The sequence below is a fragment of the Nitratireductor arenosus genome, from assembly GCF_009742725.1.
GTDB classification, from domain to species: Bacteria; Pseudomonadota; Alphaproteobacteria; order Rhizobiales; family Rhizobiaceae; genus Mangrovimarina; species Mangrovimarina arenosa.
This window is the reverse complement of record NZ_WPHG01000001.1, coordinates 284,564-342,076: the sequence shown is the minus strand read 5'-3', so window position 1 is coordinate 342,076 and position 57,513 is coordinate 284,564. Positions and strand designations below refer to the sequence as shown.

Annotated in this window: 50 protein-coding genes (2 of these 50 only partly in view); 23 read left to right on the top strand and 27 right to left on the bottom strand. The window is 64.8% G+C overall.

The window, feature by feature from the left end:
* Positions 1-691 carry the 5' portion of an IclR family transcriptional regulator domain-containing protein gene (locus tag GN330_RS01595; protein WP_156710819.1) on the bottom strand. The gene continues 83 nt to the left of window position 1, outside the view, so 691 of the gene's 774 nt are visible here — the first part of the coding sequence; the start codon lies at positions 689-691; the stop codon falls past the left edge of the window.
* A gap of 80 nt (positions 692-771) precedes the next feature.
* On the opposite strand from GN330_RS01595, the gene GN330_RS01590 reads away from it, so the two are divergent.
* Genes GN330_RS01590 through pcaF form a run of 3 tightly spaced genes read left to right on the top strand, consistent with a single transcriptional unit; the run spans position 772 to position 3,639 of the window.
* Positions 772-1,626 (top strand): CoA transferase subunit A, encoded by an 855-nt coding sequence (locus GN330_RS01590; RefSeq protein ID WP_156710818.1) that lies wholly within the window; start codon positions 772-774, stop codon positions 1,624-1,626.
* Positions 1,626-2,438, top strand: a complete 813-nt coding sequence (locus tag GN330_RS01585; protein WP_156710817.1) for a CoA-transferase subunit beta — start codon at positions 1,626-1,628, stop codon at positions 2,436-2,438. The genes GN330_RS01590 and GN330_RS01585 overlap by 1 nt, the downstream gene beginning before the upstream one ends.
* A complete protein-coding gene (pcaF, locus tag GN330_RS01580) occupies positions 2,431-3,639 on the top strand; it encodes a 3-oxoadipyl-CoA thiolase (RefSeq protein ID WP_156710816.1) in 1,209 nt (402 codons plus the stop codon). The genes GN330_RS01585 and pcaF overlap by 8 nt, the downstream gene beginning before the upstream one ends.
* Before the next feature lie 16 nt (positions 3,640-3,655).
* Here pcaF and GN330_RS01575 read toward each other — a convergent pair whose 3' ends face one another.
* From GN330_RS01575 to bcoG, 8 genes are all read right to left on the bottom strand, one after another.
* Complete coding sequence (locus GN330_RS01575) at positions 3,656-4,171, bottom strand: GNAT family N-acetyltransferase (RefSeq protein WP_156710815.1); 516 nt, start codon at positions 4,169-4,171, stop codon at positions 3,656-3,658.
* Between the two features lie 53 nt (positions 4,172-4,224).
* Complete coding sequence (locus GN330_RS01570) at positions 4,225-5,166, bottom strand: alpha/beta hydrolase (RefSeq protein WP_156710813.1); 942 nt, start codon at positions 5,164-5,166, stop codon at positions 4,225-4,227.
* An 11-nt stretch (positions 5,167-5,177) separates the two neighbouring features.
* On the bottom strand, positions 5,178-5,960 hold the full coding sequence (locus GN330_RS01565) for a carnitinyl-CoA dehydratase (RefSeq protein WP_156710812.1): 783 nt from the start codon (positions 5,958-5,960) through the stop codon (positions 5,178-5,180).
* Between the two features lie 15 nt (positions 5,961-5,975).
* Positions 5,976-8,084 (bottom strand): acetate--CoA ligase family protein, encoded by a 2,109-nt coding sequence (locus tag GN330_RS01560; RefSeq protein ID WP_156710811.1) that lies wholly within the window; start codon positions 8,082-8,084, stop codon positions 5,976-5,978.
* Positions 8,081-8,818, bottom strand: a complete 738-nt coding sequence (locus GN330_RS01555) for a DUF2161 domain-containing phosphodiesterase (RefSeq protein WP_156710809.1) — start codon at positions 8,816-8,818, stop codon at positions 8,081-8,083. Before GN330_RS01555 ends, GN330_RS01560 begins: the two co-directional genes overlap by 4 nt.
* A gap of 9 nt (positions 8,819-8,827) precedes the next feature.
* Positions 8,828-9,991, bottom strand: coding sequence for an acyl-CoA dehydrogenase family protein (locus tag GN330_RS01550; RefSeq protein ID WP_156710808.1), 1,164 nt, complete (start codon positions 9,989-9,991; stop codon positions 8,828-8,830).
* A gap of 39 nt (positions 9,992-10,030) precedes the next feature.
* Positions 10,031-11,068 (bottom strand): 3-hydroxyacyl-CoA dehydrogenase NAD-binding domain-containing protein, encoded by a 1,038-nt coding sequence (locus tag GN330_RS01545; protein WP_156710807.1) that lies wholly within the window; start codon positions 11,066-11,068, stop codon positions 10,031-10,033.
* 62 nt (positions 11,069-11,130) lie between these two features.
* Positions 11,131-12,048: a 3-dehydrocarnitine:acetyl-CoA trimethylamine transferase BcoG gene (gene bcoG / locus GN330_RS01540; protein WP_156710806.1), complete on the bottom strand. Its 918-nt coding sequence runs from the start codon at positions 12,046-12,048 to the stop codon at positions 11,131-11,133.
* An 82-nt stretch (positions 12,049-12,130) separates the two neighbouring features.
* Between bcoG and GN330_RS01535 the strand changes: the two genes are divergently transcribed.
* Positions 12,131-13,114 carry a GlxA family transcriptional regulator gene (locus GN330_RS01535; RefSeq protein WP_156710805.1) on the top strand — a complete coding sequence of 328 codons (984 nt, stop codon included), beginning with the start codon at positions 12,131-12,133 and terminating at the stop codon, positions 13,112-13,114.
* 3 nt (positions 13,115-13,117) lie between these two features.
* Here GN330_RS01535 and GN330_RS01530 read toward each other — a convergent pair whose 3' ends face one another.
* From GN330_RS01530 to GN330_RS01505, 6 genes are all read right to left on the bottom strand, one after another.
* Positions 13,118-13,963, bottom strand: coding sequence for an alkaline phosphatase family protein (locus GN330_RS01530; RefSeq protein ID WP_156710804.1), 846 nt, complete (start codon positions 13,961-13,963; stop codon positions 13,118-13,120).
* Positions 13,964-14,060: 97 nt separating this feature from the next.
* Positions 14,061-15,725 (bottom strand): ABC transporter ATP-binding protein, encoded by a 1,665-nt coding sequence (locus tag GN330_RS01525; protein WP_156710803.1) that lies wholly within the window; start codon positions 15,723-15,725, stop codon positions 14,061-14,063.
* Positions 15,725-16,549, bottom strand: coding sequence for an ABC transporter permease (locus tag GN330_RS01520; RefSeq protein ID WP_156710802.1), 825 nt, complete (start codon positions 16,547-16,549; stop codon positions 15,725-15,727). Before GN330_RS01520 ends, GN330_RS01525 begins: the two co-directional genes overlap by 1 nt.
* A gap of 10 nt (positions 16,550-16,559) precedes the next feature.
* The gene (locus GN330_RS01515) at positions 16,560-17,519 is read right to left on the bottom strand and encodes an ABC transporter permease (protein WP_156710801.1); all 960 of its coding nucleotides are present in this window, start codon (positions 17,517-17,519) and stop codon (positions 16,560-16,562) included.
* Positions 17,520-17,534: 15 nt separating this feature from the next.
* Positions 17,535-19,124: an ABC transporter substrate-binding protein gene (locus tag GN330_RS01510; protein WP_156710800.1), complete on the bottom strand. Its 1,590-nt coding sequence runs from the start codon at positions 19,122-19,124 to the stop codon at positions 17,535-17,537.
* A 152-nt stretch (positions 19,125-19,276) separates the two neighbouring features.
* On the bottom strand, positions 19,277-21,286 hold the full coding sequence (locus tag GN330_RS01505; RefSeq protein ID WP_156710799.1) for a CocE/NonD family hydrolase: 2,010 nt from the start codon (positions 21,284-21,286) through the stop codon (positions 19,277-19,279).
* Between the two features lie 86 nt (positions 21,287-21,372).
* Here GN330_RS01505 and GN330_RS01500 point away from each other — a divergent pair, with 86 nt between their 5' ends.
* Complete coding sequence (locus GN330_RS01500; RefSeq protein ID WP_156710798.1) at positions 21,373-21,897, top strand: YybH family protein; 525 nt, start codon at positions 21,373-21,375, stop codon at positions 21,895-21,897.
* A gap of 15 nt (positions 21,898-21,912) precedes the next feature.
* Here the strand turns inward: GN330_RS01500 and GN330_RS01495 are convergent, their stop codons facing one another.
* Genes GN330_RS01495 through puuE form a run of 4 tightly spaced genes read right to left on the bottom strand, consistent with a single transcriptional unit; the run spans position 21,913 to position 25,299 of the window.
* Positions 21,913-22,506, bottom strand: coding sequence for a nucleoside deaminase (locus tag GN330_RS01495; protein ID WP_156710797.1), 594 nt, complete (start codon positions 22,504-22,506; stop codon positions 21,913-21,915).
* Positions 22,503-23,012 (bottom strand): ureidoglycolate lyase, encoded by a 510-nt coding sequence (locus GN330_RS01490; RefSeq protein ID WP_156710796.1) that lies wholly within the window; start codon positions 23,010-23,012, stop codon positions 22,503-22,505. The genes GN330_RS01495 and GN330_RS01490 overlap by 4 nt, the downstream gene beginning before the upstream one ends.
* Positions 23,009-23,845: a bifunctional allantoicase/(S)-ureidoglycine aminohydrolase gene (locus GN330_RS01485; RefSeq protein WP_197434982.1), complete on the bottom strand. Its 837-nt coding sequence runs from the start codon at positions 23,843-23,845 to the stop codon at positions 23,009-23,011. Before GN330_RS01485 ends, GN330_RS01490 begins: the two co-directional genes overlap by 4 nt.
* An 11-nt stretch (positions 23,846-23,856) precedes the next feature.
* A complete protein-coding gene (gene puuE, locus GN330_RS01480; protein WP_156710794.1) occupies positions 23,857-25,299 on the bottom strand; it encodes an allantoinase PuuE in 1,443 nt (480 codons plus the stop codon).
* Between the two features lie 211 nt (positions 25,300-25,510).
* Between puuE and uraH the strand changes: the two genes are divergently transcribed.
* From uraH to xdhC, 4 genes are read left to right on the top strand one after another with little or no spacing between them, the layout of a single operon-like run.
* A complete protein-coding gene (uraH, locus tag GN330_RS01475) occupies positions 25,511-25,873 on the top strand; it encodes a hydroxyisourate hydrolase (protein ID WP_156710793.1) in 363 nt (120 codons plus the stop codon).
* Between the two features lie 3 nt (positions 25,874-25,876).
* Positions 25,877-27,349: a xanthine dehydrogenase small subunit gene (gene xdhA, locus GN330_RS01470; RefSeq protein WP_156710792.1), complete on the top strand. Its 1,473-nt coding sequence runs from the start codon at positions 25,877-25,879 to the stop codon at positions 27,347-27,349.
* Positions 27,350-27,365: 16 nt separating this feature from the next.
* On the top strand, positions 27,366-29,711 hold the full coding sequence (xdhB, locus tag GN330_RS01465) for a xanthine dehydrogenase molybdopterin binding subunit (protein ID WP_156710791.1): 2,346 nt from the start codon (positions 27,366-27,368) through the stop codon (positions 29,709-29,711).
* Positions 29,712-29,755: 44 nt separating this feature from the next.
* Entirely contained in the window at positions 29,756-30,607 is an 852-nt protein-coding gene (xdhC, locus tag GN330_RS01460) for a xanthine dehydrogenase accessory protein XdhC (protein WP_156710790.1), read from the top strand.
* A gap of 246 nt (positions 30,608-30,853) precedes the next feature.
* Here the strand turns inward: xdhC and GN330_RS01455 are convergent, their stop codons facing one another.
* Positions 30,854-31,768, bottom strand: coding sequence for a LysR family transcriptional regulator (locus tag GN330_RS01455; protein ID WP_156710789.1), 915 nt, complete (start codon positions 31,766-31,768; stop codon positions 30,854-30,856).
* A gap of 138 nt (positions 31,769-31,906) precedes the next feature.
* Between GN330_RS01455 and GN330_RS01450 the strand changes: the two genes are divergently transcribed.
* From GN330_RS01450 to otnI, 3 genes are all read left to right on the top strand, one after another.
* A complete protein-coding gene (locus GN330_RS01450; RefSeq protein WP_156710788.1) occupies positions 31,907-33,133 on the top strand; it encodes a urate hydroxylase PuuD in 1,227 nt (408 codons plus the stop codon).
* The gene (gene guaD, locus GN330_RS01445) at positions 33,130-34,434 is read left to right on the top strand and encodes a guanine deaminase (RefSeq protein ID WP_156710787.1); all 1,305 of its coding nucleotides are present in this window, start codon (positions 33,130-33,132) and stop codon (positions 34,432-34,434) included. Before GN330_RS01450 ends, guaD begins: the two co-directional genes overlap by 4 nt.
* A gap of 106 nt (positions 34,435-34,540) precedes the next feature.
* Entirely contained in the window at positions 34,541-35,329 is a 789-nt protein-coding gene (gene otnI, locus GN330_RS01440) for a 2-oxo-tetronate isomerase (protein ID WP_156710786.1), read from the top strand.
* A 26-nt stretch (positions 35,330-35,355) separates the two neighbouring features.
* Here otnI and GN330_RS01435 read toward each other — a convergent pair whose 3' ends face one another.
* The 3 genes from GN330_RS01435 to GN330_RS01425 form a co-directional block, all read right to left on the bottom strand.
* Positions 35,356-36,330: a WD40 repeat domain-containing protein gene (locus GN330_RS01435; protein WP_156710785.1), complete on the bottom strand. Its 975-nt coding sequence runs from the start codon at positions 36,328-36,330 to the stop codon at positions 35,356-35,358.
* A gap of 78 nt (positions 36,331-36,408) precedes the next feature.
* Positions 36,409-37,458 carry a CobW family GTP-binding protein gene (locus tag GN330_RS01430; protein ID WP_156710784.1) on the bottom strand — a complete coding sequence of 350 codons (1,050 nt, stop codon included), beginning with the start codon at positions 37,456-37,458 and terminating at the stop codon, positions 36,409-36,411.
* A gap of 158 nt (positions 37,459-37,616) precedes the next feature.
* Entirely contained in the window at positions 37,617-38,390 is a 774-nt protein-coding gene (locus GN330_RS01425) for a creatininase family protein (protein WP_156710783.1), read from the bottom strand.
* Between the two features lie 152 nt (positions 38,391-38,542).
* Here GN330_RS01425 and GN330_RS01420 point away from each other — a divergent pair, with 152 nt between their 5' ends.
* From GN330_RS01420 to GN330_RS01410, 3 genes are all read left to right on the top strand, one after another.
* Positions 38,543-39,013, top strand: a complete 471-nt coding sequence (locus GN330_RS01420; RefSeq protein WP_156710782.1) for a MarR family winged helix-turn-helix transcriptional regulator — start codon at positions 38,543-38,545, stop codon at positions 39,011-39,013.
* Positions 39,014-39,123: 110 nt separating this feature from the next.
* Positions 39,124-40,065, top strand: a complete 942-nt coding sequence (locus tag GN330_RS01415) for a DMT family transporter (protein WP_246188469.1) — start codon at positions 39,124-39,126, stop codon at positions 40,063-40,065.
* A gap of 74 nt (positions 40,066-40,139) precedes the next feature.
* On the top strand, positions 40,140-41,162 hold the full coding sequence (locus tag GN330_RS01410) for a LacI family DNA-binding transcriptional regulator (RefSeq protein ID WP_156710781.1): 1,023 nt from the start codon (positions 40,140-40,142) through the stop codon (positions 41,160-41,162).
* A gap of 138 nt (positions 41,163-41,300) precedes the next feature.
* Here GN330_RS01410 and GN330_RS01405 read toward each other — a convergent pair whose 3' ends face one another.
* Positions 41,301-41,639 carry a hypothetical protein gene (locus GN330_RS01405; RefSeq protein WP_156710780.1) on the bottom strand — a complete coding sequence of 113 codons (339 nt, stop codon included), beginning with the start codon at positions 41,637-41,639 and terminating at the stop codon, positions 41,301-41,303.
* Positions 41,640-41,817: 178 nt separating this feature from the next.
* Here GN330_RS01405 and GN330_RS01400 point away from each other — a divergent pair, with 178 nt between their 5' ends.
* Both GN330_RS01400 and GN330_RS01395 read left to right on the top strand, forming a co-directional pair.
* A complete protein-coding gene (locus tag GN330_RS01400; RefSeq protein ID WP_156710779.1) occupies positions 41,818-42,789 on the top strand; it encodes a 2-hydroxyacid dehydrogenase in 972 nt (323 codons plus the stop codon).
* Between the two features lie 61 nt (positions 42,790-42,850).
* The gene (locus GN330_RS01395; RefSeq protein WP_156710778.1) at positions 42,851-43,246 is read left to right on the top strand and encodes a hypothetical protein; all 396 of its coding nucleotides are present in this window, start codon (positions 42,851-42,853) and stop codon (positions 43,244-43,246) included.
* Between the two features lie 31 nt (positions 43,247-43,277).
* Here the strand turns inward: GN330_RS01395 and GN330_RS01390 are convergent, their stop codons facing one another.
* A complete protein-coding gene (locus GN330_RS01390; protein WP_156710777.1) occupies positions 43,278-44,051 on the bottom strand; it encodes a gamma-glutamyl-gamma-aminobutyrate hydrolase family protein in 774 nt (257 codons plus the stop codon).
* A 278-nt stretch (positions 44,052-44,329) separates the two neighbouring features.
* Here GN330_RS01390 and GN330_RS01385 point away from each other — a divergent pair, with 278 nt between their 5' ends.
* On the top strand, positions 44,330-45,436 hold the full coding sequence (locus GN330_RS01385; RefSeq protein ID WP_156710776.1) for a TRAP transporter substrate-binding protein: 1,107 nt from the start codon (positions 44,330-44,332) through the stop codon (positions 45,434-45,436).
* A gap of 105 nt (positions 45,437-45,541) precedes the next feature.
* On the opposite strand, the gene GN330_RS01380 is transcribed toward GN330_RS01385, so the two are convergent.
* Complete coding sequence (locus GN330_RS01380) at positions 45,542-47,353, bottom strand: TRAP transporter large permease (protein WP_343040147.1); 1,812 nt, start codon at positions 47,351-47,353, stop codon at positions 45,542-45,544.
* Positions 47,346-47,927 carry a TRAP transporter small permease subunit gene (locus GN330_RS01375; protein ID WP_156710775.1) on the bottom strand — a complete coding sequence of 194 codons (582 nt, stop codon included), beginning with the start codon at positions 47,925-47,927 and terminating at the stop codon, positions 47,346-47,348. Before GN330_RS01375 ends, GN330_RS01380 begins: the two co-directional genes overlap by 8 nt.
* A 429-nt stretch (positions 47,928-48,356) precedes the next feature.
* Here GN330_RS01375 and GN330_RS01370 point away from each other — a divergent pair, with 429 nt between their 5' ends.
* The 5 genes from GN330_RS01370 to GN330_RS01350 form a co-directional block, all read left to right on the top strand.
* On the top strand, positions 48,357-51,833 hold the full coding sequence (locus tag GN330_RS01370; RefSeq protein WP_156710774.1) for an indolepyruvate ferredoxin oxidoreductase family protein: 3,477 nt from the start codon (positions 48,357-48,359) through the stop codon (positions 51,831-51,833).
* A 149-nt stretch (positions 51,834-51,982) separates the two neighbouring features.
* A complete protein-coding gene (locus GN330_RS01365; protein ID WP_156710773.1) occupies positions 51,983-54,292 on the top strand; it encodes a putative bifunctional diguanylate cyclase/phosphodiesterase in 2,310 nt (769 codons plus the stop codon).
* A 276-nt stretch (positions 54,293-54,568) separates the two neighbouring features.
* On the top strand, positions 54,569-55,348 hold the full coding sequence (locus GN330_RS01360) for an N-acyl amino acid synthase FeeM domain-containing protein (RefSeq protein WP_246188468.1): 780 nt from the start codon (positions 54,569-54,571) through the stop codon (positions 55,346-55,348).
* A 73-nt stretch (positions 55,349-55,421) separates the two neighbouring features.
* Complete coding sequence (locus GN330_RS01355; protein WP_156710772.1) at positions 55,422-56,096, top strand: Crp/Fnr family transcriptional regulator; 675 nt, start codon at positions 55,422-55,424, stop codon at positions 56,094-56,096.
* Between the two features lie 293 nt (positions 56,097-56,389).
* Positions 56,390-57,513, top strand: partial view of an AMP-dependent synthetase/ligase gene (locus GN330_RS01350; RefSeq protein WP_156710771.1) — the 5' portion only. 862 nt of this gene lie beyond the right edge of the window; 1,124 of the gene's 1,986 nt are visible here — the first part of the coding sequence; the start codon lies at positions 56,390-56,392; its stop codon lies off the right edge, out of view.

Below are 57,513 nucleotides of genomic sequence, written 5' to 3'. Positions count from 1 at the left end.
AAAGCCGGGCGGTCTGGGTCGAAACGTTGATTGCTGCGACGATAGCGCCGTTGCCGTCGCGCACGGGAACGGCGATCGAGCGCAGTCCCGGCTCGAGCTCCTCGTCGATGAGCGCATAACCCTCGTCTTTGGCGGCACGGATAAGTGCGGCGAGCGCCTTCGGGTCGGTCCGGGTTTTCGGCGTCAGCGGCTTGAGCTCGGCGCCGGCCAGGAACCGGTCGAGTTCGTCGTCGGGCAGGCCGGACAGCAAGACCCGGCCCATCGAGGTGCAAAAGGCGGGCAGGCGGGTGCCGACCTGCAGGCCGACGCTGAGAATATGGCGGCCGGGCACGCGCGCGACATAGACCACGTTTTCGCCCGACAGCACGGCGGCCGAGCAGGCTTCGCCGAAACGCTGCGAAACGGCGCGCATGAAGGGTTCGGCGAACGACCACAGCGACGCGTTGCCGAGCCAGGTGCGCGCGACCGAGATCAGCCGAGAGGACAGTCGGAAGGTACGGCCATCCTGGGTGGCGTAACCGGCGGCCACCAGCGTGTGCAGGAAGCGGCGCGCGCCGGCACGGGTGATGCCGGCCTTTTCGGCCATCTCGGTCAATGTCATGCCGGCCGGATGCGCGGCCAGGATTTCCATCACCGCCAGACCGCGCCCCAGCGAACCGACGAGGTCGCGCGACTGGGGGTCCGAGAGCATTGACTCAGGCGAGGCATCCATATATCCAGTATCGCATACAAAACTAAGGTTCGCAATACGAACTTTACTGAGGATACGACATGGCGACTTTTATGCCTTTGAAGCAGGCGGTGGCCGACAATCTGCGTGACGGCGATACTGCCGCATTTGAAGGCTTTACGCACCTTATTCCGACCGCTGCCGCGCACGAGGCGATCCGGCAGGGGATCAAGGACCTGACTTTGGTACGCATGACGCCCGACGTCGTCTACGACCAGATGATCGGCATGGGTTTGGCCAAGAAGCTTGTGTTTTCCTACGCCGGCAACCCCGGTGTCGGGTTGCTGCGGCGGATGCGCGACGCGGTCGAGAACGCCTATCCGCGCCCGATCGAGCTGGAAGAGCATTCGCATGCGGCGATGGCCAATGCTTACGAGGCCGGCGCGGCCGGGCTGCCCTGCGCGGTCTTTCGCGGATATCTCGGTGCCGAGCTCGCCCGCGTCAATGCCAACATCAAACAGGTGACCTGTCCGTTTTCCGGCGAGGTGCTGGCCGCGGTTCCGGCGGTGCGGCCCGATGCGACGTTCATCCACGCCCAGAAGGCCGACCGTAAGGGAAATGTCCTGATCGAAGGCATTATCGGCATCCAGAAGGAAGCGGTGCTGGCGGCCAAGCGCGCGGTGGTGACGGTCGAGGAGGTGGTGGAGGATTTTTCCGACCTGCATCCAAACCTGACCATCCTACCCCATTGGGCGATCACCGCGGTCTCGGTGGTGCCAGGCGGCGCGCATCCGTCTTATACGCATGGCTACTATCCGCGCGACAACGCCACCTATCTGGAATGGGACAAGATCGCCGCCGACCGCGAGCTGTTTCGGGCGTGGATGGACGAAAACGTAATCAAGGCGACGCCGGAGGATTTCGCCGCCCGTGTCGCAACGCTGGGGGCGGTGTGATGAGCGACCGAGGTTTCACTCCCAACGAGATGATGACAATCGCGGCGAGCCGCGCGCTGAAGGGCGATGACGTCTGCTTCGTGGGCATCGGCGCGCCGTCGGCCGCCTGCAACGTGGCGCGCCTCACCCATGCGCCGGACATCACGCTGATCTACGAATCGGGCACGATCGGAACCGCGCCCGACGTGCTGCCGCTGTCGATCGGTGACGGGGAATTGTGCGAGACGGCGGTGACGACGGTCTCGGTGCCGGAGATGTTCCGCTACTGGCTGCAGGGCGGGCGCATCACCATCGGCTTCCTGGGCGCGGCCCAGCTCGACCGGTTCGGCAATATCAACACCACGGTGATCGGCGACTACGACAATCCCAAGACCCGGCTTCCCGGGGGCGGCGGCGCGCCGGAGATCGCGAGCTCGGCGCAGAAAATCTACGTCACCATGGCCCAGTCGAAGCGCGGCATGGTCGACAAGATCGACTTCTACACTTCCTTCGGCCATGGCGAGGGTGGCGACCATCGCAAGCGCATCGGCATCGACACGGAGGGCCCGGCGCTGCTGATCACCGATCTGGCGATCTGGGAACCCGACCCGGAGACCAAGGAGTTCACCGTCGTCTCGCTGCATCCCGGCGTCAGCCGCGAGCAGGTGCAGGAAACCTGCGGCTGGACAGTAAAATTCGCCGACGGGGTTGACGAGACGCCCGCGCCGACCGCACTGGAACTGAAAACGTTGCGCGACCTCAAGGCGCGCACCGAGGCGGCCCACAAGGGCGCGGCCGGTTCCGGCGCGAAGAAAGGATCGAAAGATGGCTGAAGCCTTTATCTGCGACTATATCCGCACGCCCATCGGCCGCTTCGGCGGGGCACTTTCGCCCGTGCGTGCCGACGATCTCGGCGCGGCTCCGATCCGCGCGCTGATCGAGCGCAATGGCGGAGTCGACTGGCAGGCGATCGGCGACGTGTTTTACGGTTGCGCCAACCAGGCCGGCGAGGACAACCGCAACGTGGCCCGCATGGCCTCGCTTCTGGCCGGCCTGCCGATCGACGTGCCGGGCTCGACCGTTAATCGGCTGTGCGGCTCGGGCATGGACGCCGTCACCATCGCGGCGCGCGCGATCAAGGCCGGCGAGGCGGAGATCATGATCGCCGGCGGCGTCGAATCGATGTCGCGCGCGCCCTTCGTCATGCCGAAGGCGGCGACTGCTTTCTCCCGCAATGCGGAAATCTACGACACGACCATCGGCTGGCGTTTCATCAACCCTTTGATGAAAAAGCAGTACGGGGTCGATTCCATGCCGGAGACCGGCGAAAACGTCGCCGAGGCGTTCAACGTGGCGCGCGCCGACCAGGATGCGTTCGCCGTGCGCAGCCAGGCCAAGGCCGTCGCCGCGCAGGAAAACGGCCGGCTGGCCAAGGAGATCGTTCCCGTGACGATTCCCCAGCGCAAGGGCGATCCGGTCGTGGTCGACAAGGATGAGCATCCGCGCGCCGGCACCACGGTGGAGACGCTGGCCAAGCTGGGCACGCCGTTCAAGAAGGAAGGCGGCACGGTGACGGCCGGCAACGCCTCCGGCGTCAATGACGGCGCGGCGGCGCTGATCGTGGCCTCCGAAGCGGCGGCAAGAAAATACGGACTGACGCCGATCGCCCGTATCCTCGGCGGTGCGACCGCCGGCGTGCCGCCGCGCATCATGGGCATCGGCCCGGCGCCCGCGACCAAGAAGCTGTGCGCGCGGCTCGGCCTTCAGCCCGCCGATTTCGATGTAATCGAACTCAACGAAGCCTTTGCCTCCCAAGGCATCGCCGTGCTCCGCGATCTCGGTATTGCCGAGGACGCGGAGCACGTGAACCCGAACGGGGGGGCGATCGCGCTCGGCCACCCGCTCGGCATGTCGGGGGCCCGGATCACCGGCACGGCGGCGCTGGAGCTTCGCGAACGCAACGCCAAGCTGGCGCTGGCGACGATGTGCATCGGCGTCGGCCAGGGCATCGCGATCGCGCTCGAGCGGGTGTGACCGCGCGGCTTGAGCCTCAGGTCGAAGCGGGCGGAGGCGCCCCGATCGGGCGGGCGAAATAACGCACCGACTTCGCGCCGCCCGGCAGGGCGGCGGCGCCGATCGCCTCAAATCCCATCGCTGCATGAAAAGCGTCGGAAGCCGGGTTGGGCGGTTGTTCGTTCACCTCGCAGGTGACCAGCGGATAGCCGCCGGTCGCGGCCCTGTCGAACACATGGCGATAGAGCCGCCGGGCGTGGCCCTTGCCGCGCGCGGCCGGATCGACGGCCACCCGGTCGACATAGACGAAGTGCGAGTAGCGCGCCTTGAACCACTGGAAATTGGGACTGTCATAATCGGCATCCTGGTCGAAGGCGATCAGGAAAGCCTCGACCTGACCGATCCGCCGCGCGCAAAACGCGTCGCCGATCATCCGGGCGAGACGTTCCGGCTCGAGAAAGGACAACTCGACCGCATGGCGGTTGTTGAGGTCGAGGACGGCCGGCTCGACATCGGCGCCGAGCGGCAGGATGGGCAGGGATTCGCTGTTCATGAAGACCGGTTTAGAACGCGCCGGCCTTTTGATGAAGCCCTAGATGTGGTGCCTCAATAGGGCCATTCGCCCCTGCCGAGCGCCTTGAGGGCATAGACGATGCGCGAGAAACTCCGCCGCGCCCGGTCGACGGTGTGGCGGCCGCGCAGATAGCCGTGCACCAGACCCTTTTCCTCGCGGCAATAAGCCTTGCCGCCGGCCTCGACAATGCGGTCGCGGTAATCGGGTCCGTCGGAGGCGAGTGGGTCGCATTCGGCCGTCACGATCACGGTCGGCGGCAGGCCGGAAAAGTCGGTGTCGCGCAGCGGCGCGAAGCCGGCATCGCGCGAGACGTCCAACCCGCCCGTGCGCATCTGCTGGTAAAACGCCATGTCGCGCGTCGACAGCATCGGCGCGTTTGCATGGGTGATGTAGGAGCCCCTGGTGTGGTCGCCGCCGAAGCCGGGATAGATCAGCACCTGGCCGGCCGGCGCGCGCGGATGCTGGCGGTATCGCCCGGCGGCGGCGGCGGCGATGTTGCCGCCGGCTGAATCGCCGGCGAGCAGGATCGGGCATCGATAAGTCCGCGCGGCCCATTCGAGGGCGGAATAACCGTCCTCGTGCGAAGCCGGGTAGAGGTGCTCGGGCGAAAGCCGATAGTCGACCGAGACGACGTCGTAGCCGGTGCGTTGGCTCAATTCGGCGCAAACGTCGTCATGACTTTCCAGTCCGCCGAGGATGAAACCTCCGCCGTGGAAATAAAGCACCATCGCCGCGGGGTCCGGCGCGGCGGCGCGATAGAGGCGGATCGGGATCGCATGGGTCGGCGTCTCGATGGCAGTCGTCTGCGCGCTGACGCCGTCGGGGTAGCCCGCATGGAACTCACGGCACATGCGGTCGTAGATCGCACGCTGCTGGTCGACGGTGTAGTCGACCGTATCGGGTGGGTAGAAGGAATTGGTCCGCTCGATAAAGACCCACGTCTCCGCGTCGATGATTTCGGCGTAATCGGTCATGGCCCCCTCCTCTACCGTCCCTTCCACACTGGGTCGCGCTTTTCGGCGAAGGCGCGGAACCCTTCCATGTTGTCGTCGGAGGCGTAAAGCGTGTCGACGGTGCGGAACTTGCGCTTGGTGACGCGGTTCATAGCGTCCTGGAAATTCATCGCCTCGGCCGCGCGCGCCACCTCCTTGATGGCGGCGAAGACCAGCGGCGGGCCGGAGGCAAGCAGGCGCGCCACCTCCCAGACCCGCTCCTCCAGCCGGTCGGCCGCCAGCACCTCGTTGACCAGCCCCCAGCGATGCGCTTCCTCGACATCCATCCAGCGGCCGGTCAAAAGCATGTCCATCGCCACGTGATAGGGGATGCGCTTCGGCAGCTTGATGGTGGCGGCGTCGGCCAGCGTGCCGGCACGGATCTCGGGCAGTGCGAAGGAGGAACGGTCCGAGGCGTAGATCAGGTCGCAGGACAGCGCTAGTTCGAAACCGCCGCCGACCGCCATGCCGTTGACGCAGGCGAGCACCGGTTTGTTCATGTCGAGCAGTTCCTGCAGGCCGCCGAACCCGCCGACGCCGTAATCGCCGTCGACCGCGTCGCCGCTCGCGGCCGCCTTGAGATCCCAGCCGGCGGAGAAGAATTTGTCGCCCGCCGTCTTCACGATCGCCACGCGCAGCGCGTCGTCGTCGCGGAACGCCTTGAAGGTTTCGCCCATCAGCCGCGAGGTGGCCAGGTCGATGGCGTTGGCCTTGGGGCGGTCGAGCGTGATTTCCAGGATCGCGCCTTCGCTTCTGGTCTTGACGATATCGGACATGGTTTTCTCCGGCTTTCAGCCTTCCCTTTCAGGGGAGGGCAGGGTGAACACGATCAGCGCGTCGGCGATCCAGGCCCCCTGGCCCTCGGCGCACACGATCAGCGGGTTTATGTCGAGTTCATCAAGTGTGGCGGCGTGGGTCCCGGCGAAGTCCGCGACGCCGGCGATGATGTCGATGGCTGCCTTGAGATCGGCCCTGGGCCGGCCGCGATAGCCGTCGAGCAGCGGAAAAAGCTCCAGCCCGCGCAGCGCCGTCTCGATCTCGGCGCCTGTCGGCGGCAGCAGAAGCGTTTCGGTGTCGCGCAGGAGCTCGACCAGCACGCCGCCGGAGCCGACCGTCATCACCGGGCCGAACAGCGGGTCGCGGGTGACGCCGACGATCAGTTCGGCGATGCCGCCGTCGACCATGCGCTCGACATAGAGCCGGTCGGAAAGGGCCAGCAGCGCGGTCGCGGCGTCGTGTACGGCCGCACCGTCCGTCAACCCGAGGCGCACCGCGCCGCGCTCGGATTTATGGGCGATGCCGAGCGCCTTGAGCGCCACGGGAAAGCCGATCCCGGTGGCGGCGAAGGAGGCTTCCTCAGCGCTCGCCACCACGCGGCCGGCCGGTATCGCCAGGCCCGCTTCGGCGAGAAGCGATTTCGCCGCTGCCTCGTCGGCCATGCCGCCGAACGGTCCCGGTGGGCAGAGGCGCGCAGGGGCCGCCTGGGCGACCGGTGGCGGAAGCGGGCGCTTCCAGGCCTCGCCAATCGCCGCCGCGGCTTCGGCCGCGTCCAGCGCCTCAGCTATGCCGCACAGTGGCGCGATGCCACGCGCCAAAAGGCTCGCGCAATAATCCTCAGGCAGGTTTTCCGGCAGCGAGGCGACGATCGCGCCGCTGGCCGCGTTGGCCGCGAGGGCCGTGGCGAAGGCGTCGACCGTCGGTCCCCAGTCCTCGTCCGCGCAGCGGTCGCGGCGCGGAAAGTCGAGCACCAGCATGTTGAGATCGAACCCGCCGGCGATCATGGCCGAAAACGTCGCCGTCATCGCCTCGCGGTCGTTCCAGATGAAGGTGTGGTAGTCGAGCGGGTTGGCGACCGCGACCAACGGGCCGAGCGTCTGCTTGACGCGCTTGCGATGCGGTTCGGCAAGCGGCGGGAAGCCGACCGGCCGGCCTTCGGCGGCGTCGGCCATTATCGAGGCTTCGCCGCCCGAGCAGCTCATCGACGACAGGCGCGGGCCGGAAAGAGGCCCCACCGCATGCAAGAGCTTGAGTGTTTCGAGAAAGGCCGGGATCGAATGGACGCGGGCAATGCCGATCCGCGCAAAAAATGCTTCGGCGGCCGCGTCGGAGCCGGCGAGCGAGGCCGTGTGCGAGACGGTCGCCGCGCGGGCGGCGGCCGAGCGGCCGACCTTCATCGCCACGATCGGTTTGCCGAGCTCGCGCGCCCGCGCCGCCAGACGCTCGAAGCCGGCCACCGAATCGAAGCCTTCGACATGCAATCCCAGGCAGGAGACACGCTCGTCCTCGATCAAGCCGAGGCCGATTTCCGACAGGCCGGTCTGGGCCTGGTTGCCGGCGGTCATGACATAGGCGAGCGGCAGGCCGCGTTGCTGCATCGTCATGTTGATGGCGATGTTGGAGGACTGGGTGACGATCGCAGCGCCGCGGCCGCCCTCGGCGAGCCGGGCGCCGCCATGCTGGTCGGGCCACAACAGGGCGCCGTCGGCATAGTTGATCAGGCCGTAGCAGTTCGGCCCGACGATCGGCATCGCACCGGCGGCGGCGATGAGCGCCTCTTGCAGGCGCGCGCCGTCGGCGTCCTCGGTGCCGGCTTCCAGAAAGCCCGACGCGAAGCAGACCGCGCCACCGGCCCCCCGCGCGGCAAGTGCGCCGACCATGTCGACGGTCAGGTGGCGGTTCACGCCGACAAAGGCGGCGTCGGGCGCGCCCGGCAGGTCGGCGACGGAGGCAAAGGCCGGAACGCCTTCCACCGCCTTCTTGACCGGATGCACGGGCCAGATGTCGCCGGCAAAGCCCATCTTGAGCGACTGGCGCACGACGTTGGAGCCGAAGAAGCCGCCGCCGATGACGGCGATCGAGCGCGGGCGCAGCAGGCGCGAGAAATCGCGGCGTGCGCTCATGAACCGGACGCTCCCGTGCTCTGCCCGGCCGTCTCGGGCGGCGGCGCGGCGATCCTGCCGATCTCGTCGGCATAGTCGGCGAGCGCGGCGCGGCCCTTCGGGCTCAGGTCGTAAATGCCGGTGCGGACGCGGTCGAACCAGCCATAATGGTCGTCCGCCATCAGCCGCCGCGCCTGCTCGACACTGGCAAGCCTGGCGACCTCGGAGGCCTTTGTCGGCCCGTTTTCGGCAAGCACGCGCAGGCAGCGCAGCGCGTCCTGGCGGTAGGCCGTCACCAGATTGCGGCGGATCGTGCCGCCGGTATTGGGGTCGCCGACGCGGCGGTGATATTCGCGCAACAGCCGCGCGCGCCGCGGCGCCGATTGCCGGGGCCGGTAGGGTTCGGGATCGCAGTGGACCTCGACGAATTCGTCCTTCAGTCGCACGGTGATCAGTCCGAGCCCGAGGCGCCGGCACAGTTTCGTGTTGGCGGTGAGCGCGCGCAGAAAGGCGCGGCCGGGTCCGCGCGCAATGGCGACATAGACGGCGTCGGTGATCGCCTGGCGGTCGATCGCCTGATGAAACAGGGACAGCGAAAACCCGGCCTTGAGCTCCACGATCACCGGGGGCTCGTCGCCGCGCACCGCAACCACGTCGGCGGCGCCGATCTCGCCCTTGACGGCGTAACCCTGGGCCTCCAGGAGCCGTTTGACCGGCGCATAGAGGTCGGCCTCGCGAATCCTCGTGCCGGCCATTGTGTCGTCCTATCCTCCCACGGCCCGCAGCAGCGCGCGCGAAATAATGTGGCGTTGAATCTCGCTGGTGCCCTCCCAGATACGCTCGACGCGGGCGTCGCGCCAGATGCGCTCGAGCGGCAGGTCGTCCATCAGTCCCATGCCGCCATGGATCTGGATCGCCTCGTCGGCGACGAAGGCGAGCATTTCGGTCGCCTTGAGCTTGGCCATCGCCATGTCCTGGTCGGTAACCGTGCCGGCGTCGTATTTCCAGCCGGCTTCCATGACCATCAGCTCAGCCGCTTTCAGTTCGGTCGCCATGTCGGCAAGCTTGAAGGACACACCCTGGAACTTGCCGATCTGCTGGCCGAACTGCTCGCGCTGGGCGGCGTAGTCGATGGCGTGGACGAGCGCCCGGTCGGCCCGGCCGAGGCAGGTCGCGCCGACCTGGAGCCGGGTCGCGCCGAGCCAGGAATTGGCGACCTCGAAACCGCGATGCACCTCGCCCAGCACCTGGTCCCTCGGCAGGCGGCAATCGTCGAATTCCAGCACGGCGTTGGTATAGCCGCGATGCGAGACGTTGCGGTAGCCGTCGCGCACGATGAAGCCCGGCGTGCCCTTGTCGACGAAAAAGGCGGTGATCTTCTTACGCTTGCCGCGCGGGGTCTCCTCCTCGCCGGTCGCCATGAAGACGATGGCGAAGCCGGCGATGTCGGCATGGGAAATGAAGTGCTTGGTGCCGTTCAAGACCCAGTCGCCGCCCTTCTCCACCGCGCTCGCCTTCATGCCGCGCAGGTCGGAGCCGGCGCCGGGTTCGGTCATGGCCAGGCAATCCCAGGTTTCGCCGCGGATGCAGGGATAGAGATATTTTTCCTTCTGCGCGTCGGTGCCGGCGAGCAGGATGTTGGAGGGCCTGGCCACGCAGGTCCAGTGCAGGGCGTAATTGGCTCGGCCGAGTTCCTTTTCATAAAGCAGCCATGTCGGCGTATCGAGCCCGGCGCCGCCGACCTCCGCCGGCATGTTGGCCGCGTAGAGCCCAGCGGCGATCGCCTTTTTCTGCACCTCGCGGATTAGCTCCATCGGCAGGTGGCCGCTGCGCTCCACCGCCTGCTCGTGCGGGTAAAGCTCGTTCTCGACGAAGGCGCGTGTCGTCTCCACGATCAGCGTCTGTTCCTCGCTCAGGCCGAAATGCATGCCTTTACCTCCCGTCCGGCGTGGTGGGATCGCGCCTTTTCATGTCTCGCTCCCGTTGCCGTCACGCGCAGCCTTGTCCGACCCTGCGGCTCCGGCGAGGCGTTCCAGATAGTCCTTGTGCAGCGCGCCCGCGCCCCAGCCCTTGCCCCGGTTCTGGCGCGACAGCGCCTCCATCACCGCGACCAGATTGTCGTCGCGGATCCGTTCGAGGTCGCGGATCGACCATTGCCCCGACTGGGCGTCGGACTGGTCGGCGATCAGATCGACCAGCTCGTCGTTGAACTCCGGCACGTCCATCAATCTGGTCCAGGGCCACGAGAGGCAGGGCCCGAACTGGGCCATGAAATGGCGCATGCCGGCCTCGCCGCCGGCGATCCGATAGGTCTCGAACACGCCCATCTGGGCGTAGCGCAGGCCGAAGCCGTACCGCACGATGTCGTCCAGTTCCTCGGTGGTGCAGATGCCGTCCTTGATCAGCCACAGCGATTCGCGCCAGATCGCTTCCAGGAGCCGGTCGGCGACGAAGGCCTCGATTTCCTTGCGCACGACGACCGGCTTCATGCCGATCGAGGCATAGAGCGCGCGAGCGCGCTCGACATGCTCGGGAGCGGTCTTTTCACCGCCGACGATTTCCACCAGCGGCAGCAGGTAGACGGGGTTGAAGGGATGGGCGACGACGAGGCGCTCGGGACGCCGCATCGCCGTCTGCATATCGCTCGGCTTGATGCCGGAGGTGGAGGAGCCGACGATGGCGTCGGCTTCGGCATGAGCGTCGATCTCGGCCAGTACCGCGTGTTTAAGCTCCAGCCGTTCGGGCACGCTTTCCTGGATCAGCGTCGCGCCGTCGACGGCGTCGGCGATGCTTGCCGCGTAGCGGATCCCGCCTTCATTCGGCAGGTCTTGTCCGGCCATGCGCTCATAGGCCCGGCGCGCGCCGGCAAGCACTGCGCCGACCTTGCGCTCGGCCTGCGGGTCGGGATCGAAAACGGCGACGTCGATGCCGTTGAGGACCAGCCGGGCCACCCAGCCGGCGCCGATGACGCCCCCGCCGATACATGCGGCTCTTGTGATGGTCATGAAAACCTCTCCGGTTCACGAAGGCTGCGCGCGCCCTTGCCCCCAGCTTCTCAAGTCCGGGACTAGGCTGCCAGCGGCGGGCGTTTTTCCAGGCCGAGTTTCTGTCGCACCTCTTCGGGTCCGAGAATGCGCGCGCCCATCGCCTCGACGATCGACACGGCGCGCTCGACCAGTTGCGCGTTCGTCGCCAAGACGCCTTTTTCGAGCCAGAGATTGTCCTCGAGCCCGACGCGTACATGGCCGCCGGCGAGCACCGAGGCGGCGACATAGGCCATCTGATTGCGGCCGAGCGCAAAGGCGGAAAAGGTCCAGTCCCGCGGCACGTTGTTGACCATCGCCATGAACGTGTTGAGATCGTCGGGCGCGCCCCACGGCACCCCCATGCACAATTGCACCAGCGCGTCGGGCTTCAAAATACCCTCTTCGACAAGCTGTTTGGCGAACCACAGATGGCCGGTGTCGAACGCCTCGATCTCCGGCTTGACGCCGATCTCGGTCATCAGGCCGCCCATGGCGCGCAGCATGCCGGGCGTATTGGTCATGACGTAATCGGCCTCGGCAAAATTCATCGTGCCGCAGTCGAGGGTGCAGATTTCCGGCAGACATTGGCGCACATGCTCGACGCGCTCGGCCGCGCCGGCCATGTCGGTGCCGTTTTCCTTGAGCGGCAGCGGCTTGTCGGTCGGGCCGAACACCATGTCGCCGCCCATGCCGGCGGTCAGGTTGAGGACCACGTCCACTTCGGCGTCGCGGATGCGTTCGGTCACTTCGCGGTAGAGCGCGACGTCGCGGCGCGGCGCGCCGGTTTTGGGGTCGCGTACATGGCAATGCACGATCGCGGCGCCGGCCTTGGCCGCTGCGATCGCCGATGCGGCGATCGCCTTGGGCGAACGCGGCACGTGCGGGCTGCGGTCCTGCGTGCCGCCCGAGCCGGTGACGGCACAGGTGACGAAGACCTCGCGGTTCATCGTAAGGGGCATGGCGATCCTCCGGTTCGCGTCCGATCCGGGCGGGAGCATCGCCCGCCTTGCAGAGAGATGCTTCACGATTTACGAATTGTTATTGATGAAAAACGAAGCCGCTTCGATCTTCCAGCCAGAACGGGCGCCGCTCGCGCTCACCTTTCTGGTTTTTTCCGGCGCCTCGATCATGTGCGTGGCCTCGGCGATCGATCCGCTGCGGGCGGCAAACCGCATCGCCGGCGAGACGCTGTTCGACTGGACCATCGTGTCGGCCGACGGAGACGCGCCGGTCACCACCTGCGGCCTGCCGGTTGCCGTGGCCGGCCGCTTCGACCCCGCGCGCCGCAGCGACGCCCTGATCGTGGTCGGCGGCTTTGGCACCAGGCTTGCCGCCACGTCGGGACTGATCGCCGGGGTGCGGCGCGCCGCCCGGCAGGCACGCGCGGTGGGCGGCATCGAGGCGGGATCGTGGCTGCTCGGCGCGGCCGGCCTGTTGGAGGGACGGGCGGCGACCACCCATTGGGAGGACCTTGAGGATTTTTCCGCGCGTTTTCCCGGTTGCGAGGTGCGTCCCGACCGGTATGTGATCGACGGGCCGGTGTTTACGGCCGGAGGCGCCTCGCCGACCTTCGACCTGATGCTGCATCTGGTGCGCTCGAGGCTCGGCATGGCAGTCGCGCTCGATGTGGCGAGCGTGTTCATCTACGACCAGGCGCGGGCGGCGACGGACGCCCAGCCGCTGGTCTCGCTCGGCCGGCTCGACGGTTACGATGCGCGCGTGGCCCAGGCGATCCGCCTGATGGAAAGCCATGTCGACCGGCCGTTGCCGGTCTCGGCGCTGGCGCGGCGTTGTGGGGTCAGCGCGCGCCGGCTGGAAACGCTGTTCGCCGACGCGGTCGGCGAAACGCCCGGCGCCTATTATCTGCGGCTGCGCTTGGCGGCGGCGCGGCGGCTGGTGCTCGACACGGCCGAGCCGATGGCCGACATTGCCGCGCGGAGCGGGTTTTCCTCTGCCTCCGCCTTCAGCCGGGCCTTTGCCGCGGCGTTCGGTCGCCCGCCCTCGGCGATGCGCGGCGGGCGCTGACTATCAGCCGGCGCGCAGGAACGGCCGGGCGCTCATCGTTTCGGGGACCGGCACGCCGAGCCGCGTCAGGATGGTCGGTGCGAGCTGGAGCTGGTCGAGCAGCATGTCGTCGTCGGGCCCGGCGGCCGGTCCGAAATAATAAAGCGCGAAATCCTGCTGCAGATCCTCGCGCCCGCCATGGTGGCCGCGGTCGGTCTGGCCGTGGTCGGCAGTGACGATCACCTCGTAGCCGGCGTCCAGCCAGCGCGGCAGGAAGGCGGCCAGCATGCCGTCCATGACCGCGCAGGCATGATCCATGGGCGTGTTGTCGTGACCGAAACGATGGCCCATCGAATCCAGCGTGCAGGTGTGCAGGATGCCGTAATCGATGCCGTGGCGGGCGGCGAGCATCGACAGCGTCGCGAACAAATCGGCGTCCGACGGCGTCATCTGGTTGTCGTGGCCGTAGCCGGTCATGGTGTGGAAACGGCCGTGGCTGATCGGCCCGCCCGGTTCGTCATATTCGATGTCGCCGACGAAATCGAAGGGATGACGGTTGAAGAACTCCGACCAGTAGGAATGGGTGACAGCCCCGGTCTTGCCGCCGGCCTTGGTCACCTCGGAAAAAATGTCGGGCTGGGCGACGCGGAAGCGCACCTCGTTGGACAGGATGCCATGCACCTGCGGCGGCACGCCGGTGTGGATCGAGGCGTAGCAACAGGCCGACATCGACGGCAGCACGGCACGCATCTTCCACACCCGCGCCTCGCCGGACTGCACCCATCCTTCGAGATTGCCGAACAGGCGCCGCCAATTGCGCCACGGCACGCCGTCGAGAATGATCAGCAGAAGCTTTGATGAAACAGGCATGGTAGCGCTTTCGTCATTGTGTTGGCCGGGCCGGTCGGCAGAGCGCGCCGGAACGCACTCCGGCCGTCGCCGCCACGTTTCCGCCCGGTCGGTGGGGTCAGTTTCCCGCGCTTTGCATCTTGCGGCCGGCGATCGCCTTTTCCAGCCAGCCGACCTCCATCTCGGGCACCGAGGACAGAAGCAGGTCGGTATAGTCGTCGAAGGGCGGGGCGAGCACCTGCGATTTCGGGCCGTAGCGCACCACCTCGCCGCGATACATCACCGCGATCGAATCGGCGATCGACTTCACCGTCGCCAGATCGTGGGTGATGAACAGGTAGGCGACGTGCTCGATCTCCTGCAGGTTCAACAGCAGTTTGAGGATGCCGTTGGCGACCAGCGGGTCGAGCGCGCTGGTCACCTCGTCGCAGATGATGAGTTTTGGCTTGGCCGCCAGAGCCCGCGCAATGCATACGCGCTGCTTCTGGCCGCCGGAAAGCTCGGCCGGATAGCGGTCGAGAAAGCCGGTCCCCATCTCGATTTCCTCGAGAAGTTCGCCCACGCGCTTATCGCGTTCGGCGCCGCGCATGCCGAAATAGAATTCGAGCGGCCGGCCGATGATCGTGCCGACGGTCTGGCGCGGGTTCATCGCCACGTCGGCCATCTGGTAGATCATCTGCAATTCGCGCAGATCGTCGCGGGTGCGGCTGGCAAGCCTCGCCGGCAGCTCGCGGTCGTCGAAAGTGATTGAGCCTTGCCGCGGTGGCAGCAGGCCGGTGATGGCGCGCGCCAGTGTCGACTTGCCGGATCCCGATTCGCCGACCACGGCCAGCGTCTGGCCCGGCCTGATCTCGACCGAGACGTTCTTCAACACGTCCACCATGCCGCCGCCATAGGCGGCGGTGACGTTTTCGACCTTCAAAAGCGGTTCGCCGACCGCTTCCTTCTCCTGATGCGCGATCTGGTGCACGGAGACGAGCTGGTTGGTGTATTCGCGCCGCGGCTCGGTGATGATCTGCTGCGTGTCGCCCCATTCGACCAGCTTGCCGTTTCGCAGCACCATGATCTCGTCGGAGACCTGGGCGACGACGGCGAGGTCGTGGGTGATGTAGAGTGCGGCGACTCCGGTGTCCTGGATGGCGTCCTTGATGGCGGCCAGCACGTCGATCTGGGTGGTGACGTCGAGCGCGGTCGTCGGCTCGTCGAAGACGATCAGGTCCGGCTCCGGGCAGAGCGCCATCGCCGTCATCACACGCTGGAGTTGGCCTCCCGAAACCTGGTGGGGATAGCGCTCGCCGATCGTCTCGGGATTGGGCAGGCTGAGCTTACGGAACAGGTTGACCGCGCGCTTCTCAGCCTCGGCGCGCGATGCCGTGCCGTGCAGCAACGCGGCCTCTACCACCTGATCCATCAGCTTGTGGGCCGGATTGAACGCTGCCGCCGCCGACTGGGCGACATAACATACTTCGCGTCCGCGCAGCCTGCGCAGCCCCCGGAGACCGCCTTTCAGGATGTCGCGCCCGTTGATGATAACCTCGCCGCCAGTGATCCTGACACCGCCGCGGCCATAACCCATGGCCGACAGGCCGATGGTCGACTTGCCGGCGCCCGATTCGCCAATCAGGCCGAGCACCTTGCCCTTTTCGAGCTTCAGCGACACGTCGTCGACGATGGTGATGTCGCGCGGGGCCTCGCCGGGCGGATAGACCGTCGCTTCGATGCGCAGATTGCGGATCTGAAGCAGGGCCCCGTCTGTGGTCGGTTTCGCCTGCGTCCGGGCCATCAGCCACGTCCTCCCTTGAGGCTCGTCGTCCGGTTCAGCACCCAGTCGGCGACCAGGTTGACGGAGATCGCCAGCACAGCGATCGCGGCCGCCGGAATCAGCGCCGCGGGGATGCCGAACACGATGCCTTCCTTGTTCTCCTTGACCATGCCGCCCCAGTCAGCCTCGGGCGGCTGGACGCCAAGGCCGAGGAACGACAGCGCCGACAGGAAGAGCACGGCATAGATGAAGCGCAGACCGAGTTCGGAGACCAGCGGCGAAAGCGCGTTGGGAAGGATCTCGCGGAAGATGATCCAGCCCATGCGTTCGCCGCGCAGTTTCGCGGCCTCGACGAAGTCCATCACGTTGATGTCGACGGCGACGGCGCGCGACAGCCGGTAGACCCGCGTGGAGTCCAGGATACCCATGACCAGGACGAGCGTGAGGATGGTCGAGGGCAGGACCGACAGGACGACGAGGCCGAAGATCAGTGTCGGGATCGACATCAAAAGATCGACGAAACGTGACATGATGGTGTCGAACCAGCCGCCGACGACGGCGGCCGTGAAACCGAGCACCGAACCGGTGATGAAGGAGACCGCCGTCGCCATCACCGCGATGAAGATGGTCGTGCGGGCGCCGAAGATCATGCGCGACAGCAGATCGCGGCCGAGATTGTCGGTTCCCAGCAGATGGGTGGACGACATCGGTTCCCATACGTCGCCGACGATTTGCGACAACGGGTACGGCGCGATCAGTGGTGCGAAGACCGCGACGAACACGAACAGCAGCGTGAAGACCAGCCCGAGGGCGGCGGCGAAGGGAATGCGTGTCAGGTTGAACATGACGCCGCCCTCACTTCGGGTGCCTGAGGCGCGGATTGGCGAGGATCGCCGTGATATCCGCGATGATGTTCAGACTGATATAGACGGCGGCGAAGATCAGTCCGACCGCCTGCACCACCGGCACGTCGCGCTTGGCGACATGGTCGACGAGATATTGGCCGAGGCCCGGATAGACGAAGATAACCTCCACCACGACAACGCCGACCACCAGGAACGCGAGGTTAAGCATGACCACATTGACGATCGGCGCGATCGCGTTGGGAAAGGCATGTTTGCGGATGATGTCGAAGGCTGATAGCCCCTTGAGTTCGGCGGTTTCGATATAGGCCGACTGCATGACGTTGAGGATCGCGGCGCGCGTCATGCGCATCATGTGCGCGAGCACGACCAGGACCAGAACGGTAGTCGGCAGGACGATCGCCCGCAGCTTGTCGAGCAAGGGCATGCCGTCATAGACGGTGGAGATCGACGGAAACCATTGCAACTTCACGGCAACGAAGAAGATCAGCAGATACCCGACGAAGAATTCCGGCAGCGAGGTGGAGGCGAGCGCGAAACCGGAGATCGCCTTGTCGATCGGGCCGTTGCGATAGCGAACCGCGAGCAGACCCAGGATGATGGCGAGCGGGACCGATACGACCGCTGCCCAAAAGGCGAGGAACAGCGTGTTCCATAGCCGTGGCATCAGCGTGGTGGCGATGTCCTGGCGCGTCGTCAGCGCGGTGCCGAGGTCGCCGGTCAGAACGCCACCGAGCCAGGCGAAATAACGTACGACGGCAGGGTCGTTCAGGCCCAGTTCCTTACGCAGATTGGCAAGCGCCTCAGGGGTCGCTTGATTGCCGAGGATCGACTGGGCAACGTCGCCGGGAAGAATTTGGGTGCCGACGAAGATGAGGACCGAGACGGCCAGGAGGAGAACGACGCCCAGCGCGATGCGCTGGGCGATGAGAGTTGCGATGGATGAGCCCATTGGTCAACGGCCCTCTCAGGCCGTTAGCCAACACTTTGCAAGGGCGTAGCCGTCCATCAGTTCGGCCGCCGGGTGGGGTTCCCAGCCGTCGATCTTGTCGGTCGAGGCGTCGATGAAGTCGTTGAACATCGGCAGGATCAGGCCGCCCTCGTCGCGGACCATGACCGCGGCGTCGCGATACATGGCCTTGCGCTTGGTCTCGTCGAGCTGGGCGCGCGCTTCCATGATAAGCTTGTCGAATTCCGGCCGCAGGAAGCGAGTGTCATTCCAGTCTGCGGTCGAGATGTAGGCGGTGGAATACATCTGGTCCTGCGTCGGACGGCCGCCCCAATAGGATTCGCAGAAGGGTTGCTTGTTCCACACCTCCGACCAGTAGCCGTCGCCAGGCTCGCGCTTGACATCGATGGTGATGCCGGCCTTGGCGCAGCTCTGTTGATAGAGTTGTGCGGCGTCGACCGCGCCGGGGAAGGCGACGTCGGAGGTTCGTAGCAGCACCGGGCCGTCATGGCCGGATTTCTTGAAATGAAAGGCGGCCTTGTCCGGGTCGTAGGGACGCTGCTCGACATCGTCGGAGAACAGCGGATAGGCCGCGTTGATCGGGAAATCATTGCCGACCGAGCCGTAGCCGCGCAGGATCTTCTCCACCATTTCCTCGCGGTTCATCGCGTATTTCAACGCCATCCGCAAATCGTTGTTGTCGAAGGGCGCTGTGTTGCAATGCATGATGAAGACGTAGTGACCCCGGCCCGACACGTTCTGGATGGTCACGCCCGGCACGCGCTTGACCAGGTCGACGATCTTCGGCTCGACGCGATTGATCAGGTGCACCTGGCCGCCCTGCATCGCGGCGGTGCGCGCGGTGGCGTCGTTGATGACGATGATCTCGATCTGGTCGGCGAAGCCCATCTTGTCGCCTTGCCAGTAATTGGCGAACCGCTCGCCGCCATGGCGCACGCCGGGTTCGTTGACCGTAACCTTGTAAGGACCGGCCGAGATGCCGGCGTCCGGCTTGTCCTTGCCGCCGTTCGGCTGGATGATCAAATGATAATCGGCCATCAAGTAGGGCAGATCGGCATTGGCCTCCTTGAGCGTGACGACGACGTCGTTGCCGTCGACCTTCATGGACTCAATGCCCTTCATGATGCCGAGCGCGCCGGACTTGGAATCCTCGTTGGAGTGGCGCTCGAGCGTGGCGAGCACGTCGTCGGCCGTGACCGATTTGCCGTTGTGGAACTCGATGCCGTCGCGGATCTTGAAGGTCCACACCTTGGCGTCGTCGGACGCGCCGACTTCCTCGGCGATACGGTTCTCGAGCCCGCCATCCGGCGTCAGCGCGACGAGATATTCGCCCCAGCTTTTGCCGAAGGTGAACGGTACCTGCGACAGGAAGCTCGCCGGATCGAGACTGTTGGTCGCCTCGCCGCCCTGCATGCCGGCCTTGATGATGCCGCCTTTCTGCGGACCGGCGGCCTTTGCCGCGCCGCCAAGCAGCGTATTGGCGAAGGATGCCGTGACGCCGAGCGCGGCGGCGCGGCCCAGAAAGTCACGTCGGCTAAGTTTGCCGACAGCGACGCGATGGCTCAGATATTTGAGTTCTTCCGACATGGCATGCTCCTCACTCTGTTTGGTTTCCCGCGGGCCGATTGTCCGACCTCTATTTGATAGGAATATTGGCGCTATCGCTGCGCATACCGCAAGACCGAATGCGACATTCCCTGGCGTAAATGGCGAGGCGCCATTTACGGGTGACTATTCCGTTAGATGAAATCGCGGTTGATTTTATTGGCAAAACTTTGCGAAAAGCGCAACTCCTCATCCTCAAATGCCTCGATGTGCCCTGACAAAAAGAAATGCCCGCGATCCGCGTGCATGGTCGTGAACGTCTCCGTGCGCACCGACCAGTCGCCGCGGCGCAGCGTCTCGGTCCAATGGGTTTCGCCGCGCGCGGATAACGCGTCGTCTGGGCGTATCGACCATTTTTCACGGGCGACGCTTCCCGCCTCCAGGCCATGGACGCGGTCGCGAAAGGCGCCGAAATCGTCCTCGATGACCACGCTCACGGTTCCCGTCTCCGGATCGCGCTCTACCCTGCGGTTGTTGGACGGTGCGCGCAGCGTGTCGGCCGACCACGCCGGTGCGCCTTCGGGCTCGCGGAACTCGATCTCGTTGCCGGTGCCGGGCGTGCGCACCGGCAGGGTAAGCCTGCCCTCATTCAGGGTGAGTTCGACCGGTTCTGGCGACGGCCAGACCAGCGGCCAGTAGGCGCTTGAGATCGCCAGGCGCAGCCGGTGGCCGGGCTTGAGCGAATATGCGATGTCGTCGAGCCGCAGCGTGGTAGCCATGGGCTCACCGGGAAGGATGTCCTCGGGGCGTTCGTGCGAGGTGCGATGGCATAGATTGAGAACGCCGTAGGTGATGCGGGTCGACGCGCCGTCGGGCTGGATGTCGCACAGCCTGACCGCGACCATGGCGCGCGGTCGATCGGCAGAAAGGGTCAGCGAGACGACCGGCGTGCCGACGATGTCGAACGCCGCATCGACCGGCCGGCCGTCGAAGCAGAGCGCGCGCGCGTCGTCGTGGCGCTGGTCGCCGGGCAGGTCGGGACCGAGCCAGATCGCGCAGTATTTGCCGCCGAACAATCCGCAATCCTGTGGCGAGGCGATTTTCGCCTCGAAGGCCGGCGGGGCATCGTCCGCGAGCCCGCCCGTCCCGTCGAGAAACAGATCGCGGGTTGCGATCGCCGGCGAAGGCCAATGCGGCTCCGCGATCCAGCGGCCGGGCCGCTCGTCGTACCAGTCGCGCGGCGGCACCGAATCCATCAGGTAAAGACGCATCGCCGGATCGTCCTCGACGCCGGTGTCACGCCCCTTCAGCCAGCGATCCCACCAGCGCAATGCTTCCTGCAGGAAGCCGATGGCGGGTTCGGGAATAGCGAAATGCGGATATTTGTGGATCCACGGGCCGACAATGCCCTTCACCGGTGCGTTTTCGATGCCGCCAACGAGTCGCGACACCGCATTCTTGTAGGCGTCGCCCCAGCCACCGACGACAAGGGTGGCGGCCCTGATGGCGGAATAATCCTCGCAGACCGAGCCGTGTTTCCAATAGGCGTCGCGGGTCTGGTGGTTGAGCCAGATCGCCGGCAGGAACGGCTCGTTGTCGAGCCGGTCGAGCCACATGGCGCGCCAGTTTTCGCCGACGAGGGCGGGGTCGGGCGGGCGCGACGAATAAGACAGCATGGTCGCGCCCCAACCCTGATTTTCGTTCAAAAGCAGGCCGCCCTTGTAGTGGATGTCGTCGGCGTAACGGTCGTCGGTCGAACACAGCGTGACGATCGCCTTCAGCGCCGGCGGCTGGAGCGCGGCGACTTGCAGGGCGTTGAAGCCGCCCCAGGAGATTCCCATCATGCCGACATCGCCGCTGCACCAGGGTTGCGCGGCCGCCCAGGCGATCACCGCGCAGGCGTCGGCGAGTTCCTGTTCGGTGTATTCGTCCGCCATCAGGCCTTCGGAATCACCGGTGCCGCGCATGTCGACGCGCAGGCAGGCATAACCGTGGCCGGCGAGATACGGATGGGTCAGGCAGTCGCGCGCGGTGGTGCCGTCGCGCTTGCGATAGGGCAGGTGTTCCAGGATCGCCGGAACCGGATCGGCCTCGGCGTCCTCGGGCACCCACACGCGCGCCGACAGCCGGCAGCCGTCAGGCATGAAAATGCCTATATCGGCAAACTCGACGACCTTGCGGGGAAATTCGGTGACTGTCTTCATGCCTGCTTCGCTCCACGCCTCGCCTGCCAAAAAGGCCGTTGTTAAGGAAGGCATGCGCCAGGCTTTTTGCGCAAGCTCTGTCTCGCATGGGGCAAGGCGCGGCCGGTTGGCGTGGCCGGGGAATTGAAATCTTCGAACCCTCGCCGCATGATCACCGGGGTGTCCAGGGGGAAGCGATGCCGTATCCGAAACTGATCGCCGTCTATCTGCTTGTGGTCCTCGCCCCAATGCCGGTGGCCGCGCAGGACAATCCGATTGTCGCGCGCATCGAAGCGTTCCAGGCCGCCTACAACGCGAAAGACGCGCAAGGTATCGCTGGCTTCTATACCGAACGGGGCGCCCTGCTGCCGCCGCAGAGCAAGGCGCTGGTCGGCCGCGAACCGATCGCGGCGCACTATGCGTCGGCGTTCGGCCAGGGTGTGGGCGCGCTCGAAGTCAGAATACTCGAGATCGACCAGGTCGGACCGTCGACGGCGGTCGAGATCGGCGAAACCAGCGTCAAAGCCGGCGGGCGGACGGTCCACGGCCGCTACCTGCATGTCTGGAAGAAGGTGGGCGAGGACTGGATGCTCGACCGCGACATCTATCACGTGCTCGGCGTCTCGAAGTAGCGCCGGCGTCACGCGTCAGTTCAGCGGAATGTCGTTGCCGGATTTGCCGGACTGATAGGCCGCCGAAAGCGCGTCGTAGCCGGCGGCGATGGCGGCGATGCGCACTTGCAGAACAGTGCGTTCGGTCTCGGGCGAGGCCTCGACCAGCCGGCGGATCGCGTGGCCGGTCCAGTAGGCGTTTTTCGCATTGTAGCCGCCGGGATCGAGCGTGAAGACCTCCTTCAGAATCTTCAAATCGTGCGGGATGGCGAAGGAATCGCGCGAATCCTCGTGGCTGAACAGGAAGTAGAAATTGTCGAAACCGGTCCAGGTGATCGCCGACAGGCACAGCGAACAGGGTTCGTGCGTGGCCACGAAGATGCAGTCGGCGGTATCGGGACGCCGGTCCTGCGGCAATTCGTAAAACCGCTTCAGCGCGTGCACCTCGCCGTGCCAGAGCGGGTTTTCGATCTCGTTGTTGGTCTCGGCGACGACCACCGAGAGGTCGGATTTCCTTAAGATCGCCGCGCCGAACAGCTTGTTGCCGGCACGCACGCCAGCGGCCGTTTTGGGCATGATGTCCTGCTCGATCACGTCGAGCAGGCGCGCGATCAGCGCGGCGTCGTTCATCGGTTTCGAGCCTCCGGCAGACGCACTTCCCACGGCGCGTCGAAGAAGAATTCCTCCAGGTTGGAGCCGTCGCCGCCGCGATCGACGACCAGGAAGTCCTGCGGCGCGCCGATCGGCGTCAGCACGGCATGCCAGGTGTTGCGGCGGTAATTGACGCCCTGGCCGGGCGCGGTCACGAAGGCATGCGGCGCGCCGGGTCCCTCGGGCCCGTCGGCACACACCACGACGAGAAACGGCGCCGGCGACAGCGGCATGAAGGCCTGGCTGCCGAACGGATGGCGCTCGACCATGCCGAGCTTCAGGGGAAAGGCGTAGGGCGTGGCCTTGAAGATCGAGACGAGAACGCGCGCGTTCGGGCCTGTGGCCTCGACCCGGGCGAGATCGTGATAGCGTTCGCACTTGCCGTTGTTGATCGAAAAATGGTTCGGCCAGTCGGTGTCGAGCACGTCGCCGAAGGCGGTGAAGGCCTCGCGGGTCAGCGGCTGGGCGGTGACGGCGCGCGTCATCGCGGCGCGATCCCGCCGAGAGCCATGTGGCGGTTGACGTCCTTGTAGAGCAGATAGCGGAACTTGCCCGGCCCGCCGGCGTAACAGGCCTGGGGGCAGAAGGCGCGCAGCCACATATAGTCGCCCGCCTCGACCTCGACCCAGTCCTGGTTCAGCCGATAGACCGCCTTGCCCTCCAGCACGTAGAGCCCGTGCTCCATGACATGGGTCTCGGCGAAGGGAATAACCCCGCCCGGCTCGAGCGTGACGATGGTGACGTGCATGTCGTGGCGCATGTCGGCCGGATCGACGAAACGCGTGGTGGCCCACACCCCATTGGTGTCGGGCATTGGTGTCGGGGCGATCGCGGCCTCGTCGGCGAAAAACGCCTCGGGCACGTCGATCCCCTCGACGCGCTCATAGGCTTTGCGGATCCAGTGGAACCGCACCGGCGCGCCGCTTTGGTTGCGCGCGCTCCAGCCGCAATCGGGCGGCAGGTAGCCGAACCAGCCGGGGCCGAGCGTGTGGCGGTCGCCGCCGACGGTGACGGTCAGTTCGCCCTCGACGACGAACAGGGCGCCCTCGGCGCCGGCGTCGGGCTCGGGGCGGTCGCTGCCGCCGCCCGGCGCGACCTCCATGATATATTGTGAAAACGTCTCCGAAAAACCCGACATCGGCCGCGACAGAACCCAGCAGCGGGTCTCGTCCCAGAACGGCAGCAGGCTGGTGACGATGTCGCTCATCACGCCTTTCGGGATCACCGCGTAGGCGTCGGTGAACACCGCACGGCCGGTCAGCAAGTCGGTTTGCGGGGGCAGGCCGCCACGCGGCGCATAATAGGGGCGGTTGCTCATCGTGACATCCCTCATAGCGGCAGAAGGTCCCTCAGCCTCAGCAGCGCGATGCGCTCCACCTGTGTGCAGGCGGTGGCGAATTCGGTCGCGCGATCATTGTCGACGCGCGCCTCGAACACAGCCAGGATCTTGTCCTTGGTCAGCCCCTTGACGGCGATGATGAACGGGAAGCCGAACTTCTCGACATAGGCGGTGTTGAGCTCGGTAAAGCGGGCGCGCTCGGTGTCGGTCAGCGCGTCGAGCCCGGCCGAGGCCTGTTCCTTGCTGGATTCGGCCGTCAGCCGCTTGGCCTGGGCGAGCTTGCCGGCAAGGTCGGGGTGCGCGGTCAAAACGCCGAGGCGTTCGTCCTTGCTGGCGGAGCGGAACATGCGGCACAGTGCGTTGTGCAGGCCGCCGGCCGTGTCGTGCGCCGGGCCGAGCTCGAGCATGAAGGCGCGTTCGGCGATCCAGGGCGAGTGCTCGAAGATCGAGCCGAACCGCTCGACGAACTCGGGGCCGCCCATGCGCGAGGGCCGCAGCGCCGGCGCCTGGTAGGGATGGTGCTCGGCCCAGTGGCGGGCGATGTCGATGCGCCGCGCGATCCAGACCCGCTCGTGATTGGCGACATAGTCGATAAAGCGTTTCAGCGCCGCGGCGCGGCCGGGCCGACCGATCAGCCGGCAATGCAGGCCTATGTTGAGCATCCCGGGCCGGCCGTTGCGGCCCTCCTCGTACAGCGTATCGAAGGCATCCTTGAGATAGGCGAAGAACTGGTCGCCGGAATTGAAGCCCTGCGGCGTGGCGAAACGCATGTCGTTGGCGTCGAGCGTATAGGGGATGACGAGTTGCGGCGCGATCGCGTTGCCCTGGCCGTCATGGTCGAGCCAATAGGGCAGTTCGTCGTCATAGGTGTCGGAAACATAGGCAAAACCGCCTTCTTCCGCCGCGAGCCTGACCGAATTGACCGAAGTGCGGCCGAGATAGATGCCCGCGGGGCGCTCGCCGACCACCTCGGTGTGCAGCCTGACCGCCTCGTCGAGATCCGCGCGCTCGTCTTTGGGCGCATGGTCGCGATAATCGATCCAGCGCAGCCCGTGCGTGGCGATCTCCCAGTCGGCCTCGCGCATGGCCGCCACCTGGTCGGGCGAACGGGAGAGCGCGGAGGCGACGCCGTAAACGGTGACCGGCACCTTTGCCTGGGTGAACAGACGGTGCAGGCGCCAGAAACCGACCCGCGCGCCATATTCGTAGATCGATTCCATGTTCCAGTGGCGCATGCCGGCCCATGGCGCCGCGCCGACGATTTCCGACAAAAAGGCTTCAGAGGCCGCGTCGCCGTGCAGAACGCAGTTTTCGCCGCCCTCCTCGTAATTGACGACAAACTGGACGCACACATGGGCGCCGTCCGGCCATTTCGGGTCGGGCGGGTTCGCGCCGTAGCCGCGCATGTCGCGTGGATATCGTGTCGGCCGCATCGCTATACTGTCTACCTTCCGGACGGAAATTTCAGCTCTTCATGTTCAGAGTATCAAAGGGCCGTGGCGTGATTGCCCCAAAAAAATTTGAAAGTCTTTTCAAAGCGCTTCCGCCGGTTGAACCTTATGCGCGACCGCGATTTGCTGCACAATCGCAATGCTGGGGTCAAAGCTCCGGCGAGTTCGCGGCGATGGGAGAGGACGGCGAGGAATGGCGGCAAGTGAAGGACGTTTGACAACGCATGTGCTCGACACGGCGACCGGCAAGCCGGCAGCCGGCCTGTCGATCACGCTCTACCGCATCGAGGGCGAACGCCGGACCCATCTCAAAACCGTCTCGACCAATGCTGACGGACGCTGCGACACGCCGATGCTGGCCGGCGACGCGTTCGCGACCGGCCAGTACGAACTGGTGTTTTTTGCCGGCGACTATTTGCGCGCCAACGGTGCGGAGCTGCCGGAGCCGGCCTTTCTCGACGAGATCCCGTTGCGTTTCGGCATGGCCGAGACGAGCCATTATCATGTGCCGTTGCTGCTCTCGCCCTACGGCTACTCGACCTACAGGGGCAGTTGAACGATGACTGAAATCCGCTCCCAAATCCGCTTCATGCTCAACGGCGTCGAAACCGCGCTGTCGGACGTGCGCGCCGACGAGACCCTGCTTGATTACCTGCGCCTCAGGCGTTCGCTCAGGGGCACCAAGGAAGGCTGCGCTGAAGGCGATTGCGGCGCCTGCACGGTGCTGGTCGGCCGCCTGACCCCGGACGGCCTGATCTATGAAAGCGTCAATGCCTGCATCCGTTTCCTCGGCTCCGTGCACGGGTGTCACGTCGTCACGGTGGAGCACCTGAAGGGACAGGACGGCGCGTTGCATCCCGTGCAGCAGGCGATGGTCGATTTCCACGGCTCGCAATGCGGTTTCTGCACGCCGGGCTTCGTCATGTCGCTTTACGCCTTGTGGATGCGTCGCGCCGACCCGACGGAGGCCGATATCGAAAAGGCGCTGCAGGGCAATCTGTGCCGCTGCACGGGCTACCAGCCGATCGTCAAGGCCGCGCTCGCGATTTCCAGCTATGGCCGCGTCGACAGCGACGTGCTGGCCGGCGAACGGGCGCGTGTGGAAGCCGCGCTGAACGCGTTCAAGGACGGCGCGCGCGTGGAGATCGGCCAGGATGGACAGCGTCTCGTCATTCCGGCCAGCGTCGAGGATCTGGCCGCGGTTCTGGAGGCAGAGCCCACGGCGACGATCGTGGCCGGCGCGACCGATGTCGGACTGTGGGTGACCAAGTTCATGCGCGAGATCGCGCCGGCGGTGTTCATCGCCCATCTGGACGAACTGCATGCCACCTCGGAAACAGACGGCGTCATCTCGATCGGCGCCTGCGTGTCCTACACCGAAGCGTTTTCGGCCCTGTCGCGCCGGATCCCTGCTTTCGGTCCGCTGATCGACCGGATCGGCGGCGAGCAGGTGCGCAATATGGGCACGATCGGCGGCAATATCGCCAACGGCTCGCCGATCGGCGACACGCCTCCGCCGCTGATCGCGCTCGGCGCTACGTTGACCCTCCGCAAGGGCGAAAGCCGGCGCACCATCGCGCTCGAGGATTTCTTCATCGACTACGGCAAGCAGGACCGGCGGCCGGGCGAATTCGTCGAACGCATCGACGTACCGGTGCCCGACGAAGGCACGCACTACGCCGTCTACAAGCTGACCAAGCGGCGCGACGAGGACATCACCGCCGCGCTCGGCGCGTTCCATCTGACGCTCGCCGCCGACGGCACGGTGGCGGCGGTGCGGATCGCCTATGGCGGCATGGCTGCGACGCCCAAACGCGCCGCGGCGGTGGAGGCCGCGCTCACCGGAAAGCCATGGTCGAGCGAGACGGTGGAGGCCGCGCTCGACGCCTATGGGAAGGACTTCGCGCCGATCAGCGACATGCGCGCCTCGGCCGATTATCGCATGCTGGCCGCCCGCAATCTGCTTCGTCGGTTCCATCTGGAAACGACGAGCGGCGTGTCGGTGCAAGTGTCGCGTTACGAGGCGGCCTAGGCCAAGGGAGAGACCGATGAACAAGCACGCCACGGCCGACCTCAAAGCGACCCGCATTCTGGGCGGCGTCGCCACCGACCAGCGCCACGATTCCGCTCACAAGCATGTCACCGGCACGGCAGTCTATATCGACGATATGCCCGAGCCCGCGGGGCTGTTGCACGCCTGCCTCGGCCTGTCGACCGTGGCGCACGGTACGATCCGCTCGATCGATCTGTCCGCCGTTCGCGCCGCGCCCGGCGTGATCGACGTCTTGACCGGGCACGACATGCCCGGCTCCAACGATATCAGCCCGACGGGCCGCGCCGACGAACCGGTGCTCGCCACCGGCATCGTGCAGTTTTTCGGCCAGCCGGTATTCGCGGTGATTGCCGAGAGCCGGGAACAGGCCCGGCGCGCCTGCCGGCTGGCGAAGATCGACTATGACGAAAAACCGTTCGTCACCGATGTGTGGGACATGGATCGCCGGGCGGGCAAGCTGGTCACTGATCCGCTGACGCTCAAGCGCGGCGACGCCGCGGCCGCGATCGAGGCGGCGCCGCGGCGCATCAAGGGCACGATGCGGCTTGGCGGCCAGGACCATTTCTATCTCGAGGGCCAGATCGCGCTGGCCGTGCCGGGCGAGGACATGGACGTCACCGTCTTTTCCTCGACCCAGCATCCGAGCGAAGTGCAGCACATGGTGGCGCATGTGCTTGGGGTGCCCTCGCATGCCGTCACCGTCGAAATCCGGCGCATGGGCGGCGGGTTCGGCGGCAAGGAAACACAGGGCAACCAGTTCGCCGCGCTCGCCGCGGTGGCGGCCAAGAAGCTCGGCCGGGCGGTCAAAATCAGGCCCGACCGCGACGACGACATGACCGCGACCGGCAAGCGGCACGATTTCGTCATCGACTACGAGGTCGGTTTCGACGACGAGGGCACGATACTGGGCGTCGACTATTTCTATGCCGCCCGTTGCGGGTTTTCCTCCGACCTGTCCGGCCCGGTGACCGACCGGGCGCTATTTCATTGCGACAACACCTATTATTACCCGGCCGTGCGCGCCCAGTCGGCGCCGCTCTACACCAATACCGTTTCCAACACCGCTTTTCGGGGGTTCGGCGGTCCGCAGGGCATGATCGGGTGCGAGCGCGTGGTCGACGAGATCGCCTTCGCGCTTGGCAAGGACCCGCTGGATATCCGCAGGAAGAATTTTTACGGCACCACGGACCGCAACGTCACGCCCTATCACCAGACGGTGGAGGACAACATCATCCACCGGCTCGTCGACGAGCTCGAGGAGAGCGCCGACTATCAGGGCCGGCGGCGCGCGATCGCCGATTTCAACGCCGGCTCGTCGGTTATCAAGCGCGGCCTGGCGCTGACGCCGTTGAAATTCGGCATTTCCTTCACCGCCACCCATTTCAACCAGGCCGGCGCGCTGGTGCATGTCTATGCCGACGGTTCGGTGCATCTCAACCATGGCGGCACCGAGATGGGGCAAGGGCTCTATGTCAAGATCGCGCAGATCGTGGCCGAGGAGTTCCAGATCGACATCGACCAGGTGAAGATCACCGCGACCACGACCGGTAAGGTGCCCAACACCTCGGCGACGGCGGCCTCTTCGGGTTCCGACCTCAACGGCATGGCCGCGCAGGCCGCCGCGCGCACGATCCGCGACCGGCTGTGCGATTTCGCCGCCGAAAAATACGGCGTGCCGCACGAGCAAATCGAGTTCCTGCCCAATCGGGTCAGGGTCGGCAATCAGGAAATCGCCTTCGGCGAGCTGACCCAGCAAGCCTATATGGCCCGTGTCCAGCTTTCGGCGACCGGCTTCTACAAGACACCGAAGGTGCGCTGGGACCGCGACAAGGGTGAAGGCCATCCGTTCTATTATTTCGCCTATGGTGCGGCCTGCGCGGAAGTCTCGATCGACACGTTGACCGGCGAATATGTGGTTGAGCGGACCGATATCCTGCACGAGACCGGACGATCGCTGAACCGGGCGATCGATATCGGCCAGATCGAGGGCGGCTTCATCCAGGGCATGGGTTGGCTGACGACGGAGGAACTCGTCTGGGACGACAAGGGCAGGCTGAGGACGCATGCGCCCTCGACCTACAAGATCCCGCTTGCGTCCGACCGGCCGAAAATCTTCAACGTTACGTTGGCCGACTGGCCGGAGGCGCACGAGCCGACCGTGCATCGCTCCAAGGCGGTCGGCGAGCCGCCCTTCATGCTGGCGATGTGCGTTTTGCACGCCCTGTCGGACGCGGTGGCTGCCGTCGGCGATCACACGGTCTGCCCGCGTCTCGACGCGCCGGCAACGCCCGAACGGGTGTTGATGGCGGTCGAGCGCGTGCGCGCCCAAACCGGAGCCTAGCCCGGGGATCGCCGGCAGGGGCATCTCGGGTTAGAATTGCGACCATGACGAAAACGACCGGAATCCTGCAATCCTTTCTCGATGCCTATCCGGCGGCGGCGAAGGTCGAAGTGACGGCGGCGAAGGGATCGACGCCGCGCGAGGAGGGCGCGTGGATGCTGGTTGCGCCGGACACTATTTTCGGCACGATCGGCGGCGGCCAGCTCGAATTCATGGCGATCGATGAGGCGCGGGCGCTGCTGCGCGCGGCTCCGGCCTCCAAAGCGGAACCGGCGAAGGTGCTCGACATCCCGCTCGGCCCCGAAATCGGGCAATGCTGCGGCGGCCGGGTCGGCCTGTCGATCGAGCGGGTCGGCGCGGCCTTGCGCGACAGGCTTCTCGCCAAAGCCCGGGCCGAGGACGAAACCTTGCCGCGCGTGCTGGCGTTCGGCGGCGGCCATGTCGGCCGGGCGCTGGCAGAGGCGCTCGTGCTTTTGCCGGTGCGCGCGACGGTGGCGGAGACCCGGGCCGACGCTATTGTCGGCTTTCCCGAAGGGGTCGAGACCCGCCTGACCGCCGTGCCGGAGGAACTCGTGCGTGCGGCGCCGGCCGGCGCGGCCTTCGTCGTTTTGACGCATGACCATGCGCTCGACTTCCTGATTGTGTCCGAGGCGCTGAAGCGCGGCGACGCCGCCTATGTCGGCATGATCGGCTCGGCGACCAAGAAGGCGACCTTCAGGAGTTGGTTCCTGAAAACGGCTGGTGGCAGCGAAGCCGAATTTTCGCGGCTGGTGACCCCGATCGGCGGCGACGGCGTGCGCGACAAGCGTCCCGCCGTCATTGCCGCGCTGGCCGCTGCGGAGATCATGACGGCTCTTGTGGCGGCGTTTCAGCCTTCTTCCTCCGCCTCACGCTGATCAGCAGCGAAACCAGGAAGAACAGCATAAAGCCGGGGATCGCCGAGGCGATGGCCGAGGCGGCGGCGCCCATTTCACAGCCCCCCGATGCGCCCGGCGTGCCGCAGGAAGGATCGAGCGCATAGCCAAGCGCGAGCACGCCGACAAAAACGAAGACGGGCAGGACGACGAGCCCGAGCAGGCCGAAAAGCGCCGCTTTCGCGATGATGCGGGCGATGAGCTACCTCCCCTGAAGCCAACCGGCGGTCAGTGACCGTCGAGAATGTCGCGGATCATACGCTGGCAGCGTTCGGCCATGAAGTCGAGCAGCAGGCGGACCTTGGGATCCTGATATTTCTTGTGCGGATAGACGGCGGCGAGTTGAACCGGGATCGGCGGCGTGTCGGTCATGATAGTTTTCAGCCGATGCTCGCGCAGAAACGGCTCAACCTCGAAGCGCGGTTTCATGACGATGCCATGGCCGGCGAGCGCCCAGCCGGTCAGCACGTCGCCGTCGTCGGAATCGTAGGGGCCGCGCACGTCCAGCTTACGCGGGCCGTCGGACGTGCGCACCGTCCAGAAATGTTCGCGCGCGCCCGGATAGCGCAGCATCAGACAATCATGCGCCAGAAGATCGTCCGGGCTTTTCGGCTCGCCGCGCTTGTCCAGATAGGACGGCGCCGCGACCAATACCCGCTCGCATTCGAGCACGCCGCGCATGCGCAGGCTGGAATCTTCGAGGACGCCAAGGCGGAAGGCGACGTCGATGCCCTCGCGCATCATGTCGACATCGTGGTCGGACAGCCTGAGCCGCACCTCGATGTCGGGGTAGCGGTCACGGAATTCGGGAATACCGGAGGCGAGCAGGCGCCGGCCGAGGCCGAGCGGCGCTGTGACACGGATGGTGCCGCGCGGCTGGCCCGACAGGGCGCTGACGGCCGCCTCGGCGTCGGCGACCGCGTCGAGTACTTTCTTGGCACCGTCATAAAAGACCCGGCCCTGCTCGGTCGGGGTCAGCTGGCGCGTGGTGCGGTTGAACAGACGCACGCCGAGATGTTTTTCAAGCTCCTTGATGCGGTTGGAGGCGACGGCCGGCGAAATGCGCATGTCGCGTCCCGCCGCGGAGAGGTTGCCGAGCTCCACCACGCGAACGAAAACGGCGACATTGTCGAGATAGGCCATGAAATGCCCCCGGCATGATCTGGATGACACGGCGGAGACTATTATTTTCCAGATTTTTTTGAAAGTGCTCGGTGACTGTGCCTCTTTTCGTTTGTGGCCGAGGCCGTAAAGTCACGCCGACGAGGAGGGCGTGTGTCGATGTACGATCTTGCGATTTTCTGGGATTGGCTGAGCTTCGCGATGCGATGGCTGCATGTGGTCACGGGCATCGCCTGGATCGGCTCGTCATTCTATTTCGTCGCGCTCGATCTCGGCCTGCGGCAGCGCCCGAACCTGCCGGAAGGCGCGTTCGGCGAGGAATGGCAGGTCCATGGCGGCGGCTTCTACCATGTCCAGAAATATCTGGTCGCGCCGGCGGAGATGCCGGAGCACCTGACCTGGTTCAAATGGGAGGCCTACGCCACCTGGCTCACCGGTTTTGCCATGCTCGCCATCGTCTACTACGCCGGCGCCGACCTTTACCTGGTCGACCGCAACGTGCTCGACGTGTCGGCGGGCACCGCGATCCTGATCTCGCTCGCCTCGCTGACGGTGGGCTGGGTCCTCTACGACCAGCTCTGCAAGTCGCCGCTGGCCAATAACGACACCACCTTGATGCTGGTTCTGTTCGTTATTCTGGTAGCGATGAGCTGGGGCTACACGCAGCTTTTCACCGGCCGCGCGGCTTTTTTGCATCTGGGCGCCTTCACCGCCACGATCATGTCGGCCAACGTGTTCATGATCATCATTCCCAACCAGAAGATCGTAGTCGCCGACCTGATCGCCGGACGCAAGCCGAACCCGAAATACGGCAAGATCGCCAAGACGCGTTCGCTGCACAACAACTACCTGACCCTGCCGGTCCTGTTCTTGATGCTGTCGAATCACTATCCGCTGGCGTTTGCGACCGAATTCAACTGGATCATCGCATCGCTGATTTTCCTGGTCGGCGTCCTGATCCGGCATTATTTCAACACTGTGCATGCCAGAAAGGGCAATCCGACCTGGACCTGGGCGCTGGCGACGATCCTGTTCATCATCATCATGTGGCTGTCGACCGTTCCGAAAGTTCTGACCGGCGAGGACAAGGCCGCCGCTGCTGCCGAACCCTTCATTACCTCGGCCCATTTTCCCGCCGTGCGCGATACGGTGCTCGGGCGCTGCTCGATGTGCCATACAGCGGAGCCGGTCTATGAAGGCGTCTACATCACGCCGAAGAATGTCCGGCTCGACACCGACGCCACGATCGCGGACAGGGCGCGCGAGATCTATCTGCAGGCCGGGCGCAGCCACGCCATGCCGCCTGGTAACGTCACCTATATGACCGACGAGGAGCGGGCGCTGATCGTTTCGTGGTTCGAAGAGGCGCGCGGATCCGGGCAATGAGTGAAATCTTGATCAGAGGGCGGGTGCTCTCCTTCCTGCGCGAACCGGTCGCTGGGGACGATCTCGCCGCCTGCCGGTACGAGGAAGACGGCGCCGTCTTCATCAAGCGCGGCAAGATTGTCGCTGCCGGCGATTTTTCGACCGTGTCGGCGGTGGCCGGCGACGCGCCGGTCACCGACCATCGGCCGCATCTGGTGCTGCCCGGCTTCATCGATGCCCATGCGCATTTTCCCCAAATGCAGATCATCGCCTCCTACGGCGCCGAACTGCTCGACTGGCTGAACGATTATACCTTTCCCGAGGAGACGAAATTCTCCGATGCCCAGCACGCGCGCCGGATCGCGCGGCTGTTCCTCGACGAAATGATCCGCCACGGCACGACGACGGTGGCGGCCTATTGTTCGGTGCACATGGCTTCGGCCGAGGCGTTTTTCGAGGAAAGCCATTCCCGCGATATGCTCAACATCGCCGGCAAAGTGATGATGGATCGTAACGCGCCCGCGGGCCTGATCGACACGCCGCAATCGGGTTATGAGGACTCCAAGGCGCTGATTGCGCAGTGGCACGGCAAGGGCCGGCAACTCTACGCGATCACGCCACGCTTCGCCATCACCTCGTCGCCGGAGCAGATGGAGATGGCCCAGGCGCTCGCCGCCGAACATCCCGACTGTCACGTTCAGTCGCATCTTTCCGAAAATCACGCCGAGATCCGCTGGGCCGAACAGCTCTACCCGCAGGCGAAGGACTATACCGACGTCTATGCCCGCTACGGGCTGTTGGGGCGCAAGAGCCTGTTCGGCCATTGCATCCATCTGAGCGATCGCGAGGCCGACGCGATGTCGGAAACCGGTTCGGTGGCGGTTTTCTGCCCGACCTCGAATCTTTTCCTCGGCTCGGGCCTGTTCGACTATCAGCGCTACCGCAAGCGCGAACGGCCGCTGCACGTGGCGGTGGCGACCGATGTCGGCGGCGGCACCAACTATTCCATGCTCAGGACGCTGGACGAGGGCTACAAGGTGATTGCGCTTCAGGGCGAGAAACTCAATCCGCTGGCCTCCTTCTGGCAGATGACGCGCGGCAATGCCGAGGCGTTGTCTATCGCCGAGCGGGCCGGCACGCTCGACGCGGGCACCGACGCCGACATCGTCGTGCTTGACGCCTGGGCGACGCCGACGATGCGTACCCGCATGGAAACGATCGACACGCTGTCGGAGGAACTGTTTCTCCTGCAGACGCTCGGCGACGACCGCGCCGTGCGCGAAGTCTATATCGCCGGCCGCGCCGCCAAGCTCGGAGACTGACGCGGGCCCTCCGGGATGTCGAACCGCGGGCGCCGACCGTTTGCGGCGTGGGGCAGGCATGCTGCCACGCGCGGAGGAACCATTCATATCGTGGGTCGAAGGAGCGATGCCCAGACTTGCTGCGAATTTGACGATGCTGTTCACCGAGGCGCCGTTTCTGGACCGGTTCGAGCGTGCCGCGCATGCTGGCTTCACGGCGGTCGAGTTCCTGTTTCCCTACGACCATGACGCGCGGGAGATCGCCGCCGCGCTCGAAGAAAACCGGCTCGACCTGGCGCTGTTCAACATGCCGCCGGGCGACTGGGCGGCGGGCGAGCGCGGGCTCGCAGTCGACCCGCGCCAGCGCGCGCGGTTTCACGAGGCTCTCGCCCTGGCGCTCGACTACGCCGCCGTGCTCGGCGCGCCGCTGATCCACTGCATGGCCGGCGTGGCGCCTAAGGAGATTGATCGCCGCGAACTGGAGGAGAATTTCACCGACAATCTCGCCCATGCCGCCGCCGAGGCGGCCAGGCGCGGCGTGCGGATCGTGATCGAACCGCTCAACCGGTTCGACATGCCGGGCTATTTTCTGGAGACCATGGCCGAGGCGGCCGCGATCCTCGACCGGGTCGGTTCGGACAATCTTTCCCTGCAATACGACATCTACCATCAAAGCCGGACCGGGGGCGAGATCGTGGCGACGTTCGAGCGTCACCGTGCGCGGATCGCCCATATCCAGATCGCCGGCAATCCGGGCCGGCACGAGCCCGACTGTGGCGAGGTCGACTATCGCGCCGTCCTGGCGGCGGTCGACGCGCGCGGTTATCCGGGTTTTGTCGGGTGCGAATACCGGCCGGCCGGACGGACCGAGGACGGGCTCGGCTGGGCGCGGGACTATCTCGAAAAGAAGGGTTGAGCTGGTACGCGCCGGCTTCGGCCGGCCTAACCGGCGACGTCGATCACGCCGCAATCGCCGGCCTCGGAGCCGAAGGCAACGCGGCGGCCTTCGCCGTCCCAGTCCAGCGCGGTGACCGCGCCCTTGCCCGGCCGTCGCAGCAGCACCTCCTTCTGGTCGGCGATGCGGGCTGCCAGTACCATGCCGTCGCCGAAGCCGATGGCGACGAATTCGTCGGTCGGATGGCAGGCGACCGCCGTGACCATGGTGTCGGCGCGCGTGCCGAGTTCGACCGGCGCCTTGCCCATCGGCCCGTCCTTGCCGGAAAACGGCCACACGATCGCGGCCGGCGCGCCGGAGGTGGCCAGCCAGCGCCCCTTCGCCGCCCAGGACCAGGATTTCACCTTGGCAGGATAGCCGCTCATGCGCATGTGTTTGCCGTCGGCGAGCTTCCAGCCATGCAGGGCGTTTTCCTGCATGGTGGTGACGAGAAAATTGCCGTCCGGGGAAAAGGTGATGCCGGTATGGGCGCCGTCCCAGGTCAACTCGACCGGCGTGCCGTCGGCGGCGGGGAAATGCAGCGTCGCGCCATTATAGCGGGCGACGCCGATGCGCATGCCTTTCGGCGCGAAGGCGACCCCCTCCACCGAGCGCGGATGGGCGAAATCGCGCAGGCGCCCGTCGGAAAAACGCACATAGGCGGTGCGGCCGGAGGCAAACGCCACCGCGCCCTGGGGACCACCGGCGAGCGCGGTAACCCATTTGCGGCCGATCGAGGCCAGCTCGCGCACCTCACCCTCAGGCGTGAGGGCGCAGACCCGTCCGTCCTCGCCCGCGGTCAGAAGCGTTTTGCCGTCGCTGGCCGGCGTCGCCGCCAACAGCCCGTCATGCGCTTCGATCGACTTGTGTCCGTTGTCGAGCCGGTGGACGATACCGTCGGCGAGCGCGAAGTGGGGTATGCCGGCGATCCAGCGGGCGCTCAGGCAATGGCCGTTGAGATCGAGAGGGGCGACAGTGGACATGGGTATCGGCGTTCCTGGGTCAGTGCGGTCTGTGGCGCCCCGGTCTTGGAGGCGACGGCGCCAAAGCGAGATCGGGCGTCAGGCCTGGCACGCCTCGAAGGTGCGCTTCAGCCGTTCGGCGTCGAGGTCGCGGCCGATGAAGACGAGCCGGCTTTCGCGTTTTTCGTCGTCGCGCCAGGCACGCTGGTGGTCACCCTCCACGATCATGTGCACGCCCTGCACAACGTAGCGCTCGTCGTCGCCGGCAAGCGCGATGATGCCCTTCAGTCGCAGGATGTTCGGGCCGTCGATCTGGGTCGTCTTCTCGATCCAGGGGAAGAATTTCTTCGGGTCCATCGTGCCGCCGCGCAGCGAGATCGACCGCACCGAGACATCATGGATCGGCGATGCATCATGATGGTGGTGGTGGTCATGGTCGTCATGGGAGTGGTCGTGGTGGTCGCAATCCGGCCCGCATGCGTGGTCGGGATGGTCGTGATCGAGAAAATGCGGATCGTTGTCGAGCGCGCGCGTCAGGTCGAAGGCGCCGCGGTCGAGCACCTCGGCAAGCGGCAGCCCGGCGCGGGTCGCGCGGTGGATGCGCGCCGAAGGATTGATCGCGCGGATGGTGGCCTCGACCGCCGCCAGCTCGTCCTCGTCGACCAGGTCGGTCTTGTTGACGACGACGACGTCGGCGAAGGCGATCTGGTCCTCGGCCTCACGGCTGTCCTTCAGCCGCAGCGGCAGGTGTTTGGCGTCGACCAGCGCCACAACGGCGTCGAGCCGGGTCTTGGCGCGCACGTCGTCGTCCATGAAGAAGGTCTGCGCCACCGGCACCGGATCGGCAAGCCCGGTGGTCTCGACCACGATGGCGTCGAACCGTCCGGGCCGGCGCATGAGGCCTTCGACGACGCGGATCAGGTCGCCGCGCACCGTGCAGCACACACAGCCATTGTTCATCTCGTAGATTTCCTCGTCGGATTCCACGATCAGCTCGTTGTCGATGCCGATTTCGCCGAATTCGTTGACGATCACGGCGTAACGCTTGCCGTGGTTTTCGGTGAGGATGCGGTTGAGCAGCGTCGTCTTGCCTGAACCGAGATAGCCGGTCAGCACGGTGACGGGAAGTTGGGTTTGCGTATCGGACATCAAGTCCCCCGGGGCGGAATTGCGGATCGGCTTCCATATAGGATGGCGGCCGATCCAATGCACGCCGGCAACGGCGAAACAAGGCCCGAATCTCGCCGGCGACTTGTCAAAGGGACAAGCGTGGCGGGAGCGACGACGCGTTGCGGTCCCTTCCGCCGTCAGGCGAGGCCGGCCAGGTCGAAACGGGCGACATCCTCAAGCAATTCGGCAAATCCGCGCGCAGCATGATCGAGCAGGCGTTCGCCGGCCTCCGCGCTGGCTCCGGCGGCATCGCCGACCACGCCAACGGGCGACAGATCCTGCATCGTCCAGCCGAACGCATGCGGGCCGTAGGCGCGCAGATGCTTGAACCGGGCGGCGAAATCCTGCTGCGCGGAGGCGAATGTCGCAGCCTTGTCCATGTCGACCAGATCGGGACGCAACGCCAGCATCACCGACGTCTCGACAAAGCCGCCATGAATACCTAAGGCCCGCTCCGTCTCGCCGACGAGTCCGGCGGGATGTCCGAAGCGCGTCCAGCTCGTGGCGACCGCCAGCATTTTTTCACGCACGCGCAGCTCAGTGGCGACGATCGTCAGCAGCGGCGAATTGCCACCATGGGCGTTGAGCATGACGAATTTCCGGCAGCCGCGCACGGCCTGCTCCGCGCCGATCGCGATCCAGCGTTCCACCGCCTCGCGATAGGACAGGCTTTTGGTGCGGCCGAGATCGAGATGTTCGATCGAATATCCGACCGGCTCGACCGGCAACAAGGTCGCCGCGACGCCGCGCGGCAGCAACCGGGCGGCACGCGTTGCGACCGCTTCGGCGATGATGGTGTCCGTTTCGGCGGGCAAATGCGGGCCGTGCTGCTCGGTCGCGCCGAGCGGCAGGACGGCGATGTCTTCGCCGGCGTGCGCGCGCTCGTCTTTGCCGGCTTTGATCTTTGTCATTGAACTGCAATCAACCTCTGCCATAAGTTCGTCGGCGAATTAGTCGGCCGGTTCTTATGCCGTCTTTTCGCCCGCTGGAAGAACGACGCCCAGGCTCATGTCGCGGCGGGCGCCGAAATCTAGATCGATTGTGGCGAACATGGGAGGGGCGGATGGCCAAATCGGAAAAGGGGGCGTCGATCAACCGCCTGCAATCGACCGCGCGGCTGGTTCGCACGTCGCTCGCCGCGCGTCTGCTCGATCACGGCTTTTATGCTGGCCAGGACCAGATCATGCTCGCGCTCGCGCATGAAGACGGCCAGACGCCTGGCCAGCTCGCCGGACGTCTCGGCGTGCGCCCACCCACCATAACCAAAACCATCAATCGGCTCCAGGCGCAGGATTTCCTGTTCAAGCGTCCGTCCGACAACGACGCCAGGCAAGCCCATATCTTCCTGACCGAGACCGGTCGCGATGCGATCAAGTCGATCGAGAAATCGGTGCGCAAGACGGAGAAGATTGCGCTCAAGGGGTTCGACAAGAAGGAGCAGAAGGCGTTCCTGAAAGTGCTCGCACGCATCGAGGACAATCTCGCCGGGACGGGACAGGCCGGGTTCGCGGAGGAGGCGGGCGAGGACGTTTGAAGCGGGACGGGCTGTCGCCGTGCGGCGGGAGCGCTCGAAAATAGGCCTTGCCCTTGGGGACGGTATGGCCGACACGGCAGGGCGCTTTCTCACGAGATCGGCAGCAGGCCTTGAGCAAAGTCAATTCCGTCACCGATACCGCGACGCCGTTGGCCGCGATCCTGCTCGTGTTTGCGGCCGGGCTGCTGTTTTCCTTCCTTGATACCAGCGCGAAATTTCTGGGCGCGGCCGGGCTTGCGCCGCCCTTCATCGCCTGGGTTCGCTTCGCGGTCCATTTGGTTCTTGCCGTCCTCATCCTGCGACCATGGCGTCATCGCGCCGCGTTCCGGGTCGCCAGCGGACCGTTGCAAGTGTTGCGTGGCATGTTTTTGTTCGGCGCGACCTTCTTCAATTTCCAGGGGCTGAAGTCGCTGCAGCTCGCCGAGGCGGTGTCGATCTTTTTCTTCGCACCGATGGTCATCACCGCGCTCGCCGGCCCGTTTCTGGGCGAATGGGCCGGATGGCGGCGCTGGGCGGCGATCATTGTCGGCTTCGCCGGCGTGCTGGTGATCACGCGCCCCGGTTTCGGCGTTTTCGAGGTCGGTCATCTCTACCTGATCTGTGCGATGCTGAGCTATTCGTCCTACGTGATCATGACCCGCAAGATGAGCGCTACGGAGACCGCCGAGAGCCTGATTTTCTATTCGGCGCTGGCGCCGGTGATCCTGATGGCGCCGGCGGTTCCGTTCTACGGATCGGTGCCGGCAACGGCGGTTGAGTGGATCGTGCTCATGTCGCTCGGCATCTATGGCGGGTTGGGCCACTGGCTGCTGATAAAGGCCTACCGGCAGGCGACCACCGGAGCCCTCGCGCCCTATCCCTACCTGCAAATGGTGTGGATGATCGTGCTCGGCTATCTCGCCTTCGGCGACGTGCCGGACGGCTTCACCCTGGGCGGCGCGGCGATCATCGTGGCGAGCGGGCTTTATATCGTGCATCGCGAGCGCCGGTTGCGGCTGCGCTCGGCTTCCGCGCCGAATGCGGAAACCGAAAGCCTGTCGAAAAGGCTTTGAAATGCCGTAGGGCGATGGCATAAGCGCGATTAAACAGTTTAAAACGACCTGGGCGGATCGACGGGAGGGGCGTTCTGGCGCAGAAAATAAAGCTTTCGACCATTGCCGAGGCGCTCGGCGTCTCCACCGCGACCGTGTCGCTGGCGCTTCGGGACAGTCCATTGGTTGCCGACACCACGCGGGAACGCATCAAGGAACATGCGCGCGCCATCGGCTATATCTACAACCGGCGCGCGGCCAGCCTGCGCACCTCGCGATCCGGCATTGTAGGCGTGGTCGTGCACGACATCATGAACCCGTTCTTTGCCGAAATCCTGCGTTCGATCGAGAGCGAACTCGACCGCAGCCGGCAGACTTTTTTGCTGTCCAACCATTACGATCAGCTCGAAAAGCAGCGGACCTTCGTCGACACACTGCTGCAGCTCGGCGCCGACGGCGTCATTATGTCGCCGGCGATCGGAACGCCGCGGGAAGACATCCGGCTGATCGAGGAAAACGGACTTCCCGCCGTGCTGATCGCGCGCTCGGTCGAGGGCGCGGAGGTGCCGGTTTTTCGCGGCGACGATGCTTACGGGATCGGGCTTGCCACCAATCATCTGATCTCACTCGGCCACCGTCGCATCGCCATGATCGGCGGCACGGACCAGACCTCGACCGGCCGCGACCGTTACCAGGGCTATGTCGCGGCGATGGAAAAGGCCGGCCTCGTCGTCGCGCCGCACTGGCGCATTCCGGGGCCGCGCACCAAACAGGGCGGCTTTGAGGTCGCCGGACAATTCCTCGCTCTGCCCGACAAGCCGACCGCGGCGGTGTGCTGGAACGACCTGGTGGCGATCGGGTTGATGAACGGCATCGCCCGTGCCGGGCTCGTGCCCGGTCTCGACATCTCGGTGACAGGCTACGACGATCTCGAGGAAGCCGCGATCGCGACGCCGGCCCTGACCACGGTGTGGAACGGCCAGCGCGACGTTGGCCGCCGCGCGGCTCGGGCGTTGCTTGACCGGCTGAACGGCGTTCCGGTCACCGCCTCGCAGGAGCTGATCAAGCCGGAACTGCATGTACGCCAATCGACCGGAAAACCCGTCGAGCGCGACTGACCGGGTACCGGCACAACGACCCCGGGACGAAACTCCCCGATCGCAACATGGTCGGCATCCACGATCCGTCCCGAAAAGACAAAAGAATACGGCTCCCGCCTCGAAAGGCGGGAGCCGTCGATGTCTGGAACCGTTCCTTTACATCGCGTCGACCTGTTCGCAAAGGCTAACGGTGATGGTGCCGTAAGAGCCGCGGTTTTCCATGGCTCGCTCGCACGCCGCCTTGATCTCAGCCTGATCGTCCTTGCCAAGCTCGGCGAAGATTTCCTTCACCTCGGTGTCCGGACGCATCTCAGTCATGGTCTCGTCGGTGAAGAAGCCACCCATGCGATCAGCGTTTTCCTCATACATCACGCGCTCGTCGTCGGATTTGAAGTTCGGCCCCGAACCTGCTTTCGAGGTCGCGCTGGTCGTCTGCGCGATGGCGCCGCCGGTAGCCAGTCCGGCCGCAAGCACGGCTGCGGTGAGAATCTTCATTTTCATCTCGGTTCTCCTTTCATTGGTTGGACTGTCCACACAACGTGGGTGGCCGAGAACCTGTTCCGAAATTTTTCGATCACGGATTTGCGAGCGCGTGTGCGGCGGCATGCTTGCCGGCGGGGCGAGCCATGCTTACGGTGCCGGCGCGACGGCAATAAAGGATCGGTGTCATCTCATGCGCGACGTTTCAATCCTGGTACCCGGCAAGCTGCACGAGCATGCGGCCAAGCGGATTTCAGAAGAGTTCCGGCTGGTGCCACTCCAGGCCGCCGATCCCGTCCTGCTGGCCGGGCGGGACGCCAGCGCCATTCGCGGCATCGCGGCGATGACCACGATCGACGCGGCTTTTATCGATGCGCTGCCGAAACTGGAAATCATCGCCAATTTCGGCGTCGGCTACGATGCCGTGGACGCAGGCCACGCCGCGTCGAAGAATATAATGGTGACCAACACGCCCGACGTCCTGAACGAGGAGGTCGCCGACACCGCCGTTGGATTGCTGCTCAATACGGTGCGCGAGTTCGCCAGGGCCGAGGCCTATCTGCGCGCAGGCCGCTGGGCGCGGGAAGGGGGTTATCCGCTGACGGCATCGACCCTGCGCGGCCGCCGCGTCGGCATTTTCGGCCTGGGACGCATCGGCCAGGCGATCGCGCGCCGGCTGGAGGCCTTCGGCCTGCCGATCGCCTATCATAATCGCCGACCGGTCGCCGACGTCTCCTACGCCTATCACGACAGTCTGCGCGGGCTCGCCGAGGCGGTCGATGTGCTCGTCTCGGTGGCTCCGGGCGGGGCGCAGACGCACAAGATCGTCAACGCCGAGATTTTCGAGGCGCTCGGCCCCGACGGCATCTTCCTCAATATCGGGCGCGGCAGCACGGTCGACGAGGAGGCACTGATCGCGGCGCTTGCTGCCGGTACCATCCGGGCCGCCGGTCTCGACGTCTTTTCCGATGAGCCCCATGTGCCGCGGGCTCTGCTCGAACTCGACAATGCGACACTGTTGCCGCATGTCGGCTCGGCCTCGCGTGCAACGCGGGAGGCGATGGCCGATCTGGTCGTCGACAACCTGATCGCCTGGTTCGATGAGGGGCGCGTGCTGACGCCGGTTCCCGAAACCGCCGGCCTTGCCGCGGTGCGAACCGGTTAACGAATCGTTAACCGGTTCGCACCACCCTTCCTTGCGGGGGTACAAGCAGGGATGATTCGCGGTGAAGCTGTTTTCCGCATGTGCCTTGGCGCTTGTCGCTACGGCCGGAGCCTATGTGACGACGGGAGAGGCGCTCGATAGCGCGCCACTGACGAAAGCTTCCCAGGCACCTGAAGGGCATTATTCGCTCTACCGGGTCGGCGGTTCGGGACGTTGTTCCGTCGAACGCGCGGGCGATGCGACGCAAGGTCGGTTCGAGCTCGTCCTCGAACCCGACTGCGGTGAACTCGACGAACGGTTCGCGCGGGTCCGCTTCGGCCAAGAGCAGGGCGACGGATTGTTGAGCTTCCTGTCGGAGGACGGCACGCCGATAGTCGAATTCGCGATCGCGGATGGCGTCGACTACGAGTCTGTGCGACCGGAAGCGCCGATATTCCAGCTTCTTTCCCAATTCTGATACTGGACGCCGTGCGACGGGGCGGGAAGGTCTATTCGGCCGCCGCCTGCGCACGGCTTCGCTTGGCCGCGTGATCGCGTACGGCTGAACCGAACGCCTGGAAGATCCGGCGCGAGGCGCCGTCGGTTTCGACCCAATATTCGGGATGCCATTGTACGCCGACTGCGAAGGCCTTGGCGTCGAGAACCGAAACGGCCTCGATCGTTCCGTCTTCGGCCACCGCCTCGACCTTGAGGCGTGGTCCCAGTCTTTCGACGGCTTGCCGGTGAACCGAATTGACCTCGATCAAGCCGGTTTCGAATATGTCGGCCAGCCACGAGCTCTCGGCGAAGCTGACCGGATGGCGGATCGCGAAACGATCGTCCTGAACCTCGCTTGGCGGAGCTCGGTGATCCATGATTCCGGGGCGCTCCTGAATCTCGGTTGCGAGCGTTCCGCCGAGCGCGACGTTCAGTTCCTGGATGCCGCGGCAGATCGCGAGCAGCGGCACGCCGCGTTCGACCGTCTTGCGGATCAGCGGCAGCGTGGTGGCATCGCGGGCCTCGTCATAGGGACCGTTGCGTTCGCTGGGATCGCCGCCATAGAGCGAGGGATGGACATTGCTTTTCGAGCCGGTGATCAGCACCCCACCGACCTGGTCGAGCAATGCGTCGAAATCGATGCGCGGCCCGAAGGACGGCAAGAGAACGGGCAAAACCCCGGCTCCGGAGAGCGCGGCCTCGATATATTGCTGTGGCGTGGCGTGCCAGGTGTAGCGGTCGAAGACGCGCACATCGGTGGAGATGGCGACAAGGGGCGGGTGCATCGATGATCTTGTCCGGCGAGGCGGTTGGTTTACTTGGTCCTGCCCTTCATGTCGGCCGGCTTCGTGCCCGCGTCAAGCCCGGCTCGCCAGGGGCTCGCTGCGCCGATCGGCGAAAGTGCCGAGATATTAGCCGATTACCGCGAAAATATAGGAAAATAGGTGGAGGGCCGAATGCTGGACACATCGCTTCGAGCGTGTATTGTCGCTGGCTGAAACCGTTGGATGGCCATCTCGGCTCGATGCGGATTTCGATAGATCCACGAATGGGAGGAAACGGAATGGATCGTCGTTCATTTATCAAGAAGGCGGGTGTTGCCGGCGCGGGCGCTGCGGCGGCCACAACGCTGGCCGCACCCGCAATTGCGCAGTCGATGCCGAAAGTCACCTGGCGATGCACCTCTTCGTTCCCGAAAGCGCTCGATACGATCTTCGGCGCGGCCGAAACGATGGCGAAGTTCGTCAACGAAGCCACTGACGGCAATTTCCAGGTTCAGGTGTTCGCCGCCGGCGAGATCGTGCCGGGCCTGCAGGCGGCCGACGCGGCTTCCGCCGGAACAGTCGAGCTCGCGCACACCGCCTCCTACTATTATTGGGGCAAGGATCCGACCTACGCGCTCGGCACCGCGATTCCCTTCGGTCTCAACTACCGCCAGCAGAATGCCTGGTACTATTATGGCGACGGCAACAAGCTCATGAACGAGTTTTACGCCACTCAGGGCCTCTACGGCATGCCGTGCGGCAATACCGGTGCGCAGATGGGCGGCTGGTTCCGCAAGGAAATCAATACCGTGGCCGACATGCAGGGCCTGAAGATGCGCATCGGCGGCATGGGCGGCAAGATTATCGAGAAGGTCGGTGTGGTGCCGCAGCAGATCGCCGGCGGAGACATCTATCCGGCGCTCGAAAAGGGCACTATCGACGCCACCGAGTGGGTCGGACCTTATGATGACGAGAAGCTCGGCTTCAACAAGGTGGCCCAGTACTACTATTATCCGGGCTGGTGGGAAGGCGGACCGGTTCTGCACACGCTCGCCAATCTCGACAAGTGGAACGAATTGCCGAAGCCGTATCAGGCCATCCTGGAAACCGCGTGTCGCGCGGCCAATGCCGACATGATGGCCAATTACGACTACAAAAACCCGGCCGCGCTCAAGCGGCTCGTGCAGGGCGGCGCGCAATTGCGGCCCTTCAGCCAGGAGATCCTCGAGGCTTGCTACACCGCGGCCCTGGAGACCTATGACGAGATCAACGCGCAGAACGCGACGTTCAAGAAAATCTACGACAACCAGTTGGCGTTCAAGAAGGATGCGTATCTGTGGGCTCAGCTCACCGAATACAATTTCGACACCTTCATGATGATCCAGCAGCGCGCCGGCAAGCTCTGACGCGCGAACCATTTTCGGTTCAGGACACGAAACCCCGGGGCAACGGCCCCGGGGTTTTTTTTGTCGATCCGTAAGGTCTCTGCGGGTGCGCGAAATGCGACCCGGCTATTCGATCTTCGGCGGCTGGCTGAGATCGATCGCGGGCACCGGTGCCGGGGTTGCGCCTTCGGGCTGCAGGTTGAGCGGCGGCAGACCGAATGGCGCGGGCTCTCCCTGAGTGCCGCCATTATTGTTGGGCATGCCCAGGGGCGGAAGACCAAACGGCGAAGGCTGGTCGCCGTCACCGCCATTTGCCGGTGGTGGCCCGAGCGGAGGAAGCTGGATTTCGACATCTCCCCCGCCGACCCCCGGCGCCGACTTATAGTGGGTGACGAGTTGCGGGAACGAGATCACGATCAGGATCATGATGAACTGGATCACGATGTAGGGCAGGGCACCCTTGTATATCTCGAAGGTCTTGATCCCCGGCAAGACCCGGCCCGACACTGTGTCGGTCCAGTCGTGCATGGGTGCGATCGAGCGCAGGTAGAACAGCGAGAACCCGAAGGGCGGCGTCAGGAACGAGGTCTGCAGGTTGATGCCGAGGATGACGCCGAACCAGATCAGGTCGATCCCCAGACTTTCGGCCGCCGGCGCGAGCAGCGGCACGGCGATGAAGGCGATTTCGAAAAAATCGAGAAAGCAGCCCAGAATGAAGATGATGATGGTGACGAAGATTAGGAAGCCGTACTCGCCGCCGGGCAACGACAACAGCAGTTCCTCGATCCAGATATTGCCGTTGATGCCGTAGAAGGTCAGGCCGAACACGCGCGCGCCGATCAGGATGAACATGACGAAGGCGGCGAGCTTGGTGGTCGAATCGAGCGCCTGCTTGAGGACGGTGAGGTTGAGCCGACCCTTCACCAGCGCCAGGAACAGTGCGCCGGTCGCACCCATCGCGCCGCCCTCGGTGGGCGTGGCGATGCCGAGGAAGATCGTGCCCAGAACGAGGAAGATCAGCGCCAGCGGCGGGATCAGCACGATCACCACCTGTTCGGCGAGGCGCGATAGGATGCCGAGCTTGAGCTGGCGGTTGATCAAGCTGAACAGATAGGCGGCAAGCGTCGCCACCGTCGCCGCCCAGACCAGGCGCACCTCGTAGCGCATATCGGCGAAAATGGTGTTGTAGGTGATCAGGTAGATTGTCACCGCCGCCGCGAGAACGGCGATGAGCGAGGTCACGCCACCGCCCAGCGTGCGCGCCTCGGGAGGCAGGGCCGGCACCCATTCCGGCCGGACGAAGCTGAGAACCAGGACATAGAGACAATAAAACGTCACGATGATCAGGGCCGGCAGCAAGGCGCCGACATACATGTCGCCGACCGAGCGGCCGAGCTGGTCGGCCATGACGATCAGGACCAGCGAAGGCGGCACGATCTGCGCCAGTGTGCCCGAGGCGGCGATCGTTCCGGTCGCGACGCTTTTGTTGTAGCCGTAGCGCATCATGATCGGCAGCGAGATCAGTCCCATGGCGATCACCGAGGCCGCGACCACGCCGGTCGTGGCGGCGAGCAGCGCGCCGACGAGCACGGCGGCGAAGGCGAGGCCGCCGCGCACCGGGCCGAACAATTGGCCGATCGTCTCGAGCAGATCTTCGGCCATGCGCGAGCGTTCGAGGATGAGCCCCATGAAGGTGAAGAACGGCACCGCCAGCAGGGTGTCGTTGTACATGATGCCGTAGACTCGTTCGGGATGGGACTGCAGCAAGGGCCAGAACAGCCGAATCTCGCTCGAGATCGCCGACATCTCGACGCCGATGGCGAAGAACAACAGCCCGCCGGCGGCGAGCGTGAAGGCGACCGGGTAGCCGATCAGCAGCATCGCCATCACGCAGACGAACATGATGGGTGCGAGATTGTGGGCGACGAAGTCAGTCACGATCCTTCGTCTCCATCTCGATCGCGGCCTCGGCGGCCGGAGGCAAATCGTGCGAGGGGGTGGGGTCGTCGATGTCACCGCGAATGACGGCGATGCGCTTGATGATCTCCGACAGCGCCTGCGCCGCCAAGAGGATGAAGCCGGCCAGCACCATCATCTTCGCCGGCCAGATCACCAGGCCGCCGGCATTGGCCGAGATTTCACCGCTGCGATAGGACAACCAGAACCAGGGCCAGCATAGCCACACCATCAGTGCCACGAAGGGCAGCAGGAAGGTGATGTGACAGATCAGGTCGACCCAGTCGCGGGTGCGCTTGGAAAGGCGGTTGGACAGGATGTCGATGCGTACATGCTCATTGCGCTGCAACGTATAGGCGGCGGCGAGCATGAACACCGTGCCGTAGAGATACCATTGCAATTCCAGCCAGGCATTGGACGACATGTCGAACGCCTTGCGGATGCTGGCGTTGCCGGCACTGATCAATACCGCGACGAGAATGAGCCACGACACCTGGCGGCCGACAAACTCGTTGATCGTGTCGACAAGCCGTGAGAGCGCGAGCAAAGCCGCCATTCACTTCCTCCCGTTTCAAGCGCCCGCCAAGCGGGCAATTCCCCGAAGCTGGGCAGCGGCCATTCATGGCTCTTGTGTCGATTGCCGCCCGGCTGGCCACCGAGCTTATCCCGGTGGACCTGGCCGTGATTACCAGCTTTGACAGTTCATTCAAAGACGATTGGCGTTCAAACGTACTCCCCATTTCGCATTAGGTATTTTTGCCGTATGGACCTGGTAGCCGGCTCTTCGGGTCGGCTTGCGCGCGCCGAAAGGAAAGTACGCGAGCGGCGTCACCGGGGTCACGATCATCCGCCAATAAGGCTGAAACAGTAGCGATCTTGCGCTGTGCTAGGTTTTGCGAAATTTGTTTGACGCGGCCGCTTTGGAATTGAACACTCCGGCGGGTAAAGCGGTGTCCGCGCGGCAGCGGGCTTCGCGGAGGAACCGATGACCCTTCACGACGTTTCGCTCGACGACAAATACGACCTCGAAAAACGGCGCATCTACGTGTCCGGCGCGCAGGCGATCATTCGCATGCTGTTGATGCAGCGCGAGCGTGACCGGCTTGCCGGGCTCGACACGGCCGGTTTCGTTTCCGGCTATCGGGGTTCGCCGCTGGGCGGTCTCGACCAGCAATTGTGGCGGGCGAAGAGCGAACTCGAACGGTCCAGCATCGTTTTTCAGCCCGGCCTCAACGAGGAACTGGCGGCGACCGCCTGTTGGGGCGCGCAGCAGACCGAACTGCTTGGCGAAGGCAAGCATGACGGCGTGTTTTCGGTCTGGTACGGCAAGGGTCCGGGGGTCGATCGGTCCGGCGACGTTTTTCGGCACGCCAATCTCGCTGGATCGTCCGGGAATGGCGGCGTGCTGGCCCTGATGGGCGACGACCACACGGCCGAATCGTCCACCAACGCGCACGCCACCGAGTTTCTTTTCGTCGACACGATGATCCCGATCTTCAATCCGGCCGGCGTGCAGGAACTGGTCGACTACGGCCTCTACGGCTTTGCGCTGTCGCGTTTCGCCGGAACCTGGTCGGCGATGAAGTGCGTGAAGGACAATATCGAATCGACGGGGTCGGTCGATGTCGCGCTCGACCGGCTGAAGGTCGTCCTGCCCGAGTTCGACATGCCGCCGGGCGGGCTCAACATCCGCCACGAACTCGACCAGATGGGGCAGGAAGCCCGGCTGCACGAATTCAAGCGGGCGGCGGCGGCGGCCTTCATCCGCGTCAACAATCTGAACAAGATCGTCTATTCGGGCGGCCGGACTCCCAAGATCGGCATCATCACCGTCGGCAAGAGTTATCTCGACGTGCGCCAGGCGCTGGAGGATATCGGCATCGACGAGGCCGGGGCCAATCGTATCGGCCTGCGGCTGTTCAAGGTCGCCTGCCCGTGGCCGCTCGACCTCGAGCACATACGCGATTTCGCGCGCGGTCTGGAAATGATCATCGTCGTGGAGGAAAAGCGTTCGCTGATCGAGGTTCAGGTGCGCGAGGATCTCTACGGAACCGCTATGCAGCCGATGGTCGTCGGCAAGAAGGACGAGCGCGGCGACTGGCTGTTTCCCGCCAAGGGTGCGCTCGATCCCAACGACATTGCCATTGCCATCGGCGAACGGATCCTGAAAGTGATCGGCCCGTCCGAGGAGATCGCGGCGCGGGTCAACAGGCTCAGACAGTTCCAGGCCATGCTGGCCGAGACGACCGACGTGGCGAGCCGCACGCCCTATTTCTGCTCCGGCTGCCCGCACAATTCCTCCACCAAGGTGCCGGACGGCTCGATCGCCGGCGCCGGCATCGGTTGCCATTTCATGGCTTTGTGGATGGACCGCAGCACGGTCGGCTTCACCGCGATGGGCGGGGAGGGCGCGCAATGGGTCGGTCAGGCGCCGTTTTCCAAGCGCGAGCATATCTTCCAGAATCTCGGCGATGGCACCTATAACCATTCCGGTTCGTTGGCGATCCGCTTCGCGATCGCATCCGGCGCCAACATCACCTACAAAATTCTCTACAACGACGCGGTCGCCATGACCGGCGGGCAGCCGCACGAAGGTTCGCTCAGCGTGGAGATGATCGCCAATCAGATGCGCGCCGAGGGGATCGGGCGTATCGCGATCGTCACCGACGAGCCCGACAAATATGCCGGCAAGGCGAGCTTTCCGAGCGGAGCGACGATCCATCATCGGGACGACCTCGACCGGGTCCAGCGCGAGTTACGCGTGGTCAAGGGCGTTTCGGTGCTGCTCTACGACCAGACCTGCGCGGCGGAAAAGCGGCGGCGGCGCAAGCGCGGCACCTATCCCGATCCCGACAGGCGCGTGATTATCAACGAACTCGTCTGCGAGGGCTGCGGCGATTGCGGCGTCCAGTCCAATTGCGTGTCGATCCAGCCGGTCGAGACCGAATATGGCCGTAAGCGGCGCATCGACCAGTCGAGCTGCAACAAGGACTTTTCTTGCGTCAACGGTTTCTGTCCGTCCTTCGTGACGGTTCATGGGGCGAAGATCCGCAAATCGCGGGGGATCGCCGGTTCGGCCGATCCGCTGGAGGGGGTACCCGTTCCCCGGCTTTCATCCCTTTCCGGTGGCTGGTCGGGGATCATCGACGGTATCGGTGGCACCGGCGTCGTCACCGTCGGCGCGGTGCTGGGCATGGCCGCGCATCTGGAAGGCCGCGGCTGCGGCCTGATCGACATGGCCGGTCTCGCCCAGAAGGGCGGCGCGGTGTTTACCCATGTGCGCATCGCCGAGACGCCCGAGGCGGTCCATGCCATTCGGGTCTCGGCCGGCAAGGCCAACATGGTGCTGGGCTGCGACCTGGTGGTGTCGGGCTCCAAGAAAGTGCTGTCTGCCGTGCGCGAGAACGAGACCGTCTTCGTCGCCAACACGGCGGAGGTCATGCCGGGCGATTTCGCCCGCTCGCCGGGATTTTCGTTGCCGGCCGAGAGGCTGAAAAAGGCGATCCGGGCGGCCGCGGGCGAAGACAAGGCCTTTTTCTTCGACGCCACACGCACGGCGGCGGTCCTGTTCGGCAATTCGCTCGGCGCCAACATGTTCATGCTGGGCCTGGCCTATCAGCATGGCGGGCTGCCGGTCTCGGCCGAGGCGATCGAGCACGCGATCGCGCTCAACGGTCAGGCGGTGGCCATGAATGTCGATGCGTTTCGCTGGGGACGGCGCGCCGCGCACGAGCCGACTTTCGTGCGCGAACTGGTCGGGCGGGTCGGATCCGCATCCGGTGCCGAACAGCCGGCCGACACGCTCGACGAGATCGTCTCGCGGCGTGCCGCCTTTCTCACCGCCTATCAGAATGCGGCCTTTGCCGACCGTTACCGGACGCGGATCGCGGCGGTGCGGGCAAAGGAGACCGAAATGGTTCCCGGATCGAGCGCGGTCACGGAGGCCGTGGCGCGAAACCTGTTCAAACTGATGGCGGTCAAGGACGAATACGAGGTCGCGCGGCTCTATACGGACGGGTCGTTCGCCAAGCAGCTTTCGGCCGAGTTCGAGAACTACGATCGGCTCGAATTCCACCTCGCGCCACCGATCATGGGTAGAAAGAGTGCCGACGGCCGGCCGAGAAAGAGCGCGTTCGGACCCTGGATGATGCGCGCGTTCCGCCTGCTGGCGGCGATGAAGGGGCTGCGCGGCACCCGGCTCGACCTTTTCGGCTATTCGCGGGAGCGGCGCATGGAGCGCGGTCTTCTGGCGGAGTACGAAGCCGACATCGACACGGTGCTTTCCGGCCTGACGCCGGAGCGCGCCGACGCGGCCGCCGCCCTTGCCAGCCTTCCTCAGATCGTCAAGGGATATGGCCACGTCAAGGATGCCAATGTGCGGAAAGCCGCCGAGGAGAGGACGCGGCTCTTGGCCCGCTTCAAGGCTGGCGATGCGGCCAAGGCGCTGGAAGCGGCGGAATAGCGAGCGCTTCATCGACGTCGCGAGGGCTGGGCGTCGCACCGGGCTGTCGCGGTCCGATGCAACCATGAAAGGCGTAAGTCGCTGAATACGCGGGAAGCGTTTTATTAACAGGACCGTGCCATAGTCCGGCCTCCTGAGCGGACTATGGCATGGACAGGATCAAGAAGCGCGACATCCCAATCGATATCTATATCCCGTTCGTGGAAACGCTTTTCCGCGATGGGCTGACTTTGTCTGTTGGTCTCGTCGCCCAGACCCTGCTTGTCGTTCTGTGTTACTGGAAGACCGGAGACCCGGTTTACCTCCTGGTCGCTGTCGCCATGGTCATGGTCGGCGTCCTGAGGCTGCGCAATATCCGCAAATACAGCAACCGTCCGCCGCCCGCGACCGGCGCCGAGGCCAAGGCGCGAGAGAGAGACTACATCGTGTTCGGGTCCATGCATGGTTTCATGCTGGGCTTTTTCTGTTTCGTGGGCATCTATCTCGCCCACGACAGTTTCGCCGAAATCGCCTCCGTGGCGGTGACGCTCGCCTCCGCGACCTCGATTGCAGGGCGCAATTACGGCTCGCCGCGCATGGTCATGATTTTCATCATGACCATGACTTGGCCGATCTCGATCGGCTTCATCCTGCGCGGCGACGTCTACCACATCATCCTCGGCTGCATGGCCTTTCCGTTCTTCTTCGCCATCAGGCGCTTCGCCGACATGGTACGCGAGGTGCTGTTTTCGGCGCTTTCAGAGGAAAAGAAGGCCAACCGGCTTGCGCAGCGTTTCAACCGGGCGCTCAACACCATGTCGCACGGCCTGGTGATGCTGGGACCCGACAGTCGCGTCGTCGTCGCCAACGCCGAGGCCGCGCGACTGATGTCGGTGGCCACGCCCGACCACCTCGTCGGGCGTTCCCTCAAGGCGCTGCTGATGCGCGGCGCGGCGGGCGGCCTGATCAGCTACAAGGATTGCGGTTTTGTCGAAGGACAGCTCACGCGTGCTCTGCGCGAGGGCCGCAACCGAAAACTGCTCGTCAGTCTGTCCGACGGGCGCTACCTGGAATTTTCGGCGCGCGAGGGTGACGACGAGCTCGGGGTGATCACGTTCGAGGATGTGACCCAGCGTGTCCAGGCGGACGAGAAGATCCGCCACATGGCGCGTTACGACACTCTGACGGGGCTGCCCAACCGCGCCTATTTCCAGGAGATCGTCGCCGAACAGTTGGCCGGTGGCGATCGCGAGCGCAACTGCGCGCTTGCCGTACTCGACATGGATGATTTCAAGACCGTCAACGACACGCTCGGCCATCCCGTCGGGGACGGCCTGATTTACGCGATCGCCGAGAAGCTCGGCTGCTTCGCCGACGAGGACATCAAGGTCAGCCGGTTCGGCGGCGACGAGTTCGTGATCTATTTCGACCGTGTCCACGACGAGCTCCATCTCGGTCAGATTCTCGACGGAATTTTCGCCGGTCTTGCCGACGAGGTGGACGTGGCGGGTCACCTTTTGCGCGTGCAGCTGAGCGCGGGAGCGGTTCTGCTGCCGGTCGCGTTCGGCGACGTTGACGGCATGATCGTCAAGGCCGACCTTGCGCTTTATCGCGCCAAGGAGACCGGCAAGAATGGCTGGCAGCTGTTCGAGGCGTCGATGGACGCCGCTTTCCGCGAAAAGCAGATGCTGAAAGCGGATCTGCGCAATGCGGTCGAGGCGCGCGCGCTGCGCGTGGTCTACCAGCCGATCGTCGGCATGGATTCCATGCGCATCGAAAGCTGCGAGGCGCTGTGCCGCTGGCAGCATCCCGAGCTGGGCGCGGTTTCACCGGGGGTTTTCATTCCGCTGGCGGAGGAGATGGGCATCATCTCCGACATCAGCGTACAGGTTCTGGAGGCAGCCTGCCGCGAATGCGCCAAATGGCCGGAGCCGATCGGCGTTTCAGTCAATCTCTCGGCGCGCGACTTTCGCGATTCCGACATCATCGCCACCGTGGCCGACGCGCTCGCCGAGAGCGGCCTGGCGCCGGAACGGCTCGAGATCGAGGTCACCGAAACCGCGATCCTCGACGATAAATTGTCGACACGGAAATATCTGCAGGAGATCCGCGACCTCGGCGTGCGGATCGCGCTCGACGATTTCGGTACCGGCTATTCGAGCCTGAGCTATCTGCACACACTGCCACTCGACAAGGTGAAGATCGACCGCAGCTTCCTCAAGGACGTCACCGACGACGAACGTTCGCTCGAATTGTTGAAAGGGGTCGTCCATCTGTCGCGACAGGTTGGGCTCAGGGTCACGATGGAAGGCGTCGAAACCTTCGACCAGCTCCGACTGCTGTCGCAGGAGGTCAAGCCCGACCTGTTGCAGGGGTTCCTGTTCGGCGCCGCGCTTTCGGCCTCCGGTATCGAAACCATGTCCAACACGGTGTGGCCTTTCGCCGAGGATTTGCGCGCCACGCATGTCGCGGCGCGATAGGAAACGGTCCAACCTGCGAGACGATCGCGCCCCGGCTCCCCCATACGCAGGCGAGGTATGGTCGCCAGGACATGACAACGCCCCGCCCGCGAACCTCTTCTCATCAACCGTTTCGGCCGACCATGGGGTTGACGTCGCGTAATGGCGCGATCGCGCAATAGGGCCAGGGGGCCGTTAACGTTAACGCTAAGTAAACGCTGGCATGAGAAGTTTCAGCTTTACTTGAACGGGGCTTGGTCTACCGTTGAGCGTGCGAGGTACGGGGAATTGGGTGACATGAATGCGAATCCGGCGCTGTCGGGCGCAGTGCTGCGCGCGGGAGCTGAGAGAAACCATTCGGAAATTTCCGCATTTGCCAGGAATGTGCTGGCCGTGCTCGAACGCACCGAATATCGGCGCGTGGAGGGGGGTGAGGATCTGGAAGACATCTACCGGCTGCGGTACAAATCCTACCGTGCCGCCGACATGGTATCCGAAATACCCGGCCAGGCCGTGTACGATTCCCTCGACGACCTCGACAATTGCTACCGCTTCGGCATCTATATCGACGGAAACCTGGTTTCGACCATTCGCATTCATCATGTGACCAAGAAGAGCCCGGTCTCTCCGTCGGTGACGGTCTATGGCGACATCCTGAACGCGCGCATCCGCGCCGGCGATACCTTCATCGATCCGAGCCGTTTCGCCGCCGACCCCGAGTGGTCGCAGATCTATCCACAAATCCCCTATCTGACGCTGCGCATCGCCGGCATGGCGTGTTTTCATTTCGACGCGCCCTATTGCCTATCGACCATCCAGGAGGACCACACCGGTTTCTACCGGCGCATCTACATGTCGGAACAGATCGGTGGGGTGCGCAGCTATCCGGGCCTCAACTACCCGGTGGTACTGTTCCAGGCCAACGTGCATGCCATCGAGGAGCGGTCCTTCGCCCGGTTTCCATTCTTCAAGTCGACCCGCATGGAGCAGCGACTGCTGTTCGACCGACCGGTCACCGGCGCGCGCGCGCCTCTGACCGTGCTGCCGACCGCGCGCCGTTCGGAGCGCGCCGCCTGACCGGGCACCGCTCGCTTGTTTTCCGGCGCGCGCGCGTCCATAACGGCGCCGTCGCACGGTAGTCCGGAAAGACATGGGTACGAAGGAAGACATCGTCGGCAACGCGATCTGGGCTGAGGAACTCACCGCCGAGGAACTCGACCGCGCGCGCCGCGGCACCATCGAGAAAACCTTCGCGAAGGGCAGCTATATTTGTCATCGCGGCGACAAGCTCGATTACTGGACCGGCGTCGTCGACGGGCTGGCTAAGATTTCAGCCGTGTCCAGCGACGGCAAGGCAATGACATTTGCCGGTGCGACGTCGGGAAGCTGGTTCGGCGAGGGCTCGGTGCTGAAGGGCGAGGCGCGGCAATACGATCTCGTCGTCCTGCGCGATACCCGCCTGGCGATGATGAACCGCGCCACCTTCATGTGGCTTTACGAAAACAGCCGTGGCTTCAGCCGCTTCCTGGTCCGCCAGCTCAATGAACGCATGGGCCAGTTCATCGCGACGATCGAGTATGATCGTATCCTCAGCCCACGCGCCCGTGTCGCCCGCAATCTGTCCTGGTTCTTCAACCCGGTGCTTTACCCGACGGGCAAGAGCGACATTGAGATTTCCCAGGAGGAACTCGGCCTGCTTGCCGGCGTTTCCCGAGCCGTCGCCAACCGCGCCTTGCAGGACCTGGAGGAAGAGGGGCTGCTCCAGTGCGAGCACGGCCGCATCAAGGTGATCAAGCTCGAAAGGCTGAAGCGCTACGAGCCTTGACCGGGGCGCATGGCCACGCGCCACAGCCAAACAGATCAGATTGTGTGGGATGGAAATCAAGGTCTTCGCCAAGATACCAGACCATCGCCACGCTTGTCTGTCAATCGCGAAGTTGAATGGCCGGGCCCTTCGTGTGATTTTGTTTTCAACGTGCTGAAACTGGACCGGATGTCAAAAAAGCCGGCCAGGTTAGCCAAACGGACAAGATGGGTGAACTTGCGCGCTGGGCCAAGCCGCGCGATAAATGTGGACCAACCGCAGAAACAAGGCGGGGTTCGGGAGGATGATGGGAGATGGTTGCTGCGGCCAACGCCGACAGGACACTTGATACGTTTCCGAAGTATCTGCTGCTGAACGCCGACCGGTACGGCAATCGCGCCGCCATGCGGCACAAGGATTACGGCATTTGGCAAAGCTGGACCTGGGCGGAACAACTCGCGGAGGTGAGGGCCTTCGCCCTGGGGCTGGAGACGCTGGGTTTCGTGCGTGGCGACAAGGTCGCCGTCGTCGGGTCGAACCGCCCGCGGCTCTACTGGTCGTTTGCCTCGATCCAGTCGCTCGGTGGCGTGCCGGTGCCAGTCTATGCCGATTCGGTCGCCGAGGAGATGGCCTACGTGCTCGACCACGCGGAGGTGAAATTCGCGGTCGCGCAGGATCAGGAGCAGGTCGACAAGCTGCTTTCGATTTCCGAAGACGTACCGAGCCTCAAGCACATCGTTTATGACGAACCGCGCGGGCTACGCGATTACGATCACACCCACCTGCATTCCTATGCCGAACTGCGCGAAACGGGGCTTGCCGCCGTTTCGGCGTCATCCGATGCGCTGAAACGCTGGGAAGCGTTGCTGGCGGCCGGCAAGGGCGACGATCTTGGCATCATCCTCTACACGTCCGGCACGACCGGCCGCCCGAAGGGGGTGATGCTGTCCAACGACAATCTGGTGAAGTCCGCCCTGCACGGTAACGCCTTCGACAATCTCGATGTCGACGAGACGACGATCGCCTATCTGCCGCTGGCCTGGGTCGGCGATCACGTGTTTTCCTATTCGCAGTCCTACACGGCCGGCTATTGCGTGAGCTGTCCGGAAAGCCCTGAAACCGTGACCGAGGATCGCAGGGAGATCGCGCCAACCTATTTCTTCGCGCCGCCGAGGGTGTTCGAGGGCCTGCTGACGGCGATCATGGTGCGCATGGAGGATGCCGGACCGCTGAAGAAGCGCATGTTCGATCATTTCATCGCCCATGCGCGCACGGTAGGCGAACCGATTCTCAACGGCGAAAGCGTCGGGTTCTGGGACCGGGTGAAATACGGGCTCGGCGATCTGATGGTCTATGGGCCTCTGAAGAACAGGATGGGCCTGTCGCGCATGCGGGTCGGCTACACGGCCGGCGAGGCGATCGGGCCGGAACTGTTCCG

Coding starts and splice junctions, on each gene's coding strand:
- GN330_RS01550 (WP_156710808.1), bottom strand. CDS start 9,991: ATGCATTTCGGCCTGAGCGAGGAACAGACGCTGATCGTGGAGACGACA.
- GN330_RS01400 (WP_156710779.1), top strand. CDS start 41,818: ATGCGCGACGTTTCAATCCTGGTACCCGGCAAGCTGCACGAGCATGCG.
- GN330_RS01435 (WP_156710785.1), bottom strand. CDS start 36,330: ATGTCCACTGTCGCCCCTCTCGATCTCAACGGCCATTGCCTGAGCGCC.
- GN330_RS01420 (WP_156710782.1), top strand. CDS start 38,543: ATGGCCAAATCGGAAAAGGGGGCGTCGATCAACCGCCTGCAATCGACC.
- GN330_RS01530 (WP_156710804.1), bottom strand. CDS start 13,963: ATGCCTGTTTCATCAAAGCTTCTGCTGATCATTCTCGACGGCGTGCCG.
- otnI (WP_156710786.1), top strand. CDS start 34,541: ATGCCCAGACTTGCTGCGAATTTGACGATGCTGTTCACCGAGGCGCCG.
- GN330_RS01555 (WP_156710809.1), bottom strand. CDS start 8,818: ATGGCCGGCACGAGGATTCGCGAGGCCGACCTCTATGCGCCGGTCAAA.
- bcoG (WP_156710806.1), bottom strand. CDS start 12,048: ATGCCCCTTACGATGAACCGCGAGGTCTTCGTCACCTGTGCCGTCACC.
- GN330_RS01360 (WP_246188468.1), top strand. CDS start 54,569: ATGAATGCGAATCCGGCGCTGTCGGGCGCAGTGCTGCGCGCGGGAGCT.
- guaD (WP_156710787.1), top strand. CDS start 33,130: ATGAGTGAAATCTTGATCAGAGGGCGGGTGCTCTCCTTCCTGCGCGAA.
- GN330_RS01365 (WP_156710773.1), top strand. CDS start 51,983: ATGGACAGGATCAAGAAGCGCGACATCCCAATCGATATCTATATCCCG.
- GN330_RS01575 (WP_156710815.1), bottom strand. CDS start 4,171: ATGAACAGCGAATCCCTGCCCATCCTGCCGCTCGGCGCCGATGTCGAG.
- GN330_RS01560 (WP_156710811.1), bottom strand. CDS start 8,084: ATGAGCGCACGCCGCGATTTCTCGCGCCTGCTGCGCCCGCGCTCGATC.
- GN330_RS01405 (WP_156710780.1), bottom strand. CDS start 41,639: ATGAAGATTCTCACCGCAGCCGTGCTTGCGGCCGGACTGGCTACCGGC.
- GN330_RS01505 (WP_156710799.1), bottom strand. CDS start 21,286: ATGAAGACAGTCACCGAATTTCCCCGCAAGGTCGTCGAGTTTGCCGAT.
- xdhB (WP_156710791.1), top strand. CDS start 27,366: ATGAACAAGCACGCCACGGCCGACCTCAAAGCGACCCGCATTCTGGGC.
- GN330_RS01565 (WP_156710812.1), bottom strand. CDS start 5,960: ATGTCCGATATCGTCAAGACCAGAAGCGAAGGCGCGATCCTGGAAATC.
- GN330_RS01545 (WP_156710807.1), bottom strand. CDS start 11,068: ATGACCATCACAAGAGCCGCATGTATCGGCGGGGGCGTCATCGGCGCC.
- GN330_RS01425 (WP_156710783.1), bottom strand. CDS start 38,390: ATGACAAAGATCAAAGCCGGCAAAGACGAGCGCGCGCACGCCGGCGAA.
- GN330_RS01570 (WP_156710813.1), bottom strand. CDS start 5,166: ATGACCGATTACGCCGAAATCATCGACGCGGAGACGTGGGTCTTTATC.
- GN330_RS01385 (WP_156710776.1), top strand. CDS start 44,330: ATGGATCGTCGTTCATTTATCAAGAAGGCGGGTGTTGCCGGCGCGGGC.
- GN330_RS01510 (WP_156710800.1), bottom strand. CDS start 19,124: ATGTCGGAAGAACTCAAATATCTGAGCCATCGCGTCGCTGTCGGCAAA.
- pcaF (WP_156710816.1), top strand. CDS start 2,431: ATGGCTGAAGCCTTTATCTGCGACTATATCCGCACGCCCATCGGCCGC.
- GN330_RS01500 (WP_156710798.1), top strand. CDS start 21,373: ATGGGGCAAGGCGCGGCCGGTTGGCGTGGCCGGGGAATTGAAATCTTC.
- uraH (WP_156710793.1), top strand. CDS start 25,511: ATGGCGGCAAGTGAAGGACGTTTGACAACGCATGTGCTCGACACGGCG.
- GN330_RS01390 (WP_156710777.1), bottom strand. CDS start 44,051: ATGCACCCGCCCCTTGTCGCCATCTCCACCGATGTGCGCGTCTTCGAC.
- GN330_RS01490 (WP_156710796.1), bottom strand. CDS start 23,012: ATGACGCGCGCCGTCACCGCCCAGCCGCTGACCCGCGAGGCCTTCACC.
- GN330_RS01495 (WP_156710797.1), bottom strand. CDS start 22,506: ATGAACGACGCCGCGCTGATCGCGCGCCTGCTCGACGTGATCGAGCAG.
- GN330_RS01515 (WP_156710801.1), bottom strand. CDS start 17,519: ATGGGCTCATCCATCGCAACTCTCATCGCCCAGCGCATCGCGCTGGGC.
- GN330_RS01520 (WP_156710802.1), bottom strand. CDS start 16,549: ATGTTCAACCTGACACGCATTCCCTTCGCCGCCGCCCTCGGGCTGGTC.
- GN330_RS01455 (WP_156710789.1), bottom strand. CDS start 31,768: ATGGCCTATCTCGACAATGTCGCCGTTTTCGTTCGCGTGGTGGAGCTC.
- puuE (WP_156710794.1), bottom strand. CDS start 25,299: ATGCGGCCGACACGATATCCACGCGACATGCGCGGCTACGGCGCGAAC.
- GN330_RS01370 (WP_156710774.1), top strand. CDS start 48,357: ATGACCCTTCACGACGTTTCGCTCGACGACAAATACGACCTCGAAAAA.
- GN330_RS01485 (WP_197434982.1), bottom strand. CDS start 23,845: ATGAGCAACCGCCCCTATTATGCGCCGCGTGGCGGCCTGCCCCCGCAA.
- xdhA (WP_156710792.1), top strand. CDS start 25,877: ATGACTGAAATCCGCTCCCAAATCCGCTTCATGCTCAACGGCGTCGAA.
- xdhC (WP_156710790.1), top strand. CDS start 29,756: ATGACGAAAACGACCGGAATCCTGCAATCCTTTCTCGATGCCTATCCG.
- GN330_RS01355 (WP_156710772.1), top strand. CDS start 55,422: ATGGGTACGAAGGAAGACATCGTCGGCAACGCGATCTGGGCTGAGGAA.
- GN330_RS01430 (WP_156710784.1), bottom strand. CDS start 37,458: ATGTCCGATACGCAAACCCAACTTCCCGTCACCGTGCTGACCGGCTAT.
- GN330_RS01590 (WP_156710818.1), top strand. CDS start 772: ATGGCGACTTTTATGCCTTTGAAGCAGGCGGTGGCCGACAATCTGCGT.
- GN330_RS01375 (WP_156710775.1), bottom strand. CDS start 47,927: ATGGCGGCTTTGCTCGCGCTCTCACGGCTTGTCGACACGATCAACGAG.
- GN330_RS01585 (WP_156710817.1), top strand. CDS start 1,626: ATGAGCGACCGAGGTTTCACTCCCAACGAGATGATGACAATCGCGGCG.
- GN330_RS01525 (WP_156710803.1), bottom strand. CDS start 15,725: ATGGCCCGGACGCAGGCGAAACCGACCACAGACGGGGCCCTGCTTCAG.
- GN330_RS01450 (WP_156710788.1), top strand. CDS start 31,907: ATGTACGATCTTGCGATTTTCTGGGATTGGCTGAGCTTCGCGATGCGA.